The sequence below is a fragment of the Glutamicibacter uratoxydans genome (assembly GCF_006539925.1).
GTDB lineage: Bacteria > Actinomycetota > Actinomycetes > Actinomycetales > Micrococcaceae > Glutamicibacter > Glutamicibacter uratoxydans.
Window position 1 is genome coordinate 226057 of record NZ_BJNY01000001.1, and the last position, 56512, is coordinate 282568.

The window sequence follows — 56512 nt, forward strand, 5'->3', positions numbered from 1 at the left end:
AGCCATTAATCTTGTGAGATCCCAGACCCGCCGCCATAGGAGCTGATCGACACAAGGATAAACACTTGTCACATTTGTCCCACGGCGGCCCGGAAATAAGTGCTCCCAGTCAGTTGAAGACATAAAAAGGGGCGGATTCCGCAGAATCCGCCCCGAGGCTTTATGTGACCGTTAGTCGATCGATTCGCCGCGCTTCACCTGCGGCTTTGGCAGGCGCAGCTTGCGGAACTGCAGTGCGCGCATCGTCGCATACATGCGAACGCCGCGGTCGATGGTGCCAAATTTTGCGACCAAGCGGCGCTTCAGGATTGAGCTCGTGATAATCGCTTCGATGACAATGATGGCGATCAATACCCACAGGCCAGTCTGCACGCCGACCTGGATATTGATATTTCCACTGAAAGTCAGCGAAATAATCAAGAACGCCAGCACAAAGAACATCATGAATTCGCCGATCATCCAGCGGGCGTCGATGAAGTTTCGCGCATAACGCTTCTGCGGGCCCTTGTCGCGGGCCATGAGGTAGCGCTCATCGCCGGTTTCATTGGCGATACGCAGTCGATTCTGGGCTTCAATGCGCTGCTGGCGTTCAACTTCCTTCGCCGCCTTGCGGTCGGTAGGAACCAAGGGGCGCTGGCGGTTCGCCTGCTGCGCGCTTCGCTTGGGCGTCGGGCCAGACTTGCGACCGTCGCTAGTTTCCGGGGTCTGCTCTGCAGGCTCCACATTTACTTGGGATTGAGATTCATCCTTCTTACGTCCAAACACCCCTCTATCCTAGCGGGGATTGATACTCAGGGTGACATTGACAACCTCAGAATTGCTAGGCTGATTGCATGACATCAGATTCAACCCAGCAGTCCGCTGCACACGGTGTAGACGTAACTGCGCTCAAAGGTCATATCCAGAGCAACTTCGAGAAGATCCTCGCAGAGTTGACCGAGCTCGTAGCAATCCCGAGCATTGCCTGGGACTCCTTCGACCCGGCAAACCTAGAAAAGTCGGCCCAGGCAGTCGCAGAGCTTGCAAAAACTGCAGGCATGCAAAGCATCGAGATCCTGCGCGAGCCAACCGATAGCGGCGCCATGGGGGCGCCGGCATTGGTCGCCCACCGCCCGGCGGCCGAAGGCAAACCAACGGTGCTGCTGTACGCACACCACGACGTACAGCCTCCAGGCGATGAGGCCGACTGGAATACTCCTGTCTTCGAGGCCACCCGCGTAGGGGACAGGCTGTTCGGCCGAGGCGCCGCCGACGACAAGGCGGGCATCATGGTCCACATTGCGGCAATGCGCGCTGTGCTGGATTCGGTGGAAGATTTCGGCGTGGGCGTCACCTACTTCTTCGAAGGCGAGGAAGAAGCCGGCTCGCCGTCATTCCGCAATTTCCTTGAAGCGCATCAGGACAAGCTCGCCGCTGACGTCATCATCGTCGCCGACTCGGGCAACTGGGCTGTCGGCACTCCAGCACTGACGACCTCGCTGCGCGGCATGTGCGCCGCGGAAATCACCGTCCGCTCGCTGAAGCACGCGGTCCACTCCGGGATGTTCGGCGGACCAATCCTGGACGCCCCAATCCTGGCTGCGAAGCTCATCTCCACCTTCCACGACGAGAACGGCGATGTTGCGATCCAGGGCTTGCTGTCGCATGATTCGGCCGATGTCGATTTCACTGAAGAGCAGTTCCGCGTCGATTCAGGCGTCTCCGATTCCTTCGCTTTGGCCGGCACCGGGAAGATCACCGATCGCTTGTGGAATAAACCAGCGCTGAGTGTGATTGGAATGGATGTGCCCAGCGTCAGCCATTCGTCGAATACCTTGATCCCGCAGATGCGTTTCAAGGTTTCGATGCGTCTGGCACCGGGACAGGACCCTGCCAAGGCCCTTGAAGCATTCGAAGCCCACGTCAAAAGCGTGGACCTTCGTGGGGCCGAAGTTGAGTTCAAGCCAATCGAAGCTGGAAGCTCCTACCAGGCGAATCTTGACGCACCGGCAAATGCAACTGCAGCGTGGGCTTTGGAACAAGCTTGGGGAGTTGTACCGGTCAATATGGGCTTGGGTGGATCGATTCCATTCATCTCCGATCTGTCCGAGATCTTCCCTCAAGCGCAGATTCTGGTCACCGGCGTCGAGGATCCTGATTCCCGAGCGCATTCAGCCAACGAATCCCTGCATTTGGGCGACTTCCAGCACGCGATCGAGGCCGAAGCTCTGCTGTTGGCTCGCATCAACGCAGAAGGCCTATGAGCCGCGTCATACACGCCGTCTCAGAGGGGGCTTTCCAAAGCCGCCGGACGTAGGATAGAACTAACAAAAGGGCTTCAAGCCCGCACCACAAAGGTGTAGCTTGGTGCCACAACGAGCAGTTTGGGAGGAAATCATGACTGCAGCCGTAGACCAGACCAAGGGTGATCCAACCGAGGTCCCAACCCACGAAGTCAACATTTCAGATGTTGCAGCAGCCAAGGTTCGTTCGCTTCTTGAGCAGGAGGGCCGCGACGACCTTCGCTTGCGCATCGCCGTACAGCCAGGCGGCTGCTCCGGCCTCATCTACCAGCTCTACTTTGACGAGCGCATGCTCGAAGGCGACGCAGTTCGCGATTTCGACGGTGTCGAGGTAGTCGTCGACAAGATGAGCGTGCCTTACCTGGCCGGCGCTTCCATCGACTTCGAGGACACCATCTCGAAGCAGGGCTTCACCATCGACAACCCAGCAGCCTCCGGCTCCTGCGCTTGTGGAGATTCGTTCCACTAGGCCCTCGGGAACTAACGCCGCTGTTCATTCGTTGAAGAAATTTCTCGTCTGAACAGCGGCGTTTTTCGGCATTCTGACCCCGAAGAGGGTAAGCTCTACATTAAGTAGTAAAACTATGTTTCGCTTCGTGAGCCACCTCACCGTGCATCTCGTAAATTGCGAGGTGACTTATGAAGACCACATTCTGCACCAACAAAGAGGAAGGGCCGTCTGTGAGTTCGCAAGACCGAACCGGCAGTCGCGGTACTGCTAAGGCCAAAGTACTGGCCTTAGTTGGCACCAGTGCATTGCTGTTGACGGGATGTTCAGCGGAGGTCAAACGCGGTTGGCTCCCCAACGTGGACCGCGATACCACCAACCACACTGCTGCGATTCAGGATTTCTGGGTCCACTCGTGGATTGCTGTAATTGTCATCGGTGTACTTACCTGGGGTTTGATGCTTTGGTGCATCATTGCCTACCGTCGCCGCAAGACTGACACTGGCTACCCGCGCCAGCTGAGCTACAACTTGCCATTGGAGATCTTCTACACGGCCATTCCGCTGGTCCTTGTTCTGGTCTTCTTTAGCTTTAACAACAACTTGGTCAACAGCATCAATAAGCCTGTTGATTCCGAAATCACCGTGGATGTTCGCGCTAAGCAGTGGGCTTGGGACTTCAACTACACCTTTGATGGTGGCACCGAGAAGTACTACGCAGGCACCCAGGCTCACCTGAACACCGATGGCTCGCCAGGTGCGCAGGAAACCCTGCCAACCTTGTACCTGCCAGCAGGCAAGTCGGTTGACCTGCAGCTGAACAGCCGCGATGTTATCCACTCGTTCTGGGTACCAGCCTTCTTGCAGAAGCTGGATATGATCCCGGGCAAGACCAATCACATCTACCTGACCCCACAGGTTGAAGGCACCTACGATGGCAAGTGCGCCGAGCTTTGCGGCGAGTACCACTCGGAAATGCTGTTCAACTTGAAGGTAGTCTCCGAGTCCGAGTTCAAGGCTCAGATGGCGAAGCTGGAAGATGGACACATTGGTGAAGAGTACGACCGCATTCCTGATGAAGTGAACAGCGTTGTCGTAGAGCACGCAGGGGAAGGAGAGTAATCGCGATGACCACGTTCGAATACGCAACTGACGACATCAAGTCGATTGCCCCAGCCGTTGTGCCGAAGTCCAAGGGTCGCCTCTTCGTCGACTTCATTACTTCGACCGACCATAAGAAGATCGGGTACATGTACCTGATCAGCTCGTTCGTCTTCTTCTGCATCGGCGGCGTCATGGCGCTGCTGATTCGTGCAGAGTTGTTCGAACCAGGTATGCAGATTCTGCAGACCAAGGAACAGTACAACCAGCTGTTCACCATGCACGGCACCATCATGCTGCTGATGTTTGCAACCCCGTTGTTCGCAGGCTTCGCAAACGTCATGATGCCGCTGCAGATCGGTTCGCCCGATGTGGCGTTCCCACGACTGAACGCATTGGCCTTCTGGTTCTTCTCGTTCGGTTCCACCATCGCCTTGGCTGGCTACCTCACCCCTCAGGGTGCTGCCAGCTTCGGTTGGTTCGCCTACGCACCGCTGTCCAGCACCACTTTCTCCCCAGGCATTGGCGGCGATCTGTGGGTCTTCGGTCTGGCGCTCTCGGGCTTCGGCACCATCCTCGGTGCAGTCAACTTCATCACCACCATCATCTGCCTGCGTGCGCCAGGTATGACCATGTGGCGCATGTCGGTGTTCACCTGGAACACCTTGATCACCTCGATTCTGATCTTGATGGCCTTCCCACCGCTAGCTGCAGCACTGTTCGCACTCGGTGCTGACCGTCGCTTCGGCGCTCACGTGTTCGATGCAGAAACCGGTGGCGCCATCCTGTGGCAGCACCTGTTCTGGTTCTTCGGCCACCCAGAGGTATACATCATCGCGCTGCCGTTCTTCGGCATCGTTTCCGAGATCTACCCAGTGTTCGCACGCAAGCCGATCTTCGGCTATAAGGGCCTGATCTTCGCAACCATCTCGATTGCAGCTCTGTCTGTTTCGGTGTGGGCACACCACATGTACGTCACCGGTTCGGTCGCGCTGCCATTCTTCGGCTTCATGACCATGCTGATTGCCGTTCCAACCGGTGTGAAGTTCTTCAACTGGATCGGTACGCTGTGGCGGGGCTCGATCACCTTTGAAACCCCGATGCTCTGGAGCATCGGCTTCATGATCACCTTCCTGTTCGGCGGCCTGACCGGTATTATCCTGTCGGCTCCGTCCCTGGACTTCCACGTTTCGGACACCTACTTCGTTGTGGCTCACTTCCACTACGTAGTCTTCGGCACCGTTGTCTTCGCAATGTTCGCCGGCTTCTACTTCTGGTGGCCAAAGTGGACCGGCAAGATGCTCAACGAGCGTCTGGGCAAGATCCACTTCTGGATGCTGTTCATCGGCTTCCACGGCACCTTCCTGATCCAGCACTGGCTGGGCGTTATGGGCATGCCACGTCGCTACGCCGACTACATGCCTGAAGATGGCTTCACTAACATGAACCAGGTTTCCACCGTCTTCGCATTCATCTTGGGTGCATCGATGATCCCTTGGTTCTGGAACGTGTGGATCACCCACCGCACCGCCAAGAAGGTTGAAGTTGACGATCCATGGGGCTTTGGCGCTTCGCTGGAATGGGCAACCTCTTGCCCTCCACCACGCCACAACTTCCATTCGATTCCACGTATCCGTTCCGAGCGCCCAGCACTGGATCTGCACCACCCAGAACTGAGTGGCCGCCATACTCCGGTAGCCGCAGCCGCAAAGATCTTCGGCCCTGCTGATCAGAAGGATGTGTAATCAATGAAGGTTGAATCCTGGATTTTCCTTGGTGGAGTTTTCTTCTTCATCCCAGTAGGTATCGTGTACGGCTACATGACCAATTGGGAAGAGTGGGTTGGCTTCCTGGCACTACTGATGCTCGCCGGCCTTTCCGCCATGGTTGGCTGGTACCTGTTGTTCACGGCCCGCCGCGTCGGCCCTCGTCCAGAGGACCGCGTTGACGGCGAAATCCACGAGAACGCCGGTGACATCGGAATGTTCTCGCCTTGGAGCTGGTGGCCATTGGTATTGGCAGCCGCCGCAGCAGTTTCCTTCCTGGGAATTGCAGTTGGCTGGTGGGTATTCTACGTAGGCGCAGGCCTGGCCGTTATCGGCCTGACTGGCTGGGTTTACGAATACAGCCGTGGAGACCACGCACACTAAAGCACTAAGCTAGTGGGGTGGCAAGCAAGAAATTGCTTGCCGCCCCACTAGTCTTTTAATCAGCAATATCACCTGCAACCGCAGCTGAAACCGGTTGCATTTTCGGGGGAGTACAGGTGCGTCATTCACCTCAGCCGGCAGTCACCGGGCAGCTAGACCCTAGCAGCAGCCTGAGCAAGTACCGCCAGATCCGCGAAATCCTCCGAACCCATGCTCGAGAACACTGCAAGCCAGGTTACCGCCTGCCACCTGAACGGGTGCTCGCTGAACATTTCGGCGTGGCCAGGAAAACGATTCGCCAGGCGATCGACGCGCTCGTCGATGAACAGGTGCTCAAACGCGTGGTCGGCATCGGCACGTTCGTAGTCCCTGAAAAGCTCGACCTGCGCGTACGTCTCCACTCATACTCCGAGGACATGATGCGCCGCGGCATGGTTCCCGACGCACATGTACTGCAATTCGCTGAGATCAAGTCCAATGCAAATCTCGCCTCCCAGCTGATGATCGAAGAAGGCGAGCCCGTTGTGCAGTTCAAGCGCCTGCTTCTGGCCGATGGCACTCCCATGAGCCTCGATGAGAACTACATGCCGGCGGACCTGGTCCCGGGATTCGTTGACGGAGAACCGCCGTCAAAGCTCTACCAGGCGCTGCACGAACGCTACGGCATCCTTCTGGAGTGGGGCGAGGATCAGGTCGAAAGCACGGCTGCTAGTACGCAGCAGGCCCGCCTGCTGGGCGTGGAGCCAGGATTCCCGCTGCTGCAGATTACCCGTTACGCCTATGTGGGCGAACGCTTGGCCGACTATTCTGTTTCGCTCTACCGCTCTGACCGGTACAAGCTCTTTGTGCCGCTGCAGCGGCTTGGAACCCGCACTCCGCGATACACGGAGAACATCTAGGCCAGCCGAACGTGCGGCAACGCAGCCACGACGCCACGAGTCCTAGATTGGCAGCTGCCAGGCGCCGCTGACTCGCAACAGGCTGGGCCGCGCCTTCGTGGAAATTCATGACTGCCCAGCCGTCAAAATCGCGGGGGCAAAGGTTTTCTACGACTGCCGGCAGGTGATGTTCTTCTCGCCGGCGACCCATCAGCTTCCCGGATACTGCCAGAACTGCCCGCGTAGACGGCAGTTTTATTTCGCTGCGGGTCGCTGGGTGTAGTTGCACCCCACAACCGGCTGTCGGCGAATCCCCGACGCTGGGCATCCGGCAAACCGCCTCAGTTCTCGGCTCACAATACAAATGTGTGGGAAAACCCGAACAGTCTGAGTTCGCGTCTGCAGCTTCCTGCGTCCTGCGATGGATAAAACTGGTGAGCCGGTAGAAGCACGGAGGGTTCTCGACTCACAGAGCCGCCGTGGTGCAACATGCGCTGGTTGCTGCTCAATGCCCACGGTGACCACTAATTGCTGACCGACAGTAGTTCACTACCTGTACGGCTACAGTTGCCGCGTTGCCGGCTCCGAGGCCGGGCAGGGCGCCATTCGCCACTCGCCATTCGCACAGACGCCTGAAGCAACACATGGCAGCACACGGGGCGCAGGCGGCAACAGTGGACAACGCCTCACAGGGCTCGCTGGGCGTTCAGAAGACATTCTCTGGGGGACAGGCGCCAAGAATCCACAACAAGCGATTGCAGCAGGCTCACAGAGGCGTAGAAATACTGCTTAACCAAACGAGGGACATACCCTCAGGTATGTCCCTCGTTTTGTGACTAATGCGAGTCGAGATTACTTCTCGATCGAGTCCTGCTTGTCGCCTTCAACTTCGTGGTGACCGTGAGCTGCATGAGCAGCTTCCAGCTCCGACGGAGTTACCGGGGCGACGCGATCTTCGAAGAAGAACTTCGAGATCTTTGCACGACGCTTCTCCTTGCGGGAGATGTGTCCTGCTGCATCCGGCTGGGCCGGAATGTACTTGTTGTCGTTGAAGCTCGTCAACAGGTAGCGCTTGTAGACGTCGATTTCCTCGTGCTTCTCGGAGAAGCCACCTTCAGGAGACATCTGGATGATGCCAGCTTCGCGGCCGTGCAGCACGATCTCGCGATCCTTGCGCTGCAGCGACAGGCAAATGCGGCGGGTCAACCAGAAGGCAATGATTGGGCCGAGGAAGAAGAGCGTACGCAGCCAGTAGGTCACGTCGTTCAGTGCCACGTGGAAGTGGGTTGCAATCAAGTCGGACGAGGCAGCTGCCCACATCACGGAGTAGAAGACAACGCCGGCTGCACCCATTGCGGTACGGAATGGAGCGTTACGTGGACGGTCCAGCAGGTGGTGCTCGCGGTTGTCCTTGGTGACCCAGCGTTCGATCCATGGCCATGCAAACATGACCGCGAACAAGGCACCTGCAGGAACCAGAGCTGGAAGCAGAACCGAGAGCACCAGGGTGTTAGAGCCCCATGGGAATGGAATGTTCCACTCGAAGGAGAAGTTGCCCAGAACACCTGGCATCAGGCGCAGCGCGCCGTCAACGAAACCGATGTACCAGTCAGGCTGGGTACCAGCCGAAACTGGTGACGGATCGTATGGACCGTAGTTCCACACCGGGTTGATCTGAACCAAGCCGGAGATCATCGCGATGATGCCGAAGATGATGAAGAAGAATCCACCAGCCTTGGCAGCGTACACAGGACCAACTGGGAAGCCGACGACGTTGTCGTTGGTGCGGCCTGGGCCAGGGTACTGGGTGTGCTTGTGGGTGACCACCATGAACAGGTGGATGACCAGAAGCAGGATGATGACTGCAGGAACAATCATGATGTGCAGCGAGTACAGACGCGGGATCACGTGCTCGCCTGGGAACTCGCCGCCGAAGAAGAACATCGACAGGTAAGTACCTACAACAGGGATGGCCTTCATGACGCCGTCGATGATGCGCAGGCCGTTGCCGGACAGCAGATCATCTGGAAGCGAGTAGCCGGTGAAGCCAGCAGCCAGGCCCATGATCAGCAGCACGCCGCCGACAACCCAGTTCAGTTCACGCGGGCGACGGAAAGCGCCGGTGAAGAACACGCGCAGCATGTGCACGGAGAGGGAAGCAACGAACAGCAGTGCCGACCAGTGGTGTACCTGTCGCATGAACAGGCCGCCGCGGACGTCGAAGGAGATATCGAGGGTCGAGGCCATAGCCGTCGACATGCCGATACCCTTCAGCGGAACGTACGAGCCTTCGTAGACTACGTGGGCCATGGAAGGATCGAAGAAGAAGGTCAGGAAGGTGCCGGAGAGCAGCAGCAGTACAAAGCAGTACATTGCCACTTCGCCGAACATGAACGACCAGTGATCTGGGAAGATCTTGCGGCCGAATTCCTTGACCATGCCGGAAGCACCGACGCGGGAGTCGACGAAGTCGGCCAGGCGGCCGGTCTTGGTCGATGCGGTGAACTCATTAGTAGTCGTCATTAGTGCTTTCCACGCTCCCAGTAGGCTGGGCCAACAGGCTCGTGGAAGTCGCTCTGAGCTACCAGGTAGCCCTCAGCGTCCACGGTGATTGGCAACTGCGGAAGTGCGTGACCTGCCGGACCGAAGACAACCTTGCACTCGTTGGCGAGGTCGAAGGTCGACTGGTGGCAAGGGCACAGCAGGTGGTGGGTGTGCTGCTCGTACAGAGCGATCGGGCAGCCAACGTGGGTGCAGATCTTGGAGTAGGCGACGATGCCGTCTACGTTCCAAGTTTCGCGGCCCTCGGAGATGTTCATCTCGGCTGGATCCATGCGCATGAGCAGAACAACGGCCTTGGCCTTCTCGTTCAGTACGTTCTCGGCTTCGTTCAGACCCTCGGGAATGACGTGGAAGACCGAACCGATCTGTACGTCCGAGGCCTTGATCGGGGTGCCGGAAGGATCGCGGGTCAGACGAACGCCCTTGTCCCACATGGTGTGGCTCAGGGATTCGATCATCTGGTGCGCGGTGTTGCCGGTGCGGTCGAGGTCGCGGAACATGAAGATCGCTGGGATTGGTGCCAAAGCAATGGCGCCAATCAGGGTGTTGCGGATCAACGGACGGCGCTTGATGCCCGATTCGTCAATGATGGTGTCGATGATCTCGACTGCATCCTGACGGTCTTCTTCGGTGCGGATCTCGTGGCGGCTTTCCACCAGTTCGTGATCCGGCATCAGGGTCTTGGCCCAGTGGACAATGCCAACGCCGATGCCGAGCATCGCGAAGGCGGTGCCCAGGCCCAGTGCGGCGTTCTGAACGCGGAGTTCAGCGAAGGTCATGTCGCCCAGGTGGCCCAGGACGAAGTAAGACACAAAGAAGAACAGCGTGCCGATGATGGAGATGGTAAATAGGAGCGCTACTTGGCGCTCGTGTCGCTTGGCTGCGCGCGGGTCGCTGTCTGCGATTCGCGGACGGTGCGGCGGTAGTCCTGGATCAGGGAAGCGATCCTGAGCCACATCGTCAGCCTTAGCAACGGTGCCCGAACCTTCGGGACTGCCGTGACTATGGTCGCCCATGTTTCTCTCTCATCCTTCTGTTAGGAATTTTTGTACGTAGTGATGTTTGCGGCGCTAAGCCGCGGGTGCCTTAGGAAGGACGCGAGGTCAACCAAATGGTGAAGGCGATTACGATACCCAGACCAGCGGTCCAGATGAACAGGCCTTCAGCCACTGGGCCCAGCGAGCCAAGAGCAATACCGCCGGCAGTGCCATTGGCTTCAATGGTCTTCAGGAAGGTGATCACGTCACGCTTCTCATCCGGGGTGATGTTCGAGTCGTTGAACACTGGCATGTTCTGCGGACCGGTAGCCATCGCTTCGTAGATGTGCTTCTCGCTGACGCCAACCAGGGTCGGTGCGAACTTACCGCGGGTCAGTGCACCACCGGCAGCTGCCGCGTTGTGGCACATTGCGCAGTTCACGCGGAACACGGTACCGCCGTGAGCTGCATCGCCCTTGGTCGTATCCAGGCTTTCCTCATCCGGGATAGCAGGTCCTGCGCCGAGGCTGGCAACGTATGCCGACAGCTGGGAAATCTGTTCGTCATTGAACTGCACTGGCTTGGCCTGAGCCTGTGGGCCCTGCATCTGCATTGGCATGCGGCCGGTGCCGACCTGGAAGTCAACGGCTGCGGCGCCAACGCCGATCAGCGATGGGCCGGAGTCGCTGCCCTGTGCCTTCAGGCCGTGGCAGGTTGCGCAGTTAGCAACGAAGAGCTTGCCGCCCTCGTCGATGTCCGACTGAGATGCAGTAGTGGTCTCTGCAGCCTTTGCTTCGCTGATGCTGCCCGCTGCAATGTAAAGACTGCCGGTGACCAGCAATCCGAATAACAGCAGGGCCACAGCGGCGAGCGGGTGGCGGCGCTTTGTTGAAAGAGCCTTCACTTGCTGGTTCCTCACTTAATTTCTTGGTGTGGTGTTGCCGTACTTCTGTGGAGGCAACTGGTGAATGTTAGTTGCCTACTTCAGGAAGTAGATGATCGCGAACAGAGCAATCCAGACAACGTCAACGAAGTGCCAGTAGTAGGACACGACGATGGCGCCGGTTGCTTCGAAGTGACCAAACTTCTTCGCGAGCATTGCACGACCAATGATCAGCAAGAACGCAATCAGGCCGCCGGTGACGTGAAGTCCGTGGAAGCCAGTAGTCATGTAGAACACTGAGCCGTAGCCGTTGGAGTTCAGGGAGACACCCTCGTGAACGAGGGTTACGTATTCAAAGGCCTGGACGGAAACGAAGATAGCCCCAAGGAAGAAGGTGAGAATGAACCATTCGATCATTCCCCATTCCTTGAGGTTGAAGATTCCACCGGAACGGCGAGGCTTGAAGGCCTCGGCCTTGAATACGCCGATCTGAGCAGTAAACGAGCTGGACACCAGAATCAAGGTGTTAACCAGCGCGAACGGTACGTTCAGCTTGGCAGTTTCAGTCGCCCAGAGTTCGGGCGCGGCAGCACGAATGCTGAAGTACATGGCGAAGAGGGCGGCGAAGAACATGAGCTCGCTGGAGAGCCACACCATCGTTCCCACCGACACCATGTTTGGGCGGTTCGGCGCATGAGGCGCCGTCGTATTTGGGGCATGAGTCGCAGTTGTCACACTGACATTATGTCTCTAAATAGGCCTCAGATACCAATGCAAACGGGGTCTGACAGTGGTTTCTTCTGCCACACCTCGGAAACAACCGCGGAAACACGCGGAAGTTTGAATAAAACTCTTTCTACAATTCGTAGAGCGAGGATCGGCGCGTCACGCGCAATATTCATTTATGCAACAAGCCCATGACGTAATTATCTGCTGATTTCTCCCGAAAAACAGCGACTTGGACCACATCATCTTAAGAAATGAATTGGGTTGGACTCCGGCGATCTCGATAGGCTTGTACACGTGTCAACGAGCCTTGAAAACGAAAAGTTCCCGACCTGGCCGAATTTGCTGGCCACCTTGATTTCCGGCGGTGATCTTAGCCGGTCCGAGGCTGGTTGGGCGATGAATGAGATCATGAACGGCGAAGCCAGCGATGTACAAATCGCAGGCTTTTTAGTTGCGCTGCGCGCCAAGGGGGAGACTGTCGCCGAATTAACCGGCCTCGTCGACTCAATGGTCGCCAACGCGAAGCCGCTACGCGTCAATTCACCAACTTTGGACATTGTGGGAACCGGCGGCGATCGGCAGAACACCGTCAACATCTCCACCATGGCTACGCTGGTCTGCGCAGGCGCCGGAGTCAACATAGTTAAACACGGAAACCGTGCATCTTCATCGTCGTCGGGATCAGCCGACGTTCTCGAAGCCCTGGACGTACGACTCGATGTACCAATCGAGCGCCTTGTAGAGGTCTACGACAAGGTTGGAATTGCATTCTGTTTCGCGAATATCTTCCACCCTTCAATGAAGCATGTGGCCGCCGCACGCCGCCAGCTGCGTGTTCCCACAGCTTTCAACTTCATGGGCCCACTGACCAACCCGGCCCTGCCATCCGCGTCAGCAATTGGCTGCTCTGACCTGGTCATGGCCCCGATCATGGCAGGCGTACTCGCCAGCCGCGGCGTACGCGGCCTAGTCTTCCGCGGCGAAGACGGACTGGACGAAATGACCACAACGACATCGAACCGTGTATGGGAAGTCCGCGACGGCAAGGTTTCCGAGTTCACTTTCGATGCGCAGAGCCTTGGCATTGCCCGCACGACGCTGGACGACTTGCGAGGCGGCGACGCTCAACACAACGCACAGGTTGTAAAGGACATCGTCAACGGCGCCACTGGCCCGGTACGCGACGCAGTCCTTGTGAACGCCGCAGCCGGAATCGTGGCATTCGACGAATCAGCGCAGCAACCATTCGAGCAGCGCATGAAGGAAGCATTGGAGAAGGCAACGAAATCGATCGATTCCGGCGCCGCCGCAAAGGTCCTAGATACCTGGTCGACGACAACTCTTAACATCGTCGGGCGCTAACTCATCGGAACATCTTCTTAAAACAAATCAGGGCTTTGGTTTACTGCTATACAAGCAATGAACCAAAGCCCTGATTTTTGTTCGGGGGACTACTCGCCGAGATCCAGCGAGAACGCTGCGTCCAGATCATGGGTTGAATATGCGCGGAATGCGATATGTGTTTGCGTGCCCCGAATACCCGGGATCTTCGAAAGACGATTGGCGATGACCTCAGCAAGATCCTCATGCTTGTGCACATGCGCAATCGCAATAAGGTCCCAATCTCCAGCGACTGAATACACCTCGCGGATTCCATCAATCTCGGAGATCTGCTGCGCGCATTCTGGAATACTGTCGGTGGCTGTCTGAATCATGACAAATGCGGTGACCATTGATACCTCTCAACATTGCCGGCCCGACTCTCTCGGGCTATTTCTTATTGACAACTCTAGTCGAAGCGAGACTCAATCCAGCCAAACTTCTCCACTCCGCGCAATCAATTACCAGACTAAAACTTTGTAATCAATTAAACAATGTTTTATCATTGTCTCATGATCGTTTTGACAATCGACCAGCGCCGCTCGCGCTCGTCTGAGGACAAGGTAGAAGCTCTAGTCAAGCAGGCTAATGCAACAGTACCTGTAGTACGCCCGTTCCAAAGAACCGCCGGGGACGAAGTCCAGGCCGTCCTCGACAATGCTTCTGAAGCCATTCGCCTTGCCGTCATGATGGCGGCATCGGGGGACTGGAGTGTCGGGCTCGGCTTTGGTCAGGTCGAAACGCCGCTGCCGAAGGAGACCAGAGCGGGACGCGGCCCTGCATTCGAGTTTGCACGAGTGGCAGTCGAGCGCGCTAAGAACACCAACGCTCATATCGCTGTGCATGGACCATCAACCGAGGCAACACGCCTAGAGGCCGAACTCCAACTCACCGCATGCATCGTTGCGAAACGCCGGGCGACTGCGTGGGAAGCTGGAACTTTGGCAGATGAGGGAATGACTCAGCAGCAGATTGCTGCACAGCTGGGCATTACACAGCAGGCGGTGTCTTCCAGGCTCTCTGCAGCTTTGTGGTTTGAAGCTAACCGAATGATGGATGAATCAGCCAAGTCTCTGGCCCGCCAACTTCAAATGCTGGGGGAGCAGCCCTGATGCTCTGGCTTGCTTGGTATCTACTAATAGGTGCGGTGGCGCTCTCTGCTGGAGCTGCCGCTATCGGTGTATCAGCGGTTCCACGCGTGAAAATTTGCACGTCGTTGACCGTGGCGGCGACAGCACTCGCGGTAGCTGCCCTTATCCTTTCCACCGTCGCTTCGCTCCATGACGGTGCGGCAACAGTTCCCAAGTTCTTGGCAGTTGCCGTCAGCGTTGCCTTCGCAATCAGTTTTGGCGGGCCGGTGACAGAGCTCGTGTTCCGTCTGGCCTCGCGCAGCAATACACCGGCAGCAAAAGACGCTGAGCCGTCCTTGCTTCGGGGCGGCTTGTGGATCGGCTTGCTGGAGCGCACAGCAATTGTGGCAAGTCTTTGGGCTTCATGGCCAGAAGGCATAGCAGTGGTTCTGGCGGTCAAGGGCTTGGGCAGGTTTGCCGAACTAAAAAACCACCAGGCCGCGGAGCAGTTCATTTTGGGAACCTTCTCCAGCGGATTGGTGGCTGCGGGAGCTTACGGCCTAGGCTTGCTGCTGACCTGATCGCTTGGCGATAAAGTAGGTGATCGCCCGGCGACCCATAAGAAACAGGCCAAGGACGATGGTTGCAACCATGACGAAGGAAATCGCAGCCGTCGAATTCAGTGCGAGGCGTGTTGCGATGCCCAGGGCGACAGTGCCCAGCCAAACCAGAACACCGGTTGGCCAGAGGCTGCTGATGGTTTTCCACGGACGCGACACTGCGAGCATGACCAGGTAGCCGATGATAAATGGCAACGCGGTCCAGAGTATTCCACCAAGGTCCAGCCCGTGCTCGTGTTCGCGGCGACCGAGCAGTGCGAAGAGAATAATAAGCAGAATGTCTACTGCGGCCCAGAGAGGCCATGAACGATTATTTGACATCATGCTCTTATCCTAAACAGCATCAGGCACCCCCACGAATCCAGCGTCCGGGGTCTGTGTGCCAGGCTTTCGGGGGAGAACCTATTCAAAGCTGCTTCCGCGGCCTATCAAGAAAGATGCGATCTAGAGTTGCAGCGATACAGCCAATTTTTGCAGGCACGACAAGTCGGGTTCTACCTGGGCTCAGTGTGTCTCGGATTAATTATGGGAATCCTTTTCCCTCACGCTTCTGCGGCATTTTCCGTCGGCGTCACGCCCGCCCTAGCCTTGCTGCTGTTCGCTACATTTCTCGCAATCCCACTGGCCAAGCTGTGGGAGTCTCTCAGAAATATCCGCTTCTTGGCTGCAATTTGCTTCGTGAACTTCCTGTTGGTACCAGTCATCGCGTTCTTTCTGACGAGATTCATTTCTTCGCATTCGGTGTTGGTTGTGGGTGTACTACTTGTCCTCTTGGCACCGTGCGTGGACTATGTCATTGTTTTCACTCGGGCCGCCGGGGGAGCGCATGAACAGCTTCTCACTGCAACACCGGTTTTGATGCTGCTGCAGATCTTGCTTCTGCCGCTGTACCTCAATTGGTTTACCGGGGGAGATCTGCTCACCTCGATGAATCTGAGACCATTCGTTGAAGCATTTACAGTTCTTATTCTGATTCCGCTGCTGGCGGCGGCATTAGTGCAAATCCTGGCGCAACGTTTCATGCCGGTTGCAATCATCGAGGATGTCATGGATCTGCTGATGGTTCCGTTCATGATGCTCGTGCTTTTCCTGGTCATTGCTTCACAGGTATTTAGTGTTGGCACTTCGCTGAGTCAGTTGGCCTTTGTGGTTCCAATCTACGTTGCGTTCTTGGCTCTAATGGGCGTGCTGGGTGGATGGCTTGCCAAACTGTTCAAGCTAGAACCACGCGCACAGCGTGCCGTAGTCTTTTCCGGAGCCACCAGAAATTCCCTGGTCGTGCTGCCACTGGCATTGGCCATGCCACCGGGGTATGAATTCGTGCCAGCAGTTGTTGTCTGCCAGACCATCGTGGAGATCATCGGCATGCTCGCATACACAAGGCTGGTTCCGAAACTGGTGCCAATCTCTGGCTAAATAGCAGCAAAACGAACATTCAAACCATTAATTGGATTATCTATAGGGGAGTGGACTGCAGTCTTCAGGATCCTCCAAATTGGATTTCCAGCAGGCATCGCAAAAACGCGCTGGCCCTAGGCCGCATCTAGCAAATCGATTAGGCTTCACGCATGGATGTAACCGATCTGAACTCAATGGTTTTATTGGCAGCCTTTACAGCGATCTTCTTTTATATTTTGTATTGCGTCGTCAGGGCCGCCGTCCGTCGAGGCATCATTGACGCACATGAATACCTCGGATCAGACCGGGAAAGCGATGCTGACGAAAACCAACGAAAAAGTTAAGGTTCGCTGAACTGCAGCCTGCGAAGATCTCACAACCCGACACCGGCTGGTTTATTTCAGCAAAGTTGCCCACAGCTGACCGCTCGTTGATTGCGCCAGATTAGACACATAGGAACCAGCCTGGGGGGACCTGCAGATTTACACTACTTTACATAATGTAGATTATCGGCTCTTTGATAATCCTTGTAGATCCGCGGTTTTTAGCGTTATCACCGAGCAAACACGTTCCGCCTCTGATGATCACACTTAACTGTTCTCTGACTCCAGGGCCAGCCGATACTCTGCGAAGTCTAATGTCTGACGAACAAACTGCCTGGAGCGCTCGTCATGCATCGAATAGATTGTGTGCCGGCCGTCCTTGCGTGCCTGAAGCACGCCGGATGCCCTGAGCTTCGTGAGCAACTGGCTCGCGGCATTCGGAGTCACGCCGACCAGCTGCGCCAACTCGGATAGCGTTCGATCTTCCAAGCTCAGCGCCCAGAGCAGTTGTAATCGCGCAGGGTCAGAAAGCGTCTTGAGCACCAACACCGACATATCCAGCAGGTCGTTGTCGATTATTTGATCGCGCATCGGCTCGATAGCTGATTCACTCATCGTGACGCACGCCCCTTGGAAGCTCTCGGTGCCGAAGCACGCAACTGATTGGTAAGTGAGACCATTATGCGCACCGCTGCTTTCAAAGCAACAGTGGACCTGAAAAGAACTCAGAGATGCCCCAGCATGAAATCGTGGACCTACTCCCCTCAATAAATCATCCTTTTAGCGTTTCTTTTCAATCATCAGATCAGTCCACGCTCGCCTTGAGCAACTCCGGTCCCTGCAATACGGGGTGAAATTGGCCAACATGCAAGCAGATGGGAAGATTTAAGCATGTCTTCGCTGTCAACGACTCAACCATCGATCGCCGGATTGTGTACACAGCTGATCGACCGCCTCAAGGACCAGCAGATCGAGCCTGATCCTGTTCAGCTGGATTTGGTCAGACTGCTCAGCGAAGTGCTTCGCAGCGGCCCTTCAAGGACCGCAAAGGGAATCTATGTCTACGGCCCACCGGGACGCGGCAAGACAGCAATCATCAATGCCCTTGTAGATGTACTACCAAAGGAAGGCATCGCAAGATTTCATTTTCACGAGTTCTTCCACACGCTGAACTCCCCTAAAAACCGCGTCCCCGGCCAACGGCTCGGGTCCATCTTCACCCAGGGGCTAGAACGAGAGCTCAACGGGTTGAAACTGCTGATCTTTGACGAATTCCACTGCACAGAGCCAGGGGACGCCATGCTGATGGCGAAACTCGTCAAATACTGCACGGAACACAAAATCTTCATTGTGACCACATCGAACTACTCGCCGGACAACCTCTTGGACGATGACGCCTTTCATCATCTGGTGCAGCCGACAATTACCACCATTGAGACCTCCTTCCACATCTTCGAGCTGGATCACCAGATCGACTACCGGACACTTGCCGCTGATAGCGGGGCATTCGCCTGCGGGTATCGGGCCGGCAGCATGGAAGTCAACTGCACCGCTACTCCCCCGGATATTGAGCCGGTGATGATCCACATAGGCTATGACAAGATCGGCCCAGCCCACATACAGGACCAGGCTCTGTGGATCAGCTTCGCCCAACTGTGCGGCACCCGCAGAAACACAGCTGACTACCTGGAATTGGCGCGCCGCTATAGCAAATGGCACATTATGGAGATCCCACCCAGCGCCCAGCTGCCAATGGACGAGGAACGCCGCCTGGCGAACCTTTTGGACATCTTCTACGACCAAGACATCGAACTGCATCTGTACACGCAAGACAATCTAAAGCACCTTGGCCATATGCTCCATGACACCGAGAAAGACCGGCTCGTCTCCCGACTTGCCCAATTGACTTACAACAACGCTGAACGGACGAACTAGCCAGCCATGAGCACCGCCTACTCCCCCGAAGAATTGACCGAACTGGTCACCACCATCCTGGAATCCGCTACCGAGGACATTGTGCCAATCGTTCAACTTGGCCACCCGGTGCTTCGCACTCAAGCACAGACATATGCCGGCCAGCTGCCCGGCGTACTGTTGGAGCGGCTCCTGAAGGTCATGCGCGAAACTATGTACGATGCGCCAGGGGTGGGCCTGGCCGCGCCCCAGATCGGCATTCCCCTGAAGATTGCAGTGCTCGAGGACCTCTACCAGATTCCTGAAGACATGGCCCTTGAGCGTGAACGCCAGCCTCTTGAGTACTTGGAGATCTTCAACCCTTCCTATGAGGCCGTAGGAACCCGCACGGCCCAGTTCTATGAGGGCTGCCTGTCATTCGATGGCTTCCAGGGCGTCGTCACCCGGCCCGCTGATATCAGCGTCCGCTATGAAGATCGCAGCGGACATGAAATATCTGCACAGTTCTCCGGCTGGCAGGCTCGCATCTTCCAGCATGAAACAGACCATCTCTACGGCACCGTCTACATCGACAAGGCGGAAACCCGGTCATTGATCTCCGAAACAGAATTATGGCGCCATGACGGCCTGTCCGTAGCCTCGGCAAAGAAGGCGCTGGAATTCTGATGAGCGAAGCCACCAGCATCACCTGTCCGGTGTGCGAAGCGCAGCTGGAACGCGCCGGCACTGCAGGCCGCAGCCTTCAATGCCCCGAAGGCCACCGCTTCGACGCGGCCAAGCAGGGTTATTTCAACTTCCTGACCGGAAAAGGAACCAATTTTTTGGAAGACACCGCGGCCATGGTCATGGCCCGCGAAGCATTCCAACAGCGGGGACACTACGCGGCACTGGCGGGCCTCCTAGCGGATCTAGCCGGCGAGCATCATCACGGTGCACGTTTGGACATTCTCGACGCCGGGGCTGGAACCGGGTACTACCTCGGGGAAATCCTGCGCGGCCACCCGTCCGAGCAGCAGGATGCGATCGCTGTGGACATCTCACGCTATGCCATGCGCAGGGCCGCCAAGCTGCCTGCAACGACGGCAATCGTCTGGGATGTCTGGCGCCGTCTGCCCACGGCCGATGCCTCGCGGGACATCGTCTTGAACTGCTTTGCACCGCATAACCCTTCCGAGTTCCGCAGAATACTGCGCCCTGGAGGCTTGTGCATTGTGGTGACTGGCGCGCCTGATCACCTGGAGCAGGTGCGCACAGAACTGGGCATGCTGAACATTGCCCAGGGCAAGCAGGAAAGCCTCGTGGAGAAGTTCGCGGCCGCAGGGCTGGTCCATCAAGGATCGCAGAACCTGAACTACTCAATGGCCTTGGACAGCGAGGACCTCTTCAATTTGGCATTCATGGGACCGGCAGGACATCACTTGGATCCCGAGGTACTTCGAAGGGCTACCGATTCACTGCAGCAGCGGGACGTCAACGCATCCTTTGACGTACATTTGTTCGCCCTCCAGCCTTAGAAAATACCCACAAATGACTACTTCTTTCTGTCTCCCAGTACGGCAGAATAAGAGCAAAGGCCACTCGCAACGGGCTTTTGATCGAATAGAACAAAGGTGGATGCCATGACAACGGCAGAATGGATCGTCAGCAACGCGTGGGTCATCTGGCTCGCAGTGTTCTTGTTGTTGGCAATCATCGAAATGCTGTCGCTCGACCTGTATTTCATCATGCTCGGCGTCGGCGCCCTGGGCGGCGTCGCCGTGGCGCTGGGCAACGGCCCGGTATGGTTGCAGGTTGTCGTCTTCTGCGTGATTTCGCTGCTCATGATCCTGCTGGTTCGACCAGTCGCCGTCAGGCACCTGAGGAAATCTCCCGACGGCTTCCGCACGAATATCGACCGGCTCATCGGCCAGGATGCGCTGATTCTTGAACCAACTTCGCGTTTGTCGGGATCTGCAAAGATCCAGGGCGAAATCTGGACCGCACGCGCCGAAGCAAATGTGCCGACCATGATGCCTGGAACCTATGCGGTGGTCAGCCGCATCGACGGCGCCACTGCCTTCCTGGAGAACGCACCCAAGAAGCCCGAAGCCTAGGATCGCCTCTAGCTTTACGTCCATCAATCACTCAAGCACAAGGAAAGAGAGTACAAACCATGAACGGTAACAGTTTTGGCTTGACCATCGTCCTTGTCGTACTGGCGATCTTCGTGATCGTCGTGCTACTACGCAGTGTCCGCATTGTGCCCCAGGCGCGTGCTGGCATTGTCGAACGCCTCGGCAAGTACAACAGGACCCTGAACCCGGGCCTGACAATCCTGATCCCATTTGTGGATCGCCTGCTTCCGCTGCTGGACTTGCGCGAACAGGTAGTTTCGTTCCCGCCGCAGCCGGTGATCACCGAAGACAACCTGGTCGTCTCCATCGACACCGTGGTCTACTTCCAGATCACCGAGCCGCGGGCAGCGACCTACGAGATCGCCAACTACATCCAAGCTGTGGAGCAGTTGACTACCACCACCCTGCGTAACGTGGTCGGCGGCTTGAACCTGGAAGAGGCTCTGACCAGCCGCGACCAGATCAACGGCCAGCTGCGCGGCGTTTTGGACGAAGCCACCGGCAAGTGGGGCATTCGCGTCTCCCGCGTCGAGCTGAAGGCCATCGATCCTCCACTGTCCATCCAGGATTCCATGGAGAAGCAGATGCGCGCTGAGCGAGACCGCCGTGCAGCAATTCTGACCGCTGAAGGCACCAAGCAGTCAGACATCCTGACCGCTGAAGGTGAACGCCAGGCAGCGATCCTCAAGGCGGAAGGTGACGCCCAGGCATCGATCCTCCGCGCTGACGGCGAAGCCCAGGCCATCCAGAAGGTGTTCGATGCAATTCATGCCGGCCAGCCGGACCATGAGCTGCTCGCGTACCAGTACCTGCAGACCCTGCCAAAGCTTGCTGAAGGCACCTCCAACACCCTGTGGGTGATCCCCAGCGAGCTGACCGAAGCGCTGAAGGGCATCGGCGGCGCTTTGGGCGGAACCAATCCCCCAAAGAGCCCGAAGGCTCCCGAATCGGCCGACGGCATCTAGTCCGTCCAGTTGATTCTTGACTACCACGTCACACTGCGGCGAGGTGCATCTCTTGCACCTCGCCGCAAGCGCGTATAATGGATGTTTTGGCGCCTGATTTCGGATTCCGCAGCATTTGATGGAATTAGTTCAAGGCGCCGAACGTTGGTACGTGTAGCGAATAAAACAGACATCGCGGAGGGAAAACATGAGCGATCGCAGCCTACGAGGCATGCGCCTGGGTGCACAGAGCATGGAATCTGAGGCAGGTGTGGAGCCGGCTGCCCGTCAGCGCGTCGAATACCGTACCGAGGACGGCGAGGCCGTCTTCATCGTCTTTGCTGCAGAAGCAGAAATTCCTGCCACCTGGCACACCAAGACCGGCAAGGAAGCCAAGCTGGTGCACGGCGAGGCTAAGGCCGAGGAAGCAGCCAGCGAGAAGCCGGTGCGCACCCATTGGGACATGTTGCTTGAACGTCGTTCCGAAGAAGAACTCGAAAAGATCTTGGCTGACCGCCTGACTCAGCTTCGCGCTTCGCGCGGCGAAGCAGTCTAGCGCAGCAAGACGCAAGCGTCCGCGGCTACCTTCTGGTGGCCGCGGACGCTCTTGTTTAATAACGGTGATAAAAATGCTGCGCGGCCCGTGGAAACCAGTTCCAGGACCGCGCAGCAGAAAAGTTCAGGCTACTTCTTGCCGGTGAGCTTCTTCCAGCGGGCGCCCAAGCCCCACCGGGTGACATTCCACATTGCTTCAACAACAATGTTGCCGCTCATCTTCGATGCGCCCAGTTCGCGCTCGACGAAGGTTACAGGGACCTCAACGATGCGCTTGCCCATCATGGCGACGCGGAAGGTCATATCCACCTGGAAGCCATAGCCGCGCGATTCGATGTCGTCGAAGTTGATTGCTTCAAGGGTCTCGCGCTTGAACGCGCGGTAGCCGGCGGTGATGTCCCGCAGGGGCAGGCCCAGCAGGGTCCGCGAGTAGAAGGAGCCGCCGCGCGAGATGATCTTGCGGATCAGCGGCCAGTTCACCACTTCACCGCCCTTGACCCAGCGGGAGCCGATGACAAGGTCTGCGCCGGCTGCGCTGGCTTCCAGCAGGCGTGGAAGCTGTTCTGGCATATGCGAGCCGTCGGCGTCCATCTCCACCAAGACGTCGTAGTCCTTGGCCAGGGCCCACTCGAAGCCCGCAATGTAGGCGGCGCCCAGCCCGTCCTTGCCGGTGCGGTGCAGCACGTGGATGTTGCTGTCCTCGGCGGCCATCTTGTCCGCCAGCTCGCCGGTTCCGTCCGGTGAGTTGTCGTCGACGATCAGGACATCCGAATCTGGAACCGAAGTCCGGAGCCTTCCGACGGTCAGCGGCAGCGATTCCAATTCGTTGTAAGTCGGAATGATCGTAATGACGCGCACTCGGCGGTACCTTTCTTCATAGACAGCATCGGCGGGCCCAAGGTTCAATGGCGGGAAAATGAACAGTTTCCGACCTTGGATTAAATGAAGCCCAATCTCAAAGTATACGCAACCGACGGGGCCTGATCTTTCACGGACACAGCCAAACGCAACGATCCCCAGTGACTTCGGCCCTATTCCGGATGATCTGAAATCATACGAAATGTTATCTAAGGTCACTGGGGATCGTTATTCACTTGCGTCGTTTCAAACACAATGCGAGGTGCATCACGAAGAGGCGCTTAGTACAGCCTAATGCTTGACCCACCTGCTCTGTCAACCAGTTCATGACCAGAACCTTCATCGAGAATCTGCAGGTCAATTACTTGATTCGGATTCCTCGGCGGATTGCTACACGGTGCGGATGGAAGCAGGATCCAAACGGTCGAACAGAATATTACCGTCGCGTACGGTGCGCAGGCAGTTTGGGATATGCTCATCGACGACTGGGAGCATCGGGGTGCCAGCACGGGCATCGGTGCTCCACGAGCTGATTCTCACATCCGGAGTCTGCACGGCCAGCTCGGAGGCGCTCCAGATGGCGAAGGTCGCAGCCGCTCCGATCACCAGCTGTCCCGCGGTGGGGTTCATCTGGCCCATCGCGCGGTAGGTCGAACGAGTCTGGGCCAGGAATGCCGCCCGCGCAGAGATCCGCGCTTCAGGGCTGGACATGTTCATGGCCGCGCGGACAATCTTCCACCCGTCGACTTCGGTCACCGGGGCGTCGGAGCCCAGCACCAGCGGAACTCCGGAGGACAGCATGGCCGAGAGGTTGTTCATCCCTGCGGCGCGCTGGCCCAGCCGGGCCTCGTACATGCCCTGCTCGCCGCCCCACTGGGCGTCGAACTGCGGCTGCATCGAAACCATGATCGAATACTGCAACAGGCGCTGACGGCTTGCATCGTCCACCATTTCAGCATGCTCAATGCGGTGGCGGCACATCTGCAGCTTGGCCACGCCGATCTGTTCGGCGGCAGCATCGAACGCGTCGAGCAGCAGGTCCAATGCGCCGTCGCCGATGACGTGGAACGCCGCCTGGATGCCCTGCTGGCTGCAGGAGACCAGATGGGCGGTGATCTGCTCCTCGCTCAGGTACAGCTGTCCGCGGTTGCCTGCATCGTCGGCATAGTCCTCGCGTAGGTACGCAGTGCGGCTACCCAGCGAGCCGTCGACCCGCAGGTCGCCGCCTAGGCCGAGGATGCGTCCGGCCGGGAAGCTGGCCACAAGGTCTTTGGCCTGTTCGCCGTCGGCGGCCAGTTCGCCCCAGAAAGCGTAGACCTGAGGCAGGGAAGCATCATCGGCTGCCAGCAGCGCATCAAGCGCCTCGCGTCCTTCAAGCTGCGGAGCCGCCATTTCCACGACGGTTCCGAATCCGCGCTGCGCATAGTGCCGCAATGCCAGCTGCTGGTAGTCGGTGCCCTCTGGGTTGGCGGCGGCGAGTGCCGCGCGTACCTGGTCGTGCTCGGTCCCGCGGACCTGGCCGGAAGCGATGTGCCCCAGGCCCAACTGCACCAGCAGCTGGGAGTTGACCAGCGCGCTGTGCACGTCGCGGCGCACCAGGTAGTAGCCCCTGCCGCCGGCAGCCTCGGTCAGCTCCGCTTCGCTGGGCAGCTCGGCCCGGTCCCAGGCGCTCTCGTCCCAGCCCTGGGCGGTGACAAAGCCCTCGGTGCCTGCGGCGCGGGCGGCGACCAGTTCCAGCAGGGCGCCGGCGCTGCCGGCCGCGGAGAGGTCCGCCCCTGACAGGGCGCGGCCCAGCGCGGCCAGGTGGGTGTGGGATTCGACGAAAGCGGGAGTGATCAGTGCGCCGTTCAGGTCGATGACCTGGTCGGCGGTTTCAGCATGGCGCTCTGCCGCTTCTTCGCCGCCAAGCCAGGCGACGGTGTCCCCGTCAATGACGATTGCGGTGGCGAAGGGGTCTGCCGAGGAATAGACAGAGCCGTTGTGGTACAGCGTTTTTGCCATGAGCTAACTTCCTTTTCTTGTCATACGCCCTACGGTGGCCCGGGCGTAGGATGTCAGGCGCGGCTAGGTGTTAGTCGAGCACGTTGGAGTAGGCGATGACGCCTCGCTTGACGAGGTCCATCGCCTGGTATGAGTTGCGCACCAGTCGCGGCGGCAGGTCGGTGTTCTTGGCGAACTGGTCCAGGGTGTCGATGACCTGCTTGGCCCAGCGGACAAAGTCGCCCGGCGCCAGGTCGGTGCCGCGCAGGGCGCTGTTCAGGCTGGAGCCGCGGGCCCACTTGTACATCGGCCAGATCAGCCCGGACTCCGGCGGGGCCGTCGGCTCCAGGCTGGCGGCTTCTTCGGCGTCCGACAACTTGCCCCAGATGTTGATGGTCTTGTTCCAGATCTCAGACACCTTCTGGGTCGGCATGTTCGGATCCGGGCGGTCGTAGTCCCTGCGGCCCTGGTACACGAGGAAGGCTACCACTGCGCAGAGCTCTTCAGCCTTGAGGCTTGTCAGCATGCCGGTTTCCAGCACCTGGCTGGAGAGCAGGTCCCGTTCGCCGTAGATGCGGCGCAGCCGCCGCCCGGCATCGGTGATGGTGAACTCTTCGGTCTTCTCATCCGAGTGCAGGTAGCCGAACTGTTCCAGCACATTGCAGATGCGGTCGAATTGGGTGGCGATGGAGTTGGTCCGTCCGCGGATCTGCCGGCGGGCCTTGTCAGCGCTTTTCTTCAGTTTCCAGTAGCGGTCAGCCCAGCGCATGTGTGCGTCCTTTTCGGAGCAGGCATGGCAGGGGTGGTCCTGCAGGGCAAGGCGCAGTTCCTGGATCTGTCGTTCAAAGGTGTCGCTGCCCGAGTAGTCGAAGCTCTGTGCGTCCTGGCGCGGCGGGCGGTGGTCGTAGATCGCGTTGCGCAGCGAGGAGGCGAGGTCGCGCCGCTCTTTGGGCGTCTGGCCGGTGAATCCCTTGGGGATGCGGATGCGCGAAACGATCTGCAGCGGCCCGTTGAGGTCTTCTGCAGACAGCCTACGCAGCTGGCCTTCCTCGGTCAGCACGGTGTGGCGCGGGTTGTACAGGGCGGTGTCCAGGGCGATGATCACTGCCCGGCCGAAGCGCCGCCCGCCGGGCAGGTCGACGACGTCGCCGCGGATCACCGACTGCAGGGAGCGTTCGGCGGCGGATCGGCGGTGGTGTTTGCGCTGCTTCGCTGCGGTCTTCTCCAACGCGGCGAGTTCCCGCTGCAGCTTCAGGTATTCGGCGAAGTCGCCGAGGTGGCATTCCATTGACTTGGCGTACCCGGCCAGCGATTCCTCCTTGGAGCGCACTTCCCTGGCCATGCCGACCACTGAACGGTCGGCCTGGTACTGGGCGAAGGAACTTTCCAGAATCTGGCGGGTCTGTTCGCGGCCGAACTGCGCCAGCAGATTGGTGGACATGTTGTAGGTAGGTCGGAAGGAGGAATTCAGCGGGTAGGTACGGCGGGAGGCCAAGCCTGCCAGCGATTCCGGTTCCATGTCCGGGTTCCACAGGACGATCGAATGGCCTTCGACGTCGATGCCGCGGCGGCCTGCTCGGCCGGTGAGCTGGGTGTACTCCCCCGAAGAAATCTGGACGTGCGATTCGCCGTTGAACTTGACCAGCTTTTCCAAAACGACCGAACGGGCAGGCATGTTCACGCCCAAGGCCAAGGTCTCGGTCGCAAAAACCACCTTGACCAGATTACGCGCGAAGAGGTCCTCGACGATCTCCTTGAAGATCGGCAGCAGTCCTGCATGGTGTGAAGCAAAGCCGCGGGTCAGCCCGTCGCGCCAGCTCCAAAACTCAAGGACGTCCAGGTCCTCGTTGGGGATCCGATAGGCTACCTCGTCAAGCGCCTGGGCGATTTCCGCAGCTTCCTCATTGGTAGTCAGGCGGAGATCTGCCATGGCGCACTGCTGGACTGCCATGTCGCAGCCCTTGCGCGAGAAGATGAAGAAAATTGCGGGAAGCAGCCCCGCCTTGTCGAGTTTGGCAATGACCGACGAGCGGCTGACGCGCTGGCCTACGCGCGGCGCCCGGGATGCTCCCCGGTAGCCGCGTGCGTTGCGGTTTCGGGCTACCCTGCCGCCGGGACTCTGGCTGCGGACCAGCTTGCGCAGCTCGGGGTTGACGCTGGCCTTGACGTCGCCGTCGGCTACTTTGTCGAATGCCACATCCTCGGCAAAGAGGTCGACAAGATTAGGGCCGACCATCACGTGCTGGAATAGCGGCACGGGACGGACCTCGGAAACGATGATGTCGGTGTTGCCGCGAACGGTATCCAGCCAGCCGCCGAACTCTTCGGCATTTGAGACGGTTGCCGAAAGCGAGATGATCTGCACATTGGAAGGAAGGTGGATAATCACTTCCTCCCACACAGCTCCGCGGAACTTATCCGCCAAGTAGTGCACTTCGTCCATGATGACGTAGCCCAAGCCATCGAGGGTCTGCGAGTCTGCATACAGCATATTGCGCAGCACCTCGGTGGTCATCACAACGATCTGCGCCTCGGAGTTGATCGAGGTATCCCCCGTGAGCAGGCCGACCTTGCTCGAGCCGTACTGCTTGACCAGATCAGAATACTTCTGGTTGCTCAACGCCTTGATCGGCGTCGTATAGAAGGCTTTGCGGTTCTCCCGGATGGCTTGGAAAATCGCATACTCTCCAACCACGGTCTTGCCTGCACCGGTAGGTGCGGCGACGAGCACGCTATTGCCGACAGCTACCCTTCTGCAAGCTTCGCTCTGGAATTCATCGAGGTCGAAGGAAATGCTTGCCCGGAAATCCGGCAGGTGCGTACCCACCTCGATCTGGCGTGCTTTGGCATTAGCGTAGTTTTCCGCAGCGGAACTCACTTGAGTACGTTCACTTTCTGGTGCGGTTTTCTGAGCACCGAAGAGCAAGAATTGAAAGCAACTTTGCGATTAGCTCGTCAGATTTGCGAGTTCGGATCGTCAATCTTCGAAGGAGCTTCAATATCGGTGGCTACGCCGCTGGCTAGACGTTCGTTTTCTGCGTCCTGGGCCTTCTGATTCTTGGCGCGCTTCTTGTCGTTCAAGTAGCAGAACAAGGTTGCTGCGGCGAAAGTCAGGAACAATGGACCGGCCAACGCGAACATGGTGATTGCATCGCCGCCCGGGGCTGCCATGGCCGCGACCAAGGCAATCAAGAAGACGGTAATGCGCCAGTGCTTAAGGATGACCTTTGACGGCAGAATGCCGATCATGTTTAGGCCAACCATGAGGACCGGAACCAGCATTGCCAAGCCAAAGGCCAAGAGCAGCCGGAAGACAAACGGCAGGTAGCTGTCAATGGTGATATTAAGGTCTGAGTTATCAGGAGTGAGGCTGCTGAAGAACTTCAGTGCGAACGGCATGACGAAGTAGGCCATGGCGATGCCGAAAAGGAACAGCGGAACTGCGACGCCGGCGAAAGCCAGCGACATGCGACGCTCTTTTTTCTTCAAGCCCGGGACGATAAAGGCCCAGATTTGATAGATCCATACCGGCGACGAAATAATGAAGCCGATGAAGATTGCGACCTTGATCATGATGTCAAAGGGCGATAGGACACCGGTAAACATCACTGTGCCGCCAGCGTTGATCACCGGTGAGATGAGTATCTGCAGCAGCCAGTCATAGGCGAAGAATCCTGCGACAGTACCGACTGCAAGCGCCAAAAGCGCTTTGAACAGTCGGTTGCGCGCCTCAACTAGATGCTCTTTAAGAGACATCCGGCCTTCGTCGTTTTTGACCCGCTTCTTTTTATTGCGCGGAGTCTTGTCTTTATTCTTTACCACTGAAAAGGCTACTGGTTGTTCTTTTCTTCTGAGTTGTTCTTGTCGTCCGTGGACTTCTCATTCACGGTACCGTCGATAGTTTCCGACTTGGTATCGTCGTCCTTCATCTGACGAACTTCAGACTTGAAAATACGCAACGACTGACCCATCGATCGTGCAAGCCCTGGAAGTTTCGGAGCTCCGAAAAGCAGCAAGGCTAAAACGATAATGATGATCAGGTGCCATCCCTGCAATCCACCCATGAGGATTCCCTTCTTTTTGTCTTTAAGTCTACGTTAGAAAAGGCCCAAGTCGTGCATGTTCTGAGCCTGTCCGCGCTCTGCACGACGGGTGACTCTTCTTACCCTGCGCGCTTCGATGCGCTCAAGTTTTCCCTTTTCACGCAATTTCTTGATCTTCTCCGGATTCGCATGCGTGGCAGCAGTACCATGCGGATAACGGCGGGCCACCGGAGCATACTCGACCACGGTACCGGGTTGAGAAAATTCATCACTGAGCTTCTCTGAAGCAGCTCCCAACGAATCCATAACGCCCATCCCCTGCCGGAACAGTCGGATGCCCGAAAGAACCGCACAAAGCACAGCAGCCAACACGAGCACCGTCCATAACAGTGCCCAGAACCACCAAGGAAGCATTTATAAACCCTCATACATTCGGATAGCTTGATCCAACCAATCGTTGACGCAACTACGCGTCGACTCGGGTGAGACTACTGCAATCTTACCGGCGTATCTGGAAACAAGCGGCGCAGGCACCAAGTCATAAGACAACTGGATCTGCGCCAGGTACCCGCTGCCGACCTTAGCGCTGGACCACTGTGTGGGGTGGAACGCTTCAATCGCCGGAAGTACCTCTTCATCTACGAAAACTGTAGCCTGCAAATCCTCCGCAGAACCACGATACTGCAGGTCAAGCTCTTGATCATCAATGTGTCGCTGGCCCAGGTCAAAAGTTTCGTCGGTAAACCGCGCATCGAGAATCCTGTCGACTCGGAAGGTCAGAATGTCTTCTCTAGTGCGGCACCACGCTCGCAGGTATTGCACCGGACCGTCTTCAACGAGCCTCAGCGGCTCAATGTCCCGAATCTTATGGCTGTTTGAACGAGCCGAGAAGTAATCGATGCTCAAGACGTTTCGTGTGCGGATCGCGTTGATGAGCTTCGACGGGATGTCGTTGCCCTGGACCTGGGACAGGGCAAATCCCAGAGCGCCGTTCCAACCTTCGAAACGGGCTACTGCCGCATTGATCTTCGAGAGCGCTGACTGCAGGATGTCCCGGTGTTCAAACTCCGGGATGCTTTCCAGCGCATTCAGGCCGCCAAGCACCGCGACAGCTTCCAGCGGGGCAAGCTTCTGCGGCGATGCAAGCAGCTCTGCATTGGAAATGGTGACGGTATCCGCATCGATGTCGCCGTCATTGACATTGATGAGCTCATCGTGCTGCCCATTGGGCACGCCGCACATCATGATCATCGCAAGCTCTTCGCGGACCTTTTCCACCGGCATCTGGTAGCGCCGCGAGAGTTCCTTGATCTCCACAACGCCCTGGGACACAACGTATTGGATCATGTCGATGTTGCGCAGTACCTGCGCAGCTGTGGTCCCTCGGCCTGTGGCCCGGTGGGCACGGAAATTAACGCCGTCCAGGACTTTCGGGTCAGCAAAGGCATCCTGGGCCCTTCGCGCGGTGGACAGCGCGTCCTTCACCTTGGATGCCAGCTCCTGCGGCTCCACAACCTTGACCGCCGGTCCGTAGGCGGCCAGTTCCGAGGCAAATGATTCAGTGTCCGAGTAGGCGACCTTGAACAGCTTGCCGCCCTGGTCCCCGCTGATTGACCTGACGATCAGCGGCGTACCGGCGTCGTCAAGAATCTTAATTGTTGCCAGGTGCCCGGGATTCTTTGAGTCAAAGTCGAGAAGCACCTGGGTCATGTTGAAGTCGGCCGGACGCCGCTGATATCCGCTGCTGCTTGGACCTTGGCGGCGGATGGTCGTCTTCAGATTGCCCTTGATGCGCGAGAGCCTGAACACCCTGCTGGCATTGCGCGTGTGGTCGAACCCGGCGAAGTACCAGTTGCCAAAGCGCTGGCCGATCCCCCAGACGTCGACTTCGCGTTCCGATTCGACGCCCTGCGCGGTGGTGTACGTGAACTTGACGGTTTTCCGGTTGAACACCGCCAGGGCGCATTCGCGGAAGTTCGGTTCGTCCAAGGACAACCGAGGCAGCAGCGTCCCTGCGATCGGCGCGACGGTTGCTTCATCCAGTTCGCCGCCGGTGATGCGGGCAGCCGCTTTCAGGCCGAGTGCTTGCAGCTTGCTGTCTTTCCAGAGGCTTGCGGCCAAGGCAATGATTGCTGTTTCTGCAGCGGTGAATTCAATGGCTGGCAGGAACCAGTCGCTGGTATCAATGCTGTAGTAGATCGTCCCGTCAACGTCATCGGAGATCAGCCGCAGCCCGAACTCGTTGCGGATATCTTCACGAAGCCGCTCAACCGACTTTTCCTTCGCTGCGTCGCTTCCATCCGGTGTCAGATACTCGCCGATCATGGAGGAAGTGAACTTCTTGGAAGTAGTTGCCAGCGCATAGATCAGACTGGTCAGCCGCTCAGCTTTGCTCGGGCCTGAAGATTGCTTTGTGCTCACGACACCAGCCTAATCATTTTTCTTAATTGTTGCTGATTCAAAACAGCTGCGGCCCCGATTCTCGGGACCGCAGCTGTGTTGCTACCAATCAGGCTTTTACTTGGTGCCCATCAGGTCGACGACGAAGATCAACGCTTCGTTCGGAGCAATGGCTCCGGGGGCGCCGCGTTCGCCATAAGCCAAGTGCGATGGGATGTCCAGACGGCGGCGGCCGCCGACCTTCATACCCAGCAGGCCCTGGTCCCAGCCCTGGATGACCATGCCGACACCCACTGGGAAGTCGAGGGTCTGTCCGCGGCCCCAGGAGGAGTCGAACTCTTCACCGGTGGACCAGGCGACGCCGACGTAGTGGGCCTGGACGGTGGTGCCTGGGGTGACCTCGGCGCCGGTGCCCTCAACGAGGTCGGTGATGACCAGTTCGGTTGGTGCGTCGGTGCCTGGGAAGTCGATTTCCGGCTTGGTGCGGTCGTAGTTGCGTTCTCCGAACGACATGTTCACGGCCTTTCGTTAGTCGTGTGTCAACCAGCTACTTGCTGGCTGGGGCTTCTACCTTGGTCAATTCTACGTAGAACACCAGGGTTCCGGTTGGGGACCCCTGCTGCGAGGTCTCTCCGTAGGCCAGGTCAGCCGGGATGGTCAGCATGACCTTCGAGCCTTCCTTCAGTCCGGTCATGCCCTGGGTCCAGCCCTTGATGACCTGGTTGAGGCTGAAGGTGGTCGGCTCCTTGTCGAAGTTGCCGTCGAACTTCTTGCCGTCGGCGTAGGTGACGCCCAGGTACTTGGCGGTGACCTTCGAGTCGGCGGTGGCCTCGGTGCCCTTGCCTTCTTCAAGCACGTCCACGACCAGGCCCTTTGGCGCCTCAACATCCTTCGGAATGTTGATGGTCGGCTGCTCGTCCTTGAAGCTGACGGTCGGCAGCTTGTTTTCCTTCTTCAGCTTGGCAACCTCGTCGTCCGACAGCTTGGTGCTGACCGGGGTGGTTCCCTCGATGTCGATCAGGATGATGCGCTCGGCGCGGGTGCCGGCTTCCGGCTTGCTGGTAGAGCCGTTGGCCTGCTGGGTTCCCTCGATGGCCGAGTAGGCAACCCAGTCGCCGACCTTGGAGTTGATCAGCGTTTCGTAGAGTTCTGGCATGGACTGCTTGAACTGGTCATCCAGGGTCATCGAGGTGGCTTCACCGGTGAAGTTTTCGTTGGTGAGCTTGCCGTCGATGGTCTTGTACAGCCCCGACTTGACCTTGATCGTGTCGCCGGGGTTGACCTCGGCGCCGTCGCCCTTGACGACGTTGACTGCTTCGTCCTTTTCCGTCAGGAACGGGGTGTCGAAGGTGACCTCAGGTGCTGCGCTGGCATCCTTGCCTGGAGTGACCTTGATGTCGGAAAGAGAGCTGCTGCCGGAGGTCGAGCCACAGGCTGCCAAGGCGAGAATTGATGCGGTGGCGGCTGCTGCCATAACTTTGCGCACGAATCTTCTTTCGTTCGTTTGAAATTACAAAACCAAATGGCGAACCAGCTTGTCAGCTGAACGCGCTTAAAGACCAGCCTAAAGCCAGATGCTGTGAAATTTCTTTCCGACAGCTCCCTAAACAGGCTTGCTCATGATTTCGATGAGTTCATCCACCTGGTCGTTCTGTGTGGCAAACGGGTCCTTGCACAGCACCACGCCGCCCTGGCCTTCCTCGTATTTCATGTGGACCCAGTCGGCGCTGTAGCGGCGGCCTGTTGCGCGGGCTGCCTTGATGAACTTGCTGCGCACCACTGCCCTGGTGGTTTCCGGAGGGTTGAAGATCGCATCGCGGATCTGCGCGTCGCTGACCACCGACGTCGCCAACCCGCGCTTGCGCAGCAGATGGAACAGCCCGCGCGACGGATCGATGTCGTGGTAGGTCAGGTTCAGCTGGGCCAGCCGGTGCGAGGAGAGCTCCAGAGAGTTCTTCTGGGCGTAGCCCAGCAGCAGCTTGCGCTTGATCGCCCAGTCGATGTCCTTGTCGATGGCGGAGAAGTTCTGGGCCTCGATCGCGTTGAGCACCCTCTCCCACAGCTCGATGATCTGCTCGACGCGGTCATGGTGCGCGCCGTGCTTGGCGATGAACTGCTTGACCGAGTCAAGGAGCACCCACTGGATCTGCAGCGCGGTGGGCTCGTCCCCGCCCATCAGGCGAACGACGGTCTGTCCGGTGAAGTCGTGGGAGATCTGGCGGATGGAGCGGATCGGGTTTTCCAGGCGCAGATCATGGTAGATCTCCCCTGATTCGATCAACCGCAGCACCAAATCGGTGGCGCCGATCTTCAGCAGCTGCGTGGTTTCGCTCATGGTCGAGTCGCCGACGATCACGTGCAGGCGGCGGTGGTATTCGGCGTCTGCGTGCGGTTCGTCGCGGGTGTTGATGATCGGGCGGGAACGGGTGGTCGCCGAGGAGACGCCCTCCCACATGTGATCGGCGCGCTGGGAGAAGACGAATTTGGTTTCTTCCCCGACCTGGACCAGGTTGCCGGCGCCGCACAGCAGCTGGCGGGTGACCAGGAAGGGAATAAGCATGTCTGCAAGGCGCTTGAATTCGATCTTGCGCGGGATCAGGTAGTTCTCATGGCATCCGTAGGAGTTTCCGGCGGAATCCACGTTGTTCTTGAACATGAAGATCTTTCCTTCATGTCCTTCTTCCATCAGCTGGTCCTCTGCCTGGTCGACCAGGTCAAGCATGAGGGCTTCGCCGGCGCGGTCGTGCGCAATCAGCTGCAATAGCTGGTCGCACTCGGCTGTCGCGTACTCCGGATGCGATCCCACATCGAGATAAAGCCGCGAGCCGTTCTCCAGGAAGACGTTGGAGCTCCTGCCCCAGGCCACGATGGGCCGGAACAGGTGGCGTGCGGCGTCCTCGGGGGTCAGCCTGCGCCCATCGGATGGCACATAGTTCAGTCCGAATTCGGTTTCCAGACCGAAAATTCTGCGATCCACGCGAAGTTACTTCCCCTCAGCTCAGGCGCCGCAGCGGCGCCGTCTATTTAAATTTCTAGTGCAGCGAAGCCAGCTTACTGTCCGCCCTTTTGCACGAAGCCGCGCACGAATTCCTCTGCATTCGATTCCAGAACCGAGTCGATCTCATCAAGCAGGTCGTCGACTCCTGCCGACTGCCCGGTGGTGTTGACCTGGATCTGCTCGGCGGCGTCCTGGGTTTCGCTCTGGCGGCGAGCCGAGAAGCTTTCCTGTGTCATTTTCTACTCCTGACCTTGGCGGTGCATCGTCCTGCGCACCTGTGCTGATTCAATTCTGCGCGTTCTACGCGCGGCGCGCCAACTGGTCGATGAACTCATCGATTTCCAGCTGCGCGTCAAAGAGCTCACCGACGTCGCGGCGGGTTCCATCCAACGGCTCTGGCAGGAAGATCCGGCTGATCTTCCTGGCGCCGGGCACCGAGAAGGACAGCGCGTCCCAGTTCGCGGCGACCACATAGGGGGCATAGCGCTGCAGCGTCTTTCCCCGCAGATAGGCCCTGGTGTCCTCCGGCGGTTCGGTGACCGCACGGTTGATTTCTTCCTGGCTGAAAATCGTCTGAATAGCGCCGCGGGCCGCCAGCCGGTAGTACAGCCCCTTGTCTTGGCGCAGGTCGGCCCATTGCAGATCCAGCATGCCCACGCGTGGATCATCCAGGCTCAGGTTGTGCCGCTGGGCAAAGGAGGTGATCAGCTTGTACTTGGCGATCCAGTCGATCTGGTCGGCCGCCAGCAGCGGATCGCGTTCGAGCAGGTCGAGGACCTGTGCCCAGCGCTCAAGGATCTCAGCGGTGTCAGGATCATCGTGCCCCTGCCACTGGCAGTAGTCCTGTGCCGCACTCAAGTACTCGCGCTGGATTTCGATGGCTGTCAGCTTGCGCCCGTCGCGCAGCCGCACTGCGGTTTTCAAGCTCGGGTCATGGCTGATCTGCTGCAGCGCAGCTACCGGGTCGCCGAGCTCCAGCTTCGGCGCGGCACCTGCTTCAATCAAGCTCAGCACCAGATTGGTGGTGCCCACCCGCAGCAGGGTTGAAATCTGCCCCAGGTTCGCGTCGCCGATGATCACGTGGAGCCGGCGGTACTTGTCCCAGTTCGAATGCGGCTCGTCGCGGGTGTTAATGATCGGGCGGTTGACCGTGGTCTCCAGGCCCACTTCGGCTTCGAAGAAGTCGGCGCGCTGGGAGATCTGGAATTCCTTGCGCTGGCCGAGCATGCCCTTGCCCACCCGGCCCGCACCGCAGAAGATCTGGCGGGTGGCGAAGAACGGCGTGAGCCCCTGCACCAGGGACGAGAATTCCACAGAACGCGGCACCAGATAGTTTTCGTGGGCGCCGTAGGACACCGATTTGTTGTCGGTGTTGTTCTTGTACATCAGCAGTTCCCCACTGCCCAGGCGTGCGGCCGTGTCCATGGCGCGGCGCATCACTTCATCACCTGCCTGGTCCCACAGCACTGCCGCGCGCGGAGTGGTGGACTCGGGGCTCGAATACTCCGGGTGAGCGTGGTCGACGTACAGGCGCGCGCCATTGCCCAGCACCATGTTCATCACCACGTCCGTGGAGTCCTTCTCCTGGTAGAGCGTGGAGCCGACGCGGGCGTCGTTGCCGTCCAGCGCCACCGACTCCGCGGTCCAGATGCCGGCATCCACCTCGGGTTCGACGTCGGTCAGCTGCGTGGGGTGGGCCTGGTCGCGGGCCACGGTGAAGCCGCGGGCATCCTGCAGAGGGGACTCATCGGCGTAGTCCCAGCGGGCGCCGCGCACCTGCGAATTGGTTTCCGCAACCAGCTGCGCGTAGGAGTCCACGACCTGTGCGGAAAGCACCGTCGCATTGGCCTTGGGCATGGACGGGCGGATGATGCCGTATTCGGTCTCCAGGCCGACCAGCCGACGGGCGCTCACTTGGCCGCCTTCTGGCTGACCAGCGAACGGATATTGCTGATGCGCTCGCCCTTGCGCCCGGAGATGCGGGCCCAGTCATCCGGGTTGGTGGTGTTCGGCATGTCCTCGTGCTCGGCAAATTCCTCGCGCACCGCCCGTAGCAGGTACTCCTGCTTCAGGCCTCGTTCACCGGTGGTGATCAGGGCCTTGATGGCGTGCTTCTTGGCGCGGTCCACCACGTTGTGGATGACGGCGCCGGAGGCGAAGTCCTTGAAGTACAGGATTTCGGAGTGGCCGTTGACGTAGGTGACTTCCAGGAATTCATTGATCTCGTCCGTGGAGTACATGGCCTGCACGGCGGCTTCGATCAGCCTGTTCACGGTAGCCTGCGCATTGGCGTCCTGGGCCAGTTCACTCTCGTGGATCGGAAGTTCAGTGGTCAAGTACTTGCTGAAGATCTCCACCGCGCCGTCGGCATCCGGACGGCGGATCTTGATCTTCACGTCCAGGCGGCCTGGGCGCAGGATGGCAGGGTCGATCATGTCCTCGCGGTTCGACGCGCCGATCACAATCACATTGTCCAGGCGCTCCACGCCGTCGATCTCCGCCAGCAGCTGCGGGACGATGGTGGTTTCCACGTCGGAGGATACGCCGGTGCCGCGGGTGCGGAACAGCGACTCCATCTCGTCGAAGAAGACGACCACTGGATCGCCGTGCAGCGCCTTTTCACGGGCGCGGGCGAAGATCAGGCGGATGTGGCGTTCGGTTTCTCCCACGTACTTGTCCAGCAGCTCCGGACCCTTGATGTTCAGGAAGTAGCTGCGCGTGCTTTCTCCCCCGGCCTTGGCGGTGGCCCGCTGGGCCAGGGAATGCGCCACGGCCTTGGCGATCAGCGTCTTGCCGCAGCCCGGAGGGCCGTAGAGCAGAATGCCCTTCGGAGCGCTCAGGCCGTGTTCGCGGTAGAGCTCCGGGTGAGAGAACGGAAGTTCAACCGAATCCTTGATGGCTTCGATCTGCGAATTCAGGCCACCGATGTCCGAGTAGGCAATGTCCGGAACTTCTTCGAGCACCAGCGACTGCATGTCGGTCAGCTGCACGCGCTTGATGCCGAGCCCGGTCTTCGTGTCGATGGTCAGCTGGTCGCCCACGCGCAGGTGCTCCTCGCGCAGCGGCTGGGCCAGGGTAATCACGCGCTGGTCGTCGGCGCGGGCCATCACCACCGCCTGGTGGTCTTCGAGCAGCTCCTTAACCGTCACCAGCTCGCCGGTTTCCTCATAGCCCAGCGCGGCGATAACCACCAGCGCCTCATTGAGCAGCACCTGCTGGCCGACGTGCAGCTTGTCGAAGTCAAGCAGCGGGCTGACGCCCACGCGCATCTTCCGCCCGGAATACACCACATCCACCGCCTGGATGGCGGTCGATTCGATGGCGGTGCCGGGCTGCGGGTGGCGGCGCGGGTGCTTGGCAATGATGGTGCCGTAGCTGAAGGGCGCGTCGCCGTCTTTTTCCAGGGCCGACTTGAGCCCGATGATCTGTTCGCGGGTGGTTTCCAGCAGTGCTACCAGACGCTGGTTGTTGCCGCTGATGCTCGCCAGCTGCTTGTCGAGATTCCTATTCTTGTCACGCAGCACGTTGACCTGTCGCTCGGTCATCTGCAAACGTTCAGCCATTTGCTGCGCTTCGAAGCTTTCGCTCACGTTGTTCTCCCAACATTTAACTAGCAGGCAGGCGGTTGATCAGCGCGTGCTGCCTCGATCCACCGGCGCCGCCCCGCGCCGCAGCGCAAAGAAGCACAGGTGGGAACCTGCAATTCCATAGTACGGAAAATGACCCTGCAACGCGTGTCAACAGGGTCACATGTCCGATTATTGAGACGTTTTATCTCAATATCTGGTCACTTGATGATGCGGGGGCTAGTTTTCTTCGCTTCCCTGGGCATCCTCGTGGGCGGCGCGGACGCGCACCGACTGGTTCGCGTCGCGGGCGGCCCGGCGCAACTTCTTGTCCGACAGCCCGCGCTCGCCCAGCGCCTGCGCGGTCCACTCGTTTTCATCGTGGTCCCGGGTCCAGGCGCTCAGGTCCTCGGCCGAGTAGCCGTGCTCCTTGATGCGCTTGGCCTTGGGAATCCCGTCCTGCGCGTCGGCCAAGCGGCGGGTAGTGATCAGGAATGCGGTGTGCGCGACCATGCGGTGGTCCGGGCGCACTGCCAGGCCGTCGACGTGCCAGCCGCGCAGCAGGGTCTCGAAGCACTCCGGCTCGGTGAACTGGCCCGAAGCGCGGATCGCTTCCACCACGCGCGACATCTGGGTCACCGAAGAGACGTAGTTGGTCCATACGCCGCCCGGAGCCAGGACGGTGGCTACTGCATCCAGGCATTCCCACGGGCTGAGCATGTCCAGCACCACGCGGTCGATGCTGCCGGGCTCTTCCAGCTCGACAACCTTGTCCTGGAAGTCGCCGATGGAGATCTGCCATGCCGGGTGCTCGCCGCCGAAGACCGTGGAGACGTTGCCCCGGGCGATGTCCGCGAATTCTTCACGGCGTTCGAAGGAATGCAGGTAGCCGGCGTCCCCCACCGCACGAAGCAGCGAAATGGACAGCGCGCCGGAGCCGACGCCTGCTTCCACCACGCGGGCGCCGGGGTAGATGTCGCCGAACTGGACGATCTGCGCGGCATCCTTCGGGTAGACCACGGTGGCGCCACGGGGCATGGAAAGCACGAAGTCCTTGGCCAGCGGACGCAGCGCCTGGTAGCGGAAGCCGTCGACATTCTCGATGACCGAGCCCTCGGGCAGGCCGATGATGTCTTCATGAGGCAGCACGCCCTTGTGGGTGTGGAACTCGCCGCCCTCCTGCAGGGTGATCGTGTTGATGCGGCGTTTTTCGTCGGTCAGCTGCACGCGGTCTCCCACGCGGAACGGGCCGCGTCGGGCGTCGGCGCCGTGCGGCGCCGCTGTGCTCTGCTGTGGTTCAGGCGTCTGGCTCACTATTAGTCGTCCTTTGATCTGTTCTTGAATCAGTTAGTTCTTGCGGCCTATTACCGCATTGATGATGTCTTGCTGGTGCAGGATTCCCACCACGACCCCGCGGCTGGAAATCACCGCATACTCTGCTGTGGGCACGCTGGCCAGGTAGTCGATCAGCTCCCTGCCGTCGGAGTCTTCGGCAACCACGGCCCCCTGCCCCAGGGCCCGTGAAACCGCCAAGGCCGGAACGCCGCTGGCGTGCTGGGGATCCACGCGGGCGATGGCCTGCTCGTCAATGACGCCCACCGGCATGCCGCGCGGGTCCACCAGGACAATCTGGCCCCCGCGCTCGCTGCGGCGGATGAAGACGTCGGCCACCGTCGCCTGGGACACCATGGCGCTGGCAGGCTGCATCAGATCGGATGCCACCACCTTGGGAAGGTTCAGCATCATCTTCGAGTGGGCAATCAGCTGCGTGGTGGCCTGCCACATGAAGATTGCCACCATCGCGCCGACCACGGCGGTGATGATTTCAACGTTTTGGCCGGTGGCGTAGGGCCAAATGACAAAGTAGACAACCACTGCCACAGCGATGGCGCGGCCCACCCACGCCGAGGCGATGGTGCCCTTGAACTGGGATCCGGTCGCCTTCCAGACCGCGGACTCGACTAGACGGCCGCCGTCCAGCGGAAGCCCGGGCAGGGCGTTGAAGGCTCCGAGCAGCAGGTTCGCGTAGATGAAGAAGTTCAGCAGCAGGCTCAGGTAGATGTTCAGGTCCAGTGCGTGGAGCAGCCCCCAGCCGATGCCAGCCAGGACAAAGTTGGAAACCGGTCCAGCCAAAGCCACCCAGAGCGATGCGCCCGGGGTGGCCTTGAAGGAGCCGAACTGGGTGTGACCGCCCATCAGCGTCAAAACAATGTGCGCGTCAGGCCACTTGAAGGCGCGGGCGACCATGGCGTGGGCGACCTCGTGGACCAGCACGGCGACGGCAATGGCCACGGCGCAGGCAAAGCCGAGCATGAACGCAGAGGTTGCCGGCACCAGCGCACTCTGGGAAAGCTGGGTTCCCATCGAAATGGTGATCACCGCAGTGATGATGAACCAGGAGCTGGAGAGGTAGACGGGGACGCCGCCTATGGTTCCCAGCTTAATACCGGGTGCTTTTTCAGTTGTTTCGCTCACGCATCTACCTGTACTAACCACTCGGACATGAGTTCAATATTAACGTTTTCCAGGCCGTCCACCCGACGCCAGGCACCGATGCCGGGATCAGTCGCGTTGGGAACCAGCACCGCGTGCAGCTGTGCGGCGCTGGCCGCGCGGATGCCGGGATCTGAATCCTCGAAACCAATGCAATAGGCCGGGTCAAGTTCTGCTCCAACATGCTGAGAGAGCAGCCGCAGCCCCTTCAGGTAGGGTTCCGGATTAGGCTTGCCGCGCTCAACCTCTTCGCCGGTCACGGTTGCCTGGAAGGTGCCCTGGGGAATCCGCTCAAGCAGGTCGCTGACCACACTGCGTTCGGACATGGTGACCAGCGCCTGGGGAATTCCCGCCTCGTTCAGCGCCGACAGAAGTTCCCTGGCGCCCGGACGCCACGGAATATGTTGGCGCACCCCGCTGGCCACCCGTTCGCTGAGCCAGTCGATGATTTCGCGGACGGAGAGCTTCACACCGGCTTCCTGCAGCACCCTGGCCCCGTCGGGCAGCGCGCAGCCGACCAGTGCATGGGCCTGCTCATCGGACCAGCGTCCGCCGTGGACCGCCACCAATTCCGCCTCCGCTGCGATCCAATACGGTTCGGTATCGATCAGCGTGCCGTCCATGTCCCAGAGAACAGCTTGTATGGGATGCGGGCGGCTATTTGTGTCAAAGGCAAAACTGGTGCTTGGCATGAGTCCATTCTAGATGGAAGAGTGGGTCTAAGCTGATTCGGCGCAGCCGCGCGAACCTGCTGAAAATATGTCCTGTATCGCTAAGGAGTCGTCAGTGGCCAGCGAGTATCACGCGCCGACGTTCGATGGATTCATCGCGCAAAGCGAACACGCCCAGCGGCCGTCAATCCTCTTGGCGGCCTTCGAAGGCTGGAACGATGCCGGGTCCGCCGCCAGCGACGCGGTGCGCCGAATTCTGCGGGCCACCCAGGCGCAGCACATCGCGAGCATTGGGCTCGATGACTTCTACGACTACCAATTCACCCGCCCCACCACGAAGCTCACCCCGAACGGCCGAATTGTTCAGTGGCCGAAGACCGACATGTACAAGGTGGAGCTGCCCCAGGCCGCCGCTGATCTGGTGGTGGTGCTCGGCGTCGAGCCGACTTTCCGCTGGCAGTCATTCTGCGCCCAGATCATCGAGCTGGCCAAGGACCAGCAGGTGCAGCTGGCCTTGACGGCTGGCTCGCTGCTGGCCGACGTCCCGCACACCCGGCCGGTGCCAACGATTTTCACCAGCGACAACCCCAGCCTGCAGGACTACCTGAAGGTGCAGGCCTCGACCTACGAGGGACCCACCGGCATCCCCTCGGTACTCGGCCTGGAGCTGGAAGCCGCTGGGATTCCCACCGCGTCACTGTGGGCCCAGCTGTCCCACTATGTGGCCCAGGCTCCCAGCCCGCGCGTGGAGCTGGCGCTGGTCGAGGTGATGGAGGAGCTGCTCCCGCTGGCTATCCCCACCGACCAGCTGCGCGAGGACGCCCAGGCCTGGCGCCATGGCGTCGATGAGCTGACAGCCTCGGACCCGGATGTCGCCAAGTACGTGAAGCAGCTCGAAGAGGCCACCGATGCCAGCGAGCTTCCCGAAGCCAGCGGAGAAACCATCGCCCGGGAATTCGAACGCTACCTGCGCCGCCGCGGCCGCTACCGCTCGGACGGGCAGGGGCCCGACTTCGAGATCTGAAATCTCAAAGCCCGGCCCCTGATACGGCGTGCTCGCGCCGACGCTACTGCAGCTTCAAGCCCAGCAGGGCGTCAAAAGCGTTCAGCAGCAGCTCGCTGCCTTCGCCGCTGCCTTCAGCCTCGGTCGCCGCCCACTGGTCAATTGCTTCCAGCGCTGCCGGGGCATTGAGGTCGTCGGCCATCCGGGCGCGGATGCGGGTGATCAGCGCGGTGGCTTCGGCCAGGCCGGTGCCCACAATGCGCTCGCGCCAGGCGGCAATGCGCTGCTGCGCCTGTTCGAGCAGCTCGCCGCTCCAGAACCATTCGCTGCGGTAGTGCTGGGAAAGCAGCACGGCGCGGACCGCCACCGGCTCGACGCCCTGCTGGCGCAGCTTGGAAACAAGCACCAGGTTGCCCAGCGACTTGCTCATCTTTTCACCGTCCAGGCCGACCATGCCGGTGTGGACATAGGCCTGCGCCAGGGCTTTGCCGTCGACGGCGGCGGCATGCGATGCGGAGAATTCGTGGTGCGGGAAGATCAGGTCCGATCCGCCGCCCTGCACGGTGAAGGGTGCAGGCAGGGTCTTGCGGGCAATCACCGAGCATTCAATGTGCCATCCCGGGCGTCCAGCGCCCAATTTGCCGCCGTCCCAGGAAGGTTCGGATGCCCTGGCGGCACGCCACAGCAGCGGATCCAGGGCATCGCGCTTTCCAGCGCGCTGCGGGTCGCCTCCGCGTTCGGCGAAGAAGCCGAGCATGGTTTCGCGGTCATAGCCGGATACCGATCCGAGCTTCCAAGCATCGTTCTGCGCGCCGAGCGCGTCGAAGTAGATGTCTCCTTCGACGCCGTCTTCGCCGGCAGGCACGCGGTAGGCAAGATCCGCTTCCAGCAGCTGCTCGACCACAGGCACCAGCCAGTCGATGGATTCCACGGCTCCGACGTAGTGGTGCGGCGGAATAACGTTCAGCGCTTCCATATCACTGCGGAACAGCTGGACCTGGTCCTCGGCAAGGTCGCGCCAGTCCACCCCGGTGGCTTCCGCGCGCTCAAGCAGCGGGTCGTCCACGTCGGTGACGTTCTGGGTGTAGGTGACCGTGCGTCCGTTGTCCAGCCAGGTGCGGTGCAGCAGGTCGAAGGCTACATAGGTGGCCGCGTGCCCCATGTGGGTGGCATCGTAGGGAGTAATGCCGCAGACATAAAGGCTAGCCGGAGCATTGGCTTTATCTGCTGGAGCAGTGGCTCGGGTGGCTCTCGAAGAGGTGTCGAAGACCTCCAGGATCGGTGCGGAGCCCACAATATGCGGTACTTCCGGAGATTTCCACGCGTGCACTTAAGTACGTCCTTTCGCAGATGCGATGATTTTGTTCCTTTAACTCCAAGCTTGGGGTGGCTTGGAATATTCCCGTTAACAGCAAAGTGTCCGTGGGAAAGTTCACGGACACTTTGCAGAGGCAAATTTAGGCGTTGATCAGACCGAAGCCCAATGCGACGAAGAGGATGAAGCCCAGCAGGATGCGGTACCAGACGAAGAACCTGTAGGAGTGTGTGGACACGTACTTCAGGAACCAGCCAACCATCAAGAATCCAACGACGAAGGCTACGGCCGTTGCGACGCCGGTCTGGGCCAAGGTGTAGACACCCGGCTCGGAGAAGGACTTGACCAGCTTGTAGAGCCCCGAGAGGAACACCGCCGGGATCGCCAGCAGGAATGAATAGCGGGCCGCGGCTTCACGGGTGTATCCCATGAGCAGGCCGGCGGTAATGGTTCCGCCCGAGCGGGAGACGCCCGGGATCAGGGCCAGGGCCTGGGCGAAGCCGTAGAGGATGCCGTGTTTGACGGTCAGGTCCTCCAGCTTGCGGGTCTGCTTTCCGTACTGGTCAGCGATGGCCAGAATCAGGCCGAAGACCACCAACATGGTTGCCACAATCCACAGCGAGCGGAAGTTCGTGTCGATGTAGTCTTCCAGCAGCAGACCGAGAATGCCGATCGGAACGGAACCGAGGATGATCATCCAGCCCATCTTGGCGTCTGGATCCGAATGCGGAACCTTGCCCACGATGGCTTTGCACCAGGCGCCGATGATTCTCACGATGTCGCGCCAGAAGAATACGATCACTGCCGTCTCGGTACCAAGCTGGGTAATGGCGGTAAACGCCGCCCCTGGATCCTGGGCGTTCGGCAGTAATTCGCCAACGATGCGCAGGTGTGCTGAGGACGAGATCGGGAGGAACTCTGTCAGGCCTTGGATCAGGCCGAGGAAAGCTGCTTCAAACCAATTCACACACTGACATTACTTCACGTTCAGGTTCTACGACGCACCAAAAACACCATGACGGCTAAAAATCAGCCCGTGGTCGTAGTCACTGGTCGTTATTGGGTATTGTGAAGGGCAAAAGTTCAGAATACTGTTCGTACAACGCATCTTCGTAGTCTTCGAAGGCATCGGCCAGCGAACCAAATGCCGCGTCAACTGCGGCATCAGCCGCTCCCCTGCTTTGAGAAACGACGGCGAGATGTTGTTCCAAATGCGCAATCAGCGTCCGCAGGGCGTAGCTCGGATCAGTACTCATGGACTCACGGTACAACCGAATCTTTCATTTCGATAGGGGGTTCAATGCTTCAGGAACTCATCAAGGCTCCGCTTCACCAGGAAAACGATACTCGATTCGAGTACATGATCATTACATCTTTTCCGGGTGAACCGAAGCATGTCGCCCGCGCAGCGCTGCGCGAACATGCAGACAACGGCAAATGGGAGCTGGTCCGCACCTGCCGCTATGAGGGCGGCGCCTATAAATACTGGCTTCGCCGCCGGGTCATGCGGGTGAAAAGCACACTGGAAATAGTTGACGTCTAGTCAGGGGCAAATGGACCAGTTCGCTGCCGCGCCGCTCACGGCGCCAAATATCGATGCCGGACCATATCGTCTGCGTGAATTTTCGCTTGCCGATGCACCGCTAATTTCGCGCGCGGGTGCAGATCCGCTGATTCCCTTGATTACCACGGTGCCGGTTGACGGCACGGCAGAAGACCATGCCGCGTTCATCCTGCGGCAGCAGCAACGGCTGCGGGACGGCACAGGCTACTCTCTGGCCATCGCCGACGCAGCCACTAACCACGCTGTGGGCCAGATCGGACTGTGGCTGCAAAACCAGGACAACGGCATTGCCTCCATCGGATACTGGGTTGATCCAGAGCAGAGGCGGCGGGGAATAGCCGCTCATGCGTTGGTCGCACTGTCCACCTGGGGCCTGTCGCTTCCACAAATCCACCGGCTGGAACTGTACGTCGAACCGTGGAACGAAGGATCTTGGCGCACCGCCGAAGCTTGCGGTTTCCAACGTGAAGGACTGCTTCGCAGTTTCCGGACTATCGGAGGGCAGCGCCGGGACCTTTACATGTACTCGCTGCTGCCCTCCGGTCTGCCATTGGTTTCAGCTGTCTAGTCGTCCAACGGCCCGACTAGCCAGCTGGCCACCGTGTTGGCGGCAGATGCCGCATTTGACGGGTGGTACCAGCTGGCCTGGACATCGCGGTAGAGCCGCTCGAATTCGCTGCCTCTGAAGTACGCACCTCCGCCAAGTAATTGGCCAGCCGACTGGACGTTGTCCCGTGCGGTGTCTCCGGCAAGGGTTCTGAAGGTTACCAAGCGGGGGAACCATTCGGCGCCGTGGTCCACCAGTTCGTCGAGGTCTCGGCTCACCGATCGCTGCAGTGCGTCAAGGGCGATCATCCGCATTGCGGCGTCGGCGAGAATGCCCCTGGCCCGAACATCCTGCGAGTACTTGCTGCCGTCCTGATGGCTGCGCTTGTTCATGGCGTCTGCACCCAGGGCAACTGCGCGTTCTGCAATGCCCGCATAAACGCTTGCGGTCAGTGTGAGGAATGATGCGAAAATTCCGAAGATCAACAGGTCCGCAGTGGGTCCTACGGGCAGCCTGCTGTGAACCCACGCTGCCGGAGCGAGCGCTGAACGAAGCTTGGTTGTGTGCGATTGGCTTGCACGCATTCCCAAGGTGTTCCAGTCCCCCAGTGATTCAACTCCCTCGCCCTTGGCCACGAAGCCATGGACCAGCTCGTCGGTATCTTGGTCCTTGCCGAAGACCCCCAAGCGGGTAAACGCGGGAGACAACGAAGTGAAAATCTTGGTCCCGGTAAAAATTACCGACCCGTCCGACTGAGTTTGCGCAGTGGTCTTCGAATCGAAAAGCACCGCGTCATTGCCCGGCTCCGAAATGCCGAAGGCCATAACCTCTCCCTCGGCGATCCACTGGGAAACCATATCCAGGCGGTGGTCGCCTCGCGCCACCAGCAAGTAGGCAACACCGGACCACACCTGATGCATGTTCACAGCCAAGGCGGTGGCCGGCGCGGCGGTAGCCAGCCTGCGCTGCGCCAAGGCCAGCTGTTCAAAGGACCATCCAAGTCCTCCTTGGTCCTGGGGAAGCAATGCCTTGAGATAGCCAAGCTCAACCAGCTCCTGGAAGTCTTCATGCGCAAAGCTGTTGGCCTCGTCGTAGCCGCCAGCGCGTTTCCTGAATCGCTCCAGCAGCTCATCACTGAGCACAGATTCAATAGACAATTCGGTTAATCCTTTCACTGCCATGTCACTTTTGAAGTTCTTAGTAGCTGCGCAGCAGCTTTTCCAGTACGCGCACGCCGAACTTAATGGAGTCCACGGGGACTTTCTCATCGACACCGTGGAACATGCCAGTGAAGTCGAGATCGGCCGGCAGCTGCAGGGGTGCGAACCCGTAGCCGGTGATGCCAAGCTGTGCCAGCGCCTTGTTGTCGGTGCCGCCGGAAAGCATATACGGAAGCACCACCGCTTCTGGATCTTCAGACAGCAGTGCTTGAACCATGGAATCGACAAGCGCTCCGGCAAACGGAACCTCCAGCGAAAGCTGCTCGTGAACCATGCTCAATTCAATGTGCTCTCCGGCCAGTTCCTTGATTTTCTGGACAGTGGCCGCATGTTCCTCGGGCAGTGTCCGGCAGTCAATCAGCGCTTCTGCCTGTCCGGGGATGACATTGTGTTTGTATCCTGCGTCGAGAACCGAAGGGTTCGCGGTGTTCTGCAGCGTGGCGCCGACAAATCGCGAGACACTTCCCATGGCATGCAGCAGCGGAGCTGGATCCTGCTCGTCGAAGGACAGCCCGGTCATTTCTGCGACGCTTTCCAGCAGGGCGCGAGTGGTCTTCGTGTAGGACAACGGCCACTGGTGCTCCCCGATTCTGCCGACGGCAGATGCCAGACGGGTCACCGGATTTTCGGTGTTGATCTGCGACCCATGTCCTGCAGTGCCTCGTGCGGTCAGCTTCATCCAGGCAATGCCCTTCTCAGCTGTTTGAAGCATGTAGGCGCGTTTTCCGTTGATCTCAACAGAAAAACCGCCGACCTCGCTGATCGCTTCTGATGCTCCGGCAAATACTTCCGGATGATGCTCCACCATCCATTCGGCGCCATATTCACCCCCGGCTTCCTCGTCGGCAAAGAAGGCGAGGATCAGGTCCCGAGGAACCTCGATCCCCTCGCGCACGATGTGCCTGGCTGCCGCGAGGATCATGGCGTCCATATTCTTCATGTCCACCGCACCACGGCCCCAGATCATGCCGTCAATGATCTCGCCGCCGAAGGGGTCGACGCTCCAGTCCTCTTTGATGGCGGGCACCACATCCAAATGGCCGTGCACGATCAGTGCCGGAAGCGAGGAATCGCTCCCGGGGATCCGCACTATGACATTCGCCCGGCCGGGTGCAGATTCGTAGATCTTTGGCGACAGGCCCACTTCCTCAAGGAGTGCAACCACATACTTTGCCGCTTCGATCTCGCCATTGCCTTGGTTGTTGCCGAAGTTGGATGTGTCCATCTGAATCAGCCGCTGGCAAATCTCAACTGCTTCGTTTTCCATCTGTTCCAGCGCGTGAGCCATTTCCATTGATCAGCGTCCTTTTTCGAAGATGCACATGTTTGTTCTCAACCTTAGCCGTGCAGCTGCCGATAAGCGGTTCTGGCACCAGGATGCAGCGGCTGCCCTGCGGTGCTGATCAGCGATTGCGGGCTCAGGAACTGCATGCCGGCTGTTTGTTCCGGGATCAGTTCCTGCGCATGTTCCACCAGCATGCGGACAATTCTTCCTACTAGATCTTCGTCCAGGCTTTCGGACGCCATCAGCAGATTGGCAACGCCGATGCTTGAAGCCTCCGGAACTCGGGGGTAGGTGCCGCCGGGGATCGTCACGTGGTCGTACAGTCCTGGATAGCTTCTGCGCAAAGACTGGAGCACGTCGTTGAGATTCATCAGCCGCAGGTCGACGTGCCGGGCGAGCTCCGCGACTCCACGTACCGGCATGCCACCGAAAAGGAAGAGCGCATCAATGTCGCCGCTTTTCAAGGCCTCCAATCCATCGGCATAGCCGAGTTTGACTTCTTCCGGCGGCCTGGCGGCGGTGGGCAGCCCGGCCGCTTTGAGGATCCTTTGCCCTGTCACCCAGGTCCCGGACCCTGCCGCTCCAGTTCCGATGCGGCGTCCAGCCAGATCATCAAGTGTGAAGATTCTGGACTCGGCACGGGAAATGCAGTGGAAGTAGTTTTGGTACACCCTGCCCAGGGCCACCGGCTTGCTGCCATGGCCATCCTGGCGATACTGCGCGACGGTGTCCGCCAATGCCAATGACAACTGGGCGTCGCCGCTGGCCAGCATATTCAGGTTCTGCACGCTCGCTTCAGTGGCGATGGCCCGTGAAGTTTTCGCGATTCCGTGACGAACGAGAGCCAGCGACAATAGGGTCGCGAATTCAAAATAGACTCCACCTTCTTCACCTGCCGCGATGTTCAGTTCGTCCGCTGAATGGGCGCTGCATCCGCCGAAGGCAACAGGAGCGGCCACAGCAAGCGGCAGTCCCAGCGACCATTTGAGCACGGTCCTTCGGGACAGTTTCGAGCTACTCATCGTTTGCTCCCGCCGCAACAGACGCTTGGCCCCGTGGAAGCTGCAGGGCTGCGCGCAGTCCTCCGCCAACAGCATTCTCGACGCTCAGCGTTCCCTTATTCGCCTTGGCCAAACTCTGAACGATAGCCATGCCAAGTCCTGTGCCCGCGATCTGCCCGGCTGGCTCGGCTCTCCAGTACCTTCGCGAGACCAGGGCAAGGTCTGGCTCGGGCAGGCCCTTCCCGTGATCGCGAATCGCAATTTCTACGGTTCGAGAAGCAGCCGTCAATTCAAGTTCTATGGGAGCGCCGGCGGCATATTTCAGTGCGTTCGAGATCAGTTCTTCAAGCATCATTTGAAGTTCATATTCATTGCATTCAACGTAGATTTCGTCGGGCTCTTGCTGTGGAATCTTGAGCAGCAGCGGCGTCTTGAGCTGAGCCGCCCGAGCGGTATGCCGCTCGATCTCATCTCTCAGCATGGCCGCCGCTGGCAACGAAGCCGTCTGCGTTTCTACAGTCTGTGCGTTGGAATACGAGTTTGCTTCCGACACCCGATGCTCGGCGCTGGCCAGAAGCAGCACAGAATCAATCAAGTTTTCCATCCTCCGCAGCTCTTTCTCGACTGCTGCGACTTCGCCGCTGAGAGCCTGTGCTCCCAAGCGCATCTTCAGCAGATCCACGCGCAGCCTCAATGCGGCGATGGGATTGCGCAGCTGGTGGGAAGTCTCAGCGATCAGTTCCCGCTGCTGCTCCAAGCTGTCGGTGACCGACTGCGCCATCTGGCCAAAGGAGCGCGACAGCGCCCTCAGCTCGGGCGGGCCGGCTGCCTGCAGCGGGCGGGGCTTCTGGGTGCGAGCCAATTCAGAAACTGCCCGGATCAGCTGCTGGACGGGCCGCAATACCCAGGTTGAAAGGCGGTCAGCCAAAAGCAGCAGTCCAGCGCAGGCGCTGAGCGTCGCGATGACAACAATTGACCAGCCGCGCAGGATGGTGCTTCGAGCCGGCTCCAGATTGGCTTGCAGAATCACGGAGCCAAGTACTTGTGTTGCGTCTCCAAACGGCCTGGCAAGCACTGCCGTAGAGCTGCTGAATGGGCTGATGTCCTGAAGTTCGGTCTGTTCCAGATTGATGCTCGCATCCCGCATGGCGGTGCTCACCACCGGATCGAGCGGATCGATATTCCCCGAGGACAGCTGTCTTCCGCCGATGTTGATGATCAGGCCTTCATTGAACAGTTCGCTATAGGTGTCCATCTCCAGCTGAAGCGCGCCGATATCCAAGGGATCGTTGTCGAAGCTTGCCAACTGGACGAATCGGTTCATTGCGGCAAGCCTGGAAAGCTGAACGTCCTGGGTAGTCGTGCTGCTGATGCTGCGCAGCAGCAAGACCGACAAAATTACCGCAATAAAGCACAGCAAGGCGCCTAGGACGGCCAAGACGCGCAATCTCATGGGCTGGGAACTTCTAGACGGTAGCCGACGCCTCGAACGTTGATGATCATCCCGGGGGTCTCAAGCTTCGACCGCAGGCCGGTGAGGTGGACATCCAGCGACCTGGAAACCGCGACGAATGCGTCGCCCCACAGCGAATCCAGAATCTGTTCGCGAGTCACCACAGATCCTGCATGTCGCGCCAAGAGGGTGAGCAGATCAAATTCTTTGGCAGTGAGCCCGAGGCTGCGTTCCTTGATGAATGCTTCACGCTTGTCGACGTCGATGCGCAATTGCCCCAGCTGCAGGTTGTTTGCGTCTTCGGTTTGCACCAGTGCCCGGCGGGCCACCGCTTCGATCCGCGCCATCAGAACTGCCAGGCCGATGGGCTTAATCAGGTAGTCGTCGGCGCCGAGGCGCAGACCGCGCACAACACTGCGTTCATCGTTTCGGGCGGTCAAGATGATCACCGGCGCATCGGTCACCAGACGCAGCTTGCGCAGCACCTCAAGCCCGTCAAGATCTGGAAGCCCAAGATCCAAAAGGATCATTTGGGCCGCCTGATGCTGGAGCAGTGCATCCGCTCCGCGCGCAACCCGGAACGCCTGGTGTCCAGAAGCCGTTACCGCATCCACCAGGGCGCCTGCCACTGCGTCATCATCTTCAATGATCATGAGCTGCACGAGTACATCCTTGGTTTTCCGGGGCCTTCATCGAACTAACGCTAACAGTCTAATAGTCCTAGTCTTCAGTGTTTCTCGCACTTACCTAAGACAGTGTTAGTTCTCCGCACCGGGCTTGGAAGTAATGCACGTCACCCATAGATTCGAAGGAGTACTTGCCCCGCGCCCTGCTCGATGACGAGCCAGCCGGCCGGGAGAATATATGGCGGCTCTGCGAAGGATGCCTGCCAAACTCGCATCGTGGAGGATGGAAAATGTCTGAGACAACTCAGCAGCTCAATGTTGACAGGGACGGGGGCCGGCCTCCGAAGTGGAAGATTGTCGGCCCCGGCCTTGTGGTGGCGGCAACCGGTGTTGGCGCAGCCGATATGGTTGCGACTCTCGTTGCCGGCAGCCAGTACGGCTACGCGCTTCTGTGGGCGGTGATTCTCGGCGTTATCCTGAAAATCGTGCTCGTTGAGGGCGCCGGACGCTACACCTTGGCCACCGGGAAGACGATTTTCGAGGGCTGGAAGACCCTGGGCCCTTGGACTACCTGGTACTTCGGCCCCTACATCATCATCTGGGGCTTCGTGTATGGCGCCACCGCAATGAGCTCCGCCGCCATGCCGTTGGCGGCGCTGTTCCCTGCACTGGATCTGAAGATCTGGGCTGTCATCATGGGCCTGTTAGGCTTCGTGCTGGTCTGGTTTGGAAAGTACAACTTCTTCGAGAAGATCACCGCAGTGCTCGTGGGCATCATGTTCGTCACCGTGGTCGGCTTGGCGTTCATCGCCGTGCCCAATATCCCCGAGATGTTCAAGGGCCTGATCCCGATGATCCCCGAAGGCGGCGTGGTCTACACCCTGGCGCTGGCCGGCGGCGTGGGCGGAACCATCACCTTGGCGGCCTATGGATACTGGCTGCGTGAAAAGGGCTGGTACACCCCGAAGTGGATGCGCGTGATGCGCATTGACAACACCATGGCCTATGTCATGACCGGTATTTTTGTGATCGCGATGCTGATCGTCGGCGCCGAAGTGGTGCGCGCCGCCGGCGTTGCCATCTCCGGCGGCGACAAGGGCCTGCTGGAGCTCGCCGATGTGCTGCGCGAGCGCTACGGAGTTGTGGTCGGCAATGGATTCCTGGTTGGCTTCTGGGCCGCCTCCTTCTCCTCGATCATCGGCGTGTGGAATGGCGTGTCATTGATGTTTGCCGACTTCTGGGGCCATATGCGCAAGAAGCCTGCCAACCATCCGGACACCATGACCGGCGGAAAGTACTTCAAGTTCTATGTCCTGTGGCTGACTTTCCCACCAATGGTGTTGTTCCTGCTGGACAAGCCGATCGCACTGATCCTGGCCTACGGCGTACTGGGTGCATTGTTCATGCCGTTCCTGGCAGTCACATTGCTTGGACTGCTTAATGGTCGTCGCATTCCGAAGGAATGGGCCAACCGCCTGCATACAAACATCGCGCTGGCCATCACCGCGATCCTGTTCATCATTCTCGGCGGGCAGCAGCTGTGGAAGGCAGTGGCGCCGTTGTTCGCCTAACTAAATTTCATAAGTCAGAGGAACGGCAGCCGGCTTCCACACCAAACGAGTGGAAACCGGCTGCCGTTCTTTTGCGATTTTCCAGCGGGATGAAAGCCGACGAAAATGAGATCATGCAGATTCAACGAATTGGTATTCTCGGAGCCGGGCGGGCAGGCACCGCGCTGGCGCGAGTGGCCGCACTGTGCGGAATCGACGTCAACATTGCCTCTACTCGGACGCCCCAAATGATGAAGTACCATCTGGCCCAATATGCACCGCAGGCCCGGGCCGTATCTGCCGAAGAGATTGCTTCCGGAGTTGATGCAGTAGTTCTAATGGTGCCCCAAGAGGAACTGGATGACGTTGACGCAGAGTCGTTCGGTCAGAGCATTCTGATTGACGCCACCAACCGTTGGCAGGAAGAACCGCTGCCGCAGTGGTTCGAAGAAGGTCTAGCCTCAGGCTTATCCAGCAGCGAAGTCATTGCGCTGCGCTTCTCCCCCGCCCGCGTGGTCAAGGCGTTCAATCACATCAGCCATTGGGATCTGGACGCTGACCGCACTGCGAGGACTTCCGGACAACGCGCCTTGGCCGTCGCTTCGGATGATAGCGCTGCGGCTGAGCTCGTTGCGGAGTTGACCAAACGGTTGGGTTTCAGACCCCTCGTTTTGCGGTCGCTAAAGGCAGGAAGAATCTTGGAACCTGGCGGCCCGGTGTTCAACGAGGTTTTGGGCTACGAGGAACTTGAGCGTTTAACACGGACGTAGATGCAATTGGTTATCGTCTAGATTGCAACTTCCCAGGTTTCCATTGTCCGGCGTTTCGATATTCTGTGGCCCGCCTCCCAAGACATCAACGGAATCTTCCTTAAATTCTGTGAGGCTGAACAAAATTCTGTGACACTGAACACGAAAATCAAGAAAAAATGTGCGTAACTACTAATCAACCTCCAATTTTCCGCGTAATCTCGGGAAAAATGCCCTCGATCCATCCAGTGGCAGCCGATTGGTATTCGAGAGAATCCGATGGTAAAGTTTTACTTCGTTGCCAGCGATAACAACGCGAACAACAAACAACCTGCGCGGGTGGCGGAATAGGTAGACGCGCCAGCTTGAGGTGCTGGTCCTCGCTTAGAGGGTAGGGGTTCAAGTCCCCTTTCGCGCACAGGTAAACCCCTGATTGACTAGAGTCTTTCAGGGGTTTTTGCTATCTGAATCTAAAAGGTCGAGAGGCAGACCTAGCTCATGCGCCTGTGGGTGGTTGAAGCTGAAATTCCCCCTAGGACGCAAGAGGGCTCCACTGGTTCCGAATTGGTAGCATCAAATAGGGCTGAACAAGCCGCCATAGCCAACAGTTTCAATTTCTTCGGAGCTTCGATGCGAATCGCCATGCTTTCCCTCCACACCTCCCCCATGCAGCAGCCTGGATCTGGTGATGCAGGGGGCATGAATGTTTACATTCAAAACCTCTCCTTTGCCCTCGGAGCCTTGGGCCATGAAGTGCACATGGTGACTCGCAGCGCTGGACCAACAGAGTCGCAGCAAGTTGCCGAAGGCGTATGGATGCACCATGTCCAGGTCGCCGCAAACCAGAATTTGAGCAAGGAGCAGCTGCCGCAGATCATCGATCCTGCAGCTGCCGCCATCGCCGAGCATCTGCAGGGAATCAAGATTGACGTCATCCATGCACATTATTGGCTGTCAGGCATGGTGGGGCTCCAGCTCGCAACAGTGTTCCATGCACCGTTGATCGTTTCGATGCATACTTCGGCCGCAGCTAAAGAGCATGAATCAGGCATCGCCGAGCCAGCACTGCGCAAGGACGCTGAAACCCTGCTGCTCAACCAGGCCAACAGAATTGTCGCTAATACGCCGGTGGAATCCTCGCAATTGCAAAAGTTCTACGGCGTAGACAAGTCGAATCTCGACGTCGTCCTTCCGGGCGTAAATCATCGAGTATTCCACCCGGATCAGGACAAGCTCTGCAGGCCGCTGGGCGCAGATGACCTGCATCTGGTGTATGCCGGAAGGCTCCAGCCGCTGAAGGGTGCGCACCTGCTGCTCAAAGCCGTCGGAGCAGCCCGCAGGCAACATCCGGAACTGAGGATCACCGCATCCCTGTTCGGTGCGGCTTCCGGCAGCGCCGACTACGACCTCGATCAGCTCTGCGAGCGTGAAGGGATCGAAGACGTGGTGCGCTTCTTCGGTCCCCAGGAGCCTGCACAGTTGGCAGCAGTCTTCGCGAATGCCGATGTCGTTGCCGTGCCTTCGCTGTCTGAAACTTTCGGCTTGGTAGCTGCCGAGGCCCAGGCCTGCGGTACGCCGGTCATTGCCAATGCAGTGGGCGGGCTGAGCTATGCCGTGAACGATGGAGCATCCGGCTGGCTCATCCCGGAGCCAAATTCTTCATTGTGGGCGCAGAAGCTTATTCACTTGGCACAGCATCCGGAAATCGTGACTCAAGCAGGACATGATGCGCTTGAGCATTCGGGCGCTTTCACTTGGGAGCGTGCGGCGGTGGAGACTTTGGCCAGCTACCGGATTTCCCAATCTGCGCTGCTCGGCTAATTAGCAGGTGAAGTCCTTTAACCCGCCAATCAGCATTCAAATCAGATCCATAACTAGCGGTGATAGCGTGGATTGTGAAGGCTGGCGTCCAGCCTTTGCCGCTTCGTATTTCCCGCCGTGCCGCCATTTCGATACAGGTGGCGTATGGCGACGAATAGCAATAACGAAAGAACATCAATGAGTTCAAGCTTCAATTCAACACTGTCGAACTCACCAGCAGCTCCAGAACCGGTGCCCAATGCCGTCAAGGCAGGAGTGGCCATAGGCTTCTTCTGCATTGTCGCCGGCGGATTAGTTTCCGCCGTGACCGGACCTTTGGATTTGGCCAAGGGCAGCTGGACTGCGGCCTATCTGGTTCTCGTGGCAGGACTCGTCCAGTACGTTATTTCCATGCAGGAGCGCTTCCTCCAAGCACCGGCGCGCAACAATTCGTCCCTGTGGGCTAGAACGCTGTTGTGGACCGGCGGAAACATCATGGTCCTTACCGGCGCACTCCTGGAGTTCCAGGCGCTTATTCTCATCGGCGGTCTCGCCTTGATTGCAGTGCTGGTCCTGGCTCTGCTGCACACCAAGGGCGCGAAACGCGCCGGGCTGGCGTGGTGCGCTCGCATCATCTATCTGGTCGTGATCCTCAGCGTGCCCGTAGGACTATTCCTCGCCCAGCGCTAACAGCTGAGGCAAAGCAAAAGGTGGATCGTTCTGAACGATCCACCTTTTGCTTTGCCATCAGGATTAGTTGCGCTTGAGTCCCAGGTCAAAGTGCGGCTTGCCCTTGCGGGCATTCCATGCCTGGACCCGATAGCCGTCCGGCTGGGCGTCGAAAGCCAAATCCACCGAGGCGGGCAGCACGACCGGCGTCTTGAATTCGATATTCCATTCGTAGGAACCGCTCGACGGCTCGATTCCACTCAGGGCGCGCGCCGCTAGGTAGATGCCGTGGGCAATCGCCCGGGGCATGCCCAGCGCCTTGGCACTGAGCCCGGAGAGGTGGATCGGGTTGTAGTCACCGGAAATTGCAGCCCAGCGGCGCCCGGTCCCAGCA

Annotated in this window: 57 protein-coding genes and 1 tRNA gene (1 of these 58 cut by a window edge); 25 read left to right on the plus strand and 33 right to left on the minus strand. The window is 59.0% G+C overall.

Annotation, left to right across the window (positions count from 1 at the left end; translation table 11 throughout):
- Positions 1–171: 171 nt before the first annotated feature.
- Positions 172–765 (minus strand): DUF3043 domain-containing protein, encoded by a 594-nt coding sequence (locus AUR04nite_RS01205; protein ID WP_141361116.1) that lies wholly within the window; start codon positions 763–765, stop codon positions 172–174.
- Positions 766–833: 68 nt separating this feature from the next.
- Between AUR04nite_RS01205 and AUR04nite_RS01210 the strand changes: the two genes are divergently transcribed.
- From AUR04nite_RS01210 to AUR04nite_RS01235, 6 genes are all read left to right on the plus strand, one after another.
- Positions 834–2243, plus strand: coding sequence for a dipeptidase (locus tag AUR04nite_RS01210; protein ID WP_141361118.1), 1410 nt, complete (start codon positions 834–836; stop codon positions 2241–2243).
- Between the two features lie 133 nt (positions 2244–2376).
- Positions 2377–2751: a HesB/IscA family protein gene (locus tag AUR04nite_RS01215; RefSeq protein WP_141361120.1), complete on the plus strand. Its 375-nt coding sequence runs from the start codon at positions 2377–2379 to the stop codon at positions 2749–2751.
- Between the two features lie 212 nt (positions 2752–2963).
- Positions 2964–3851 (plus strand): aa3-type cytochrome oxidase subunit II, encoded by an 888-nt coding sequence (gene ctaC, locus AUR04nite_RS01220; protein WP_141361122.1) that lies wholly within the window; start codon positions 2964–2966, stop codon positions 3849–3851.
- A 5-nt stretch (positions 3852–3856) separates the two neighbouring features.
- Positions 3857–5575 (plus strand): aa3-type cytochrome oxidase subunit I, encoded by a 1719-nt coding sequence (gene ctaD, locus AUR04nite_RS01225; protein ID WP_141361125.1) that lies wholly within the window; start codon positions 3857–3859, stop codon positions 5573–5575.
- A gap of 3 nt (positions 5576–5578) precedes the next feature.
- Positions 5579–5980 carry a cytochrome c oxidase subunit 4 gene (locus AUR04nite_RS01230; RefSeq protein ID WP_141361127.1) on the plus strand — a complete coding sequence of 134 codons (402 nt, stop codon included), beginning with the start codon at positions 5579–5581 and terminating at the stop codon, positions 5978–5980.
- A gap of 116 nt (positions 5981–6096) precedes the next feature.
- A complete protein-coding gene (locus AUR04nite_RS01235; RefSeq protein WP_141361129.1) occupies positions 6097–6879 on the plus strand; it encodes a GntR family transcriptional regulator in 783 nt (260 codons plus the stop codon).
- A gap of 831 nt (positions 6880–7710) precedes the next feature.
- Here AUR04nite_RS01235 and qcrB read toward each other — a convergent pair.
- The 4 genes from qcrB to ctaE form a co-directional block, all read right to left on the minus strand.
- The gene (gene qcrB / locus AUR04nite_RS01240; RefSeq protein WP_141361131.1) at positions 7711–9381 is read right to left on the minus strand and encodes a cytochrome bc1 complex cytochrome b subunit; all 1671 of its coding nucleotides are present in this window, start codon (positions 9379–9381) and stop codon (positions 7711–7713) included.
- A complete protein-coding gene (gene qcrA / locus AUR04nite_RS01245) occupies positions 9381–10436 on the minus strand; it encodes a cytochrome bc1 complex Rieske iron-sulfur subunit (RefSeq protein WP_141361133.1) in 1056 nt (351 codons plus the stop codon). The genes qcrB and qcrA overlap by 1 nt, the downstream gene beginning before the upstream one ends.
- 70 nt (positions 10437–10506) lie before the next feature.
- Positions 10507–11301: a cytochrome bc1 complex diheme cytochrome c subunit gene (gene qcrC, locus AUR04nite_RS01250; protein WP_141361366.1), complete on the minus strand. Its 795-nt coding sequence runs from the start codon at positions 11299–11301 to the stop codon at positions 10507–10509.
- Between the two features lie 75 nt (positions 11302–11376).
- Positions 11377–12015 carry an aa3-type cytochrome oxidase subunit III gene (ctaE, locus tag AUR04nite_RS01255; RefSeq protein WP_141361135.1) on the minus strand — a complete coding sequence of 213 codons (639 nt, stop codon included), beginning with the start codon at positions 12013–12015 and terminating at the stop codon, positions 11377–11379.
- 288 nt (positions 12016–12303) lie between these two features.
- On the opposite strand from ctaE, the gene trpD reads away from it, so the two are divergent.
- A complete protein-coding gene (gene trpD, locus AUR04nite_RS01260) occupies positions 12304–13371 on the plus strand; it encodes an anthranilate phosphoribosyltransferase (protein WP_141361137.1) in 1068 nt (355 codons plus the stop codon).
- 89 nt (positions 13372–13460) lie between these two features.
- Here the strand turns inward: trpD and AUR04nite_RS01265 are convergent, their stop codons facing one another.
- Positions 13461–13742 (minus strand): Lrp/AsnC family transcriptional regulator, encoded by a 282-nt coding sequence (locus tag AUR04nite_RS01265; protein ID WP_141361139.1) that lies wholly within the window; start codon positions 13740–13742, stop codon positions 13461–13463.
- A 159-nt stretch (positions 13743–13901) separates the two neighbouring features.
- Between AUR04nite_RS01265 and AUR04nite_RS01270 the strand changes: the two genes are divergently transcribed.
- The gene (locus AUR04nite_RS01270) at positions 13902–14501 is read left to right on the plus strand and encodes a sigma factor-like helix-turn-helix DNA-binding protein (protein WP_141361141.1); all 600 of its coding nucleotides are present in this window, start codon (positions 13902–13904) and stop codon (positions 14499–14501) included.
- Positions 14501–15040: a hypothetical protein gene (locus tag AUR04nite_RS01275; protein ID WP_141361144.1), complete on the plus strand. Its 540-nt coding sequence runs from the start codon at positions 14501–14503 to the stop codon at positions 15038–15040. Before AUR04nite_RS01270 ends, AUR04nite_RS01275 begins: the two co-directional genes overlap by 1 nt.
- On the opposite strand, the gene AUR04nite_RS01280 is transcribed toward AUR04nite_RS01275, so the two are convergent.
- Entirely contained in the window at positions 15020–15403 is a 384-nt protein-coding gene (locus AUR04nite_RS01280) for a DUF3054 domain-containing protein (RefSeq protein WP_141361146.1), read from the minus strand. The two genes, AUR04nite_RS01275 and AUR04nite_RS01280, sit on opposite strands and share 21 nt — an antisense overlap.
- Before the next feature lie 201 nt (positions 15404–15604).
- Between AUR04nite_RS01280 and AUR04nite_RS01285 the strand changes: the two genes are divergently transcribed.
- The gene (locus tag AUR04nite_RS01285) at positions 15605–16495 is read left to right on the plus strand and encodes a bile acid:sodium symporter (RefSeq protein ID WP_141361148.1); all 891 of its coding nucleotides are present in this window, start codon (positions 15605–15607) and stop codon (positions 16493–16495) included.
- Between the two features lie 152 nt (positions 16496–16647).
- Entirely contained in the window at positions 16648–16821 is a 174-nt protein-coding gene (locus AUR04nite_RS17810) for a hypothetical protein (RefSeq protein ID WP_170184031.1), read from the plus strand.
- A 246-nt stretch (positions 16822–17067) separates the two neighbouring features.
- Here AUR04nite_RS17810 and AUR04nite_RS01290 read toward each other — a convergent pair whose 3' ends face one another.
- Positions 17068–17415, minus strand: coding sequence for an ArsR/SmtB family transcription factor (locus tag AUR04nite_RS01290; protein ID WP_141361150.1), 348 nt, complete (start codon positions 17413–17415; stop codon positions 17068–17070).
- A 276-nt stretch (positions 17416–17691) separates the two neighbouring features.
- Here AUR04nite_RS01290 and zapE point away from each other — a divergent pair, with 276 nt between their 5' ends.
- From zapE to AUR04nite_RS01320, 6 genes are all read left to right on the plus strand, one after another.
- Complete coding sequence (gene zapE, locus AUR04nite_RS01295; RefSeq protein WP_141361152.1) at positions 17692–18735, plus strand: AFG1/ZapE family ATPase; 1044 nt, start codon at positions 17692–17694, stop codon at positions 18733–18735.
- 6 nt (positions 18736–18741) lie between these two features.
- On the plus strand, positions 18742–19380 hold the full coding sequence (locus tag AUR04nite_RS01300) for a peptide deformylase (RefSeq protein WP_141361154.1): 639 nt from the start codon (positions 18742–18744) through the stop codon (positions 19378–19380).
- The gene (locus AUR04nite_RS01305) at positions 19380–20228 is read left to right on the plus strand and encodes a putative RNA methyltransferase (RefSeq protein ID WP_141361156.1); all 849 of its coding nucleotides are present in this window, start codon (positions 19380–19382) and stop codon (positions 20226–20228) included. The genes AUR04nite_RS01300 and AUR04nite_RS01305 overlap by 1 nt, the downstream gene beginning before the upstream one ends.
- 105 nt (positions 20229–20333) lie before the next feature.
- A complete protein-coding gene (locus tag AUR04nite_RS01310) occupies positions 20334–20807 on the plus strand; it encodes an NfeD family protein (RefSeq protein WP_141361158.1) in 474 nt (157 codons plus the stop codon).
- Positions 20808–20866: 59 nt separating this feature from the next.
- Positions 20867–21793, plus strand: coding sequence for an SPFH domain-containing protein (locus AUR04nite_RS01315; RefSeq protein ID WP_141361160.1), 927 nt, complete (start codon positions 20867–20869; stop codon positions 21791–21793).
- A gap of 187 nt (positions 21794–21980) precedes the next feature.
- Positions 21981–22328, plus strand: coding sequence for an RNA polymerase-binding protein RbpA (locus tag AUR04nite_RS01320; protein ID WP_141361162.1), 348 nt, complete (start codon positions 21981–21983; stop codon positions 22326–22328).
- 128 nt (positions 22329–22456) lie between these two features.
- Here AUR04nite_RS01320 and AUR04nite_RS01325 read toward each other — a convergent pair whose 3' ends face one another.
- The 16 genes from AUR04nite_RS01325 to AUR04nite_RS01400 all read right to left on the minus strand — a co-directional run bounded on the left by AUR04nite_RS01325 (position 22457) and on the right by AUR04nite_RS01400 (position 41357).
- Complete coding sequence (locus AUR04nite_RS01325; RefSeq protein ID WP_141361164.1) at positions 22457–23185, minus strand: polyprenol monophosphomannose synthase; 729 nt, start codon at positions 23183–23185, stop codon at positions 22457–22459.
- 390 nt (positions 23186–23575) lie between these two features.
- On the minus strand, positions 23576–25186 hold the full coding sequence (locus tag AUR04nite_RS01330; protein ID WP_141361166.1) for an amidohydrolase: 1611 nt from the start codon (positions 25184–25186) through the stop codon (positions 23576–23578).
- Between the two features lie 70 nt (positions 25187–25256).
- The gene (locus AUR04nite_RS01335; RefSeq protein WP_141361168.1) at positions 25257–28043 is read right to left on the minus strand and encodes a DEAD/DEAH box helicase; all 2787 of its coding nucleotides are present in this window, start codon (positions 28041–28043) and stop codon (positions 25257–25259) included.
- Positions 28044–28120: 77 nt separating this feature from the next.
- Complete coding sequence (tatC, locus tag AUR04nite_RS01340) at positions 28121–28987, minus strand: twin-arginine translocase subunit TatC (protein WP_246055260.1); 867 nt, start codon at positions 28985–28987, stop codon at positions 28121–28123.
- An 8-nt stretch (positions 28988–28995) separates the two neighbouring features.
- On the minus strand, positions 28996–29229 hold the full coding sequence (gene tatA / locus AUR04nite_RS01345) for a Sec-independent protein translocase subunit TatA (RefSeq protein ID WP_141361170.1): 234 nt from the start codon (positions 29227–29229) through the stop codon (positions 28996–28998).
- Between the two features lie 33 nt (positions 29230–29262).
- Positions 29263–29622 (minus strand): hypothetical protein, encoded by a 360-nt coding sequence (locus AUR04nite_RS01350; protein WP_141361172.1) that lies wholly within the window; start codon positions 29620–29622, stop codon positions 29263–29265.
- Positions 29623–31629 (minus strand): helix-turn-helix transcriptional regulator, encoded by a 2007-nt coding sequence (locus tag AUR04nite_RS01355; protein ID WP_141361174.1) that lies wholly within the window; start codon positions 31627–31629, stop codon positions 29623–29625.
- Positions 31630–31725: 96 nt separating this feature from the next.
- Positions 31726–32121, minus strand: coding sequence for an FKBP-type peptidyl-prolyl cis-trans isomerase (locus AUR04nite_RS01360; protein WP_141361176.1), 396 nt, complete (start codon positions 32119–32121; stop codon positions 31726–31728).
- A 34-nt stretch (positions 32122–32155) separates the two neighbouring features.
- Entirely contained in the window at positions 32156–33094 is a 939-nt protein-coding gene (locus AUR04nite_RS01365; RefSeq protein WP_141361178.1) for an FKBP-type peptidyl-prolyl cis-trans isomerase, read from the minus strand.
- 117 nt (positions 33095–33211) lie between these two features.
- On the minus strand, positions 33212–34585 hold the full coding sequence (gene pafA, locus AUR04nite_RS01370; RefSeq protein ID WP_141361180.1) for a Pup--protein ligase: 1374 nt from the start codon (positions 34583–34585) through the stop codon (positions 33212–33214).
- Positions 34586–34659: 74 nt separating this feature from the next.
- Positions 34660–34842 carry a ubiquitin-like protein Pup gene (locus AUR04nite_RS01375; RefSeq protein WP_141361182.1) on the minus strand — a complete coding sequence of 61 codons (183 nt, stop codon included), beginning with the start codon at positions 34840–34842 and terminating at the stop codon, positions 34660–34662.
- A 64-nt stretch (positions 34843–34906) separates the two neighbouring features.
- Positions 34907–36520, minus strand: a complete 1614-nt coding sequence (gene dop / locus AUR04nite_RS01380) for a depupylase/deamidase Dop (protein WP_141361184.1) — start codon at positions 36518–36520, stop codon at positions 34907–34909.
- On the minus strand, positions 36517–38169 hold the full coding sequence (gene arc, locus AUR04nite_RS01385; protein WP_141361370.1) for a proteasome ATPase: 1653 nt from the start codon (positions 38167–38169) through the stop codon (positions 36517–36519). The genes dop and arc overlap by 4 nt, the downstream gene beginning before the upstream one ends.
- Before the next feature lie 243 nt (positions 38170–38412).
- Positions 38413–39486 carry a tRNA (adenine-N1)-methyltransferase gene (locus AUR04nite_RS01390; protein ID WP_141361186.1) on the minus strand — a complete coding sequence of 358 codons (1074 nt, stop codon included), beginning with the start codon at positions 39484–39486 and terminating at the stop codon, positions 38413–38415.
- Positions 39487–39519: 33 nt separating this feature from the next.
- A complete protein-coding gene (locus AUR04nite_RS01395; protein ID WP_141361188.1) occupies positions 39520–40647 on the minus strand; it encodes a site-2 protease family protein in 1128 nt (375 codons plus the stop codon).
- Positions 40644–41357: an HAD family hydrolase gene (locus AUR04nite_RS01400; RefSeq protein ID WP_141361190.1), complete on the minus strand. Its 714-nt coding sequence runs from the start codon at positions 41355–41357 to the stop codon at positions 40644–40646. The genes AUR04nite_RS01395 and AUR04nite_RS01400 overlap by 4 nt, the downstream gene beginning before the upstream one ends.
- A gap of 94 nt (positions 41358–41451) precedes the next feature.
- Here AUR04nite_RS01400 and AUR04nite_RS01405 point away from each other — a divergent pair, with 94 nt between their 5' ends.
- A complete protein-coding gene (locus tag AUR04nite_RS01405) occupies positions 41452–42360 on the plus strand; it encodes a proteasome assembly chaperone family protein (protein ID WP_141361192.1) in 909 nt (302 codons plus the stop codon).
- A gap of 43 nt (positions 42361–42403) precedes the next feature.
- Here the strand turns inward: AUR04nite_RS01405 and mshC are convergent, their stop codons facing one another.
- From mshC to AUR04nite_RS01420, 3 genes are all read right to left on the minus strand, one after another.
- On the minus strand, positions 42404–43669 hold the full coding sequence (gene mshC / locus AUR04nite_RS01410; RefSeq protein WP_141361194.1) for a cysteine--1-D-myo-inosityl 2-amino-2-deoxy-alpha-D-glucopyranoside ligase: 1266 nt from the start codon (positions 43667–43669) through the stop codon (positions 42404–42406).
- A 127-nt stretch (positions 43670–43796) separates the two neighbouring features.
- Positions 43797–44621, minus strand: a complete 825-nt coding sequence (locus AUR04nite_RS01415) for an undecaprenyl-diphosphate phosphatase (RefSeq protein ID WP_141361196.1) — start codon at positions 44619–44621, stop codon at positions 43797–43799.
- A 79-nt stretch (positions 44622–44700) separates the two neighbouring features.
- Positions 44701–44910, minus strand: coding sequence for a hypothetical protein (locus AUR04nite_RS01420; protein WP_141361198.1), 210 nt, complete (start codon positions 44908–44910; stop codon positions 44701–44703).
- A gap of 44 nt (positions 44911–44954) precedes the next feature.
- Here AUR04nite_RS01420 and AUR04nite_RS01425 point away from each other — a divergent pair, with 44 nt between their 5' ends.
- Positions 44955–45197 carry a DUF5703 family protein gene (locus AUR04nite_RS01425; protein ID WP_141361200.1) on the plus strand — a complete coding sequence of 81 codons (243 nt, stop codon included), beginning with the start codon at positions 44955–44957 and terminating at the stop codon, positions 45195–45197.
- A gap of 10 nt (positions 45198–45207) precedes the next feature.
- Positions 45208–45786 carry a GNAT family N-acetyltransferase gene (locus AUR04nite_RS01430; RefSeq protein ID WP_141361202.1) on the plus strand — a complete coding sequence of 193 codons (579 nt, stop codon included), beginning with the start codon at positions 45208–45210 and terminating at the stop codon, positions 45784–45786.
- Here AUR04nite_RS01430 and AUR04nite_RS01435 read toward each other — a convergent pair.
- Genes AUR04nite_RS01435 through AUR04nite_RS01455 form a run of 5 tightly spaced genes read right to left on the minus strand, consistent with a single transcriptional unit; the run spans position 45783 to position 51386 of the window.
- Positions 45783–46922 (minus strand): acyl-CoA dehydrogenase family protein, encoded by a 1140-nt coding sequence (locus tag AUR04nite_RS01435; RefSeq protein WP_141361204.1) that lies wholly within the window; start codon positions 46920–46922, stop codon positions 45783–45785. The genes AUR04nite_RS01430 and AUR04nite_RS01435 overlap by 4 nt on opposite strands.
- Positions 46923–46962: 40 nt before the next feature.
- Positions 46963–48279 (minus strand): M20/M25/M40 family metallo-hydrolase, encoded by a 1317-nt coding sequence (locus AUR04nite_RS01440; protein WP_407646639.1) that lies wholly within the window; start codon positions 48277–48279, stop codon positions 46963–46965.
- A 44-nt stretch (positions 48280–48323) separates the two neighbouring features.
- Positions 48324–49292: a TAXI family TRAP transporter solute-binding subunit gene (locus AUR04nite_RS01445; protein WP_170184032.1), complete on the minus strand. Its 969-nt coding sequence runs from the start codon at positions 49290–49292 to the stop codon at positions 48324–48326.
- A complete protein-coding gene (locus AUR04nite_RS01450) occupies positions 49285–50724 on the minus strand; it encodes a HAMP domain-containing sensor histidine kinase (RefSeq protein WP_141361208.1) in 1440 nt (479 codons plus the stop codon). The genes AUR04nite_RS01445 and AUR04nite_RS01450 overlap by 8 nt, the downstream gene beginning before the upstream one ends.
- Positions 50721–51386, minus strand: a complete 666-nt coding sequence (locus tag AUR04nite_RS01455) for a response regulator transcription factor (RefSeq protein WP_141361210.1) — start codon at positions 51384–51386, stop codon at positions 50721–50723. The genes AUR04nite_RS01450 and AUR04nite_RS01455 overlap by 4 nt, the downstream gene beginning before the upstream one ends.
- A 254-nt stretch (positions 51387–51640) precedes the next feature.
- Between AUR04nite_RS01455 and AUR04nite_RS01460 the strand changes: the two genes are divergently transcribed.
- The 5 genes from AUR04nite_RS01460 to AUR04nite_RS01480 all read left to right on the plus strand — a co-directional run bounded on the left by AUR04nite_RS01460 (position 51641) and on the right by AUR04nite_RS01480 (position 56139).
- The gene (locus tag AUR04nite_RS01460; protein WP_141361212.1) at positions 51641–52921 is read left to right on the plus strand and encodes an Nramp family divalent metal transporter; all 1281 of its coding nucleotides are present in this window, start codon (positions 51641–51643) and stop codon (positions 52919–52921) included.
- Between the two features lie 89 nt (positions 52922–53010).
- Positions 53011–53670, plus strand: coding sequence for an NADPH-dependent F420 reductase (locus AUR04nite_RS01465; protein ID WP_246055262.1), 660 nt, complete (start codon positions 53011–53013; stop codon positions 53668–53670).
- A 312-nt stretch (positions 53671–53982) separates the two neighbouring features.
- Positions 53983–54067, plus strand: a tRNA-Leu gene (locus tag AUR04nite_RS01470).
- 281 nt (positions 54068–54348) lie between these two features.
- On the plus strand, positions 54349–55470 hold the full coding sequence (locus AUR04nite_RS01475; RefSeq protein WP_170184034.1) for a glycosyltransferase: 1122 nt from the start codon (positions 54349–54351) through the stop codon (positions 55468–55470).
- 177 nt (positions 55471–55647) lie between these two features.
- Positions 55648–56139 carry a hypothetical protein gene (locus AUR04nite_RS01480; protein WP_141361217.1) on the plus strand — a complete coding sequence of 164 codons (492 nt, stop codon included), beginning with the start codon at positions 55648–55650 and terminating at the stop codon, positions 56137–56139.
- Between the two features lie 63 nt (positions 56140–56202).
- Here AUR04nite_RS01480 and AUR04nite_RS01485 read toward each other — a convergent pair whose 3' ends face one another.
- Positions 56203–56512: the 3' portion of a MaoC family dehydratase gene (locus tag AUR04nite_RS01485; RefSeq protein WP_170184035.1), read on the minus strand. It continues 512 nt past the right edge of the window; 310 of the gene's 822 nt are visible here — the last part of the coding sequence; the start codon falls outside the window, past its right edge; it ends in the stop codon at positions 56203–56205.

Coding starts and splice junctions, on each gene's coding strand:
- AUR04nite_RS01350 (WP_141361172.1), bottom strand. CDS start 29,622: ATGCTTCCTTGGTGGTTCTGGGCACTGTTATGGACGGTGCTCGTGTTG.
- AUR04nite_RS01475 (WP_170184034.1), top strand. CDS start 54,349: ATGAATGTTTACATTCAAAACCTCTCCTTTGCCCTCGGAGCCTTGGGC.
- AUR04nite_RS01280 (WP_141361146.1), bottom strand. CDS start 15,403: ATGATGTCAAATAATCGTTCATGGCCTCTCTGGGCCGCAGTAGACATT.
- AUR04nite_RS01230 (WP_141361127.1), top strand. CDS start 5,579: ATGAAGGTTGAATCCTGGATTTTCCTTGGTGGAGTTTTCTTCTTCATC.
- AUR04nite_RS01420 (WP_141361198.1), bottom strand. CDS start 44,910: ATGAGTACTGATCCGAGCTACGCCCTGCGGACGCTGATTGCGCATTTG.
- AUR04nite_RS01275 (WP_141361144.1), top strand. CDS start 14,501: ATGCTCTGGCTTGCTTGGTATCTACTAATAGGTGCGGTGGCGCTCTCT.
- AUR04nite_RS01300 (WP_141361154.1), top strand. CDS start 18,742: ATGAGCACCGCCTACTCCCCCGAAGAATTGACCGAACTGGTCACCACC.
- AUR04nite_RS01290 (WP_141361150.1), bottom strand. CDS start 17,415: ATGAGTGAATCAGCTATCGAGCCGATGCGCGATCAAATAATCGACAAC.
- AUR04nite_RS01450 (WP_141361208.1), bottom strand. CDS start 50,724: ATGAGATTGCGCGTCTTGGCCGTCCTAGGCGCCTTGCTGTGCTTTATT.
- AUR04nite_RS01375 (WP_141361182.1), bottom strand. CDS start 34,842: ATGACACAGGAAAGCTTCTCGGCTCGCCGCCAGAGCGAAACCCAGGAC.
- AUR04nite_RS01460 (WP_141361212.1), top strand. CDS start 51,641: ATGTCTGAGACAACTCAGCAGCTCAATGTTGACAGGGACGGGGGCCGG.
- AUR04nite_RS01265 (WP_141361139.1), bottom strand. CDS start 13,742: ATGGTCACCGCATTTGTCATGATTCAGACAGCCACCGACAGTATTCCA.
- AUR04nite_RS01215 (WP_141361120.1), top strand. CDS start 2,377: ATGACTGCAGCCGTAGACCAGACCAAGGGTGATCCAACCGAGGTCCCA.
- AUR04nite_RS01285 (WP_141361148.1), top strand. CDS start 15,605: ATGGGAATCCTTTTCCCTCACGCTTCTGCGGCATTTTCCGTCGGCGTC.
- AUR04nite_RS01315 (WP_141361160.1), top strand. CDS start 20,867: ATGAACGGTAACAGTTTTGGCTTGACCATCGTCCTTGTCGTACTGGCG.
- AUR04nite_RS01305 (WP_141361156.1), top strand. CDS start 19,380: ATGAGCGAAGCCACCAGCATCACCTGTCCGGTGTGCGAAGCGCAGCTG.
- AUR04nite_RS01360 (WP_141361176.1), bottom strand. CDS start 32,121: ATGTCGTTCGGAGAACGCAACTACGACCGCACCAAGCCGGAAATCGAC.
- AUR04nite_RS17810 (WP_170184031.1), top strand. CDS start 16,648: ATGGATGTAACCGATCTGAACTCAATGGTTTTATTGGCAGCCTTTACA.
- zapE (WP_141361152.1), top strand. CDS start 17,692: ATGTCTTCGCTGTCAACGACTCAACCATCGATCGCCGGATTGTGTACA.
- AUR04nite_RS01465 (WP_246055262.1), top strand. CDS start 53,011: ATGAAAGCCGACGAAAATGAGATCATGCAGATTCAACGAATTGGTATT.
- AUR04nite_RS01430 (WP_141361202.1), top strand. CDS start 45,208: ATGGACCAGTTCGCTGCCGCGCCGCTCACGGCGCCAAATATCGATGCC.
- AUR04nite_RS01210 (WP_141361118.1), top strand. CDS start 834: ATGACATCAGATTCAACCCAGCAGTCCGCTGCACACGGTGTAGACGTA.
- AUR04nite_RS01445 (WP_170184032.1), bottom strand. CDS start 49,292: ATGAGTAGCTCGAAACTGTCCCGAAGGACCGTGCTCAAATGGTCGCTG.
- AUR04nite_RS01480 (WP_141361217.1), top strand. CDS start 55,648: ATGAGTTCAAGCTTCAATTCAACACTGTCGAACTCACCAGCAGCTCCA.
- AUR04nite_RS01440 (WP_407646639.1), bottom strand. CDS start 48,279: ATGGAAATGGCTCACGCGCTGGAACAGATGGAAAACGAAGCAGTTGAG.
- qcrA (WP_141361133.1), bottom strand. CDS start 10,436: ATGGGCGACCATAGTCACGGCAGTCCCGAAGGTTCGGGCACCGTTGCT.
- AUR04nite_RS01270 (WP_141361141.1), top strand. CDS start 13,902: ATGATCGTTTTGACAATCGACCAGCGCCGCTCGCGCTCGTCTGAGGAC.
- arc (WP_141361370.1), bottom strand. CDS start 38,169: ATGGCTGAACGTTTGCAGATGACCGAGCGACAGGTCAACGTGCTGCGT.
- AUR04nite_RS01400 (WP_141361190.1), bottom strand. CDS start 41,357: ATGCCAAGCACCAGTTTTGCCTTTGACACAAATAGCCGCCCGCATCCC.
- AUR04nite_RS01330 (WP_141361166.1), bottom strand. CDS start 25,186: ATGGCAAAAACGCTGTACCACAACGGCTCTGTCTATTCCTCGGCAGAC.
- AUR04nite_RS01310 (WP_141361158.1), top strand. CDS start 20,334: ATGACAACGGCAGAATGGATCGTCAGCAACGCGTGGGTCATCTGGCTC.
- ctaD (WP_141361125.1), top strand. CDS start 3,857: ATGACCACGTTCGAATACGCAACTGACGACATCAAGTCGATTGCCCCA.
- AUR04nite_RS01320 (WP_141361162.1), top strand. CDS start 21,981: ATGAGCGATCGCAGCCTACGAGGCATGCGCCTGGGTGCACAGAGCATG.
- tatA (WP_141361170.1), bottom strand. CDS start 29,229: ATGGGTGGATTGCAGGGATGGCACCTGATCATCATTATCGTTTTAGCC.
- AUR04nite_RS01425 (WP_141361200.1), top strand. CDS start 44,955: ATGCTTCAGGAACTCATCAAGGCTCCGCTTCACCAGGAAAACGATACT.
- qcrB (WP_141361131.1), bottom strand. CDS start 9,381: ATGACGACTACTAATGAGTTCACCGCATCGACCAAGACCGGCCGCCTG.